The organism is Methylobacterium sp. 13MFTsu3.1M2, from assembly GCF_900112625.1.
GTDB lineage: Bacteria > Pseudomonadota > Alphaproteobacteria > Rhizobiales > Beijerinckiaceae > Methylobacterium.
The window spans coordinates 56,327-113,997 of sequence record NZ_FOMM01000024.1 but is presented as its reverse complement, the minus strand read 5'-3'; the positions used below and the strand labels follow the sequence as shown (position 1 = coordinate 113,997).

The 57,671-nt window shown below is 66.8% G+C and carries 35 protein-coding genes, 1 tRNA gene and 2 pseudogenes (2 of these 38 running past the window's edge); 19 read left to right on the top strand and 19 right to left on the bottom strand.

All coding sequences use genetic code 11. From position 1 onward, the window contains the following. A pseudogene (locus tag BM314_RS22920) lies at positions 1-1,144 on the bottom strand (L-serine ammonia-lyase); it reaches 250 nt to the left of the window's first position. A 411-nt stretch (positions 1,145-1,555) separates the two neighbouring features. Here BM314_RS22920 and BM314_RS22915 point away from each other — a divergent pair. The 5 genes from BM314_RS22915 (at position 1,556) to BM314_RS22895 (ending at position 15,581) form a co-directional block, all read left to right on the top strand. Then, the gene (locus BM314_RS22915; RefSeq protein WP_139237860.1) at positions 1,556-4,144 is read left to right on the top strand and encodes a hypothetical protein; all 2,589 of its coding nucleotides are present in this window, start codon (positions 1,556-1,558) and stop codon (positions 4,142-4,144) included. Positions 4,145-4,150: 6 nt separating this feature from the next. After that, positions 4,151-6,205 carry a hypothetical protein gene (locus BM314_RS22910; protein ID WP_139237859.1) on the top strand — a complete coding sequence of 685 codons (2,055 nt, stop codon included), beginning with the start codon at positions 4,151-4,153 and terminating at the stop codon, positions 6,203-6,205. 21 nt (positions 6,206-6,226) lie between these two features. Further along, positions 6,227-12,109, top strand: a complete 5,883-nt coding sequence (locus tag BM314_RS22905; RefSeq protein ID WP_091980406.1) for a DEAD/DEAH box helicase — start codon at positions 6,227-6,229, stop codon at positions 12,107-12,109. Between the two features lie 215 nt (positions 12,110-12,324). Next, entirely contained in the window at positions 12,325-13,389 is a 1,065-nt protein-coding gene (locus tag BM314_RS22900; protein ID WP_244540010.1) for a DNA cytosine methyltransferase, read from the top strand. Then, positions 13,386-15,581: an ATP-binding protein gene (locus BM314_RS22895; RefSeq protein WP_170868161.1), complete on the top strand. Its 2,196-nt coding sequence runs from the start codon at positions 13,386-13,388 to the stop codon at positions 15,579-15,581. Before BM314_RS22900 ends, BM314_RS22895 begins: the two co-directional genes overlap by 4 nt. A gap of 136 nt (positions 15,582-15,717) precedes the next feature. Here BM314_RS22895 and BM314_RS22890 read toward each other — a convergent pair whose 3' ends face one another. Then, positions 15,718-16,311 carry a very short patch repair endonuclease gene (locus tag BM314_RS22890; RefSeq protein WP_244540009.1) on the bottom strand — a complete coding sequence of 198 codons (594 nt, stop codon included), beginning with the start codon at positions 16,309-16,311 and terminating at the stop codon, positions 15,718-15,720. A gap of 728 nt (positions 16,312-17,039) precedes the next feature. On the opposite strand from BM314_RS22890, the pseudogene BM314_RS22885 reads away from it, so the two are divergent. The 5 genes and pseudogenes from BM314_RS22885 to BM314_RS30230 all read left to right on the top strand — a co-directional run bounded on the left by BM314_RS22885 (position 17,040) and on the right by BM314_RS30230 (position 24,436). Then, positions 17,040-18,144: pseudogene (locus BM314_RS22885) on the top strand (IS630 family transposase). A 526-nt stretch (positions 18,145-18,670) separates the two neighbouring features. Then, entirely contained in the window at positions 18,671-19,576 is a 906-nt protein-coding gene (locus BM314_RS30240; RefSeq protein ID WP_139237858.1) for a hypothetical protein, read from the top strand. 881 nt (positions 19,577-20,457) lie between these two features. After that, positions 20,458-22,602, top strand: coding sequence for an ATP-binding protein (locus tag BM314_RS22875; protein WP_091980398.1), 2,145 nt, complete (start codon positions 20,458-20,460; stop codon positions 22,600-22,602). A gap of 11 nt (positions 22,603-22,613) precedes the next feature. Beyond that, a complete protein-coding gene (locus BM314_RS30235) occupies positions 22,614-23,774 on the top strand; it encodes a hypothetical protein (RefSeq protein WP_139237857.1) in 1,161 nt (386 codons plus the stop codon). Then, a complete protein-coding gene (locus tag BM314_RS30230; protein ID WP_139237856.1) occupies positions 23,771-24,436 on the top strand; it encodes a hypothetical protein in 666 nt (221 codons plus the stop codon). The genes BM314_RS30235 and BM314_RS30230 overlap by 4 nt, the downstream gene beginning before the upstream one ends. Positions 24,437-24,570: 134 nt before the next feature. Here BM314_RS30230 and BM314_RS22865 read toward each other — a convergent pair whose 3' ends face one another. From BM314_RS22865 to BM314_RS22840, 6 genes are all read right to left on the bottom strand, one after another. After that, positions 24,571-26,667, bottom strand: coding sequence for a recombinase family protein (locus BM314_RS22865; RefSeq protein ID WP_052083712.1), 2,097 nt, complete (start codon positions 26,665-26,667; stop codon positions 24,571-24,573). A gap of 202 nt (positions 26,668-26,869) precedes the next feature. Further along, positions 26,870-28,915, bottom strand: coding sequence for a recombinase family protein (locus BM314_RS22860; protein WP_091980396.1), 2,046 nt, complete (start codon positions 28,913-28,915; stop codon positions 26,870-26,872). A 509-nt stretch (positions 28,916-29,424) separates the two neighbouring features. Beyond that, complete coding sequence (locus BM314_RS22855; protein WP_043759909.1) at positions 29,425-29,769, bottom strand: DUF6634 family protein; 345 nt, start codon at positions 29,767-29,769, stop codon at positions 29,425-29,427. 89 nt (positions 29,770-29,858) lie between these two features. Continuing rightward, a complete protein-coding gene (locus tag BM314_RS22850; RefSeq protein ID WP_091980393.1) occupies positions 29,859-31,817 on the bottom strand; it encodes an AAA family ATPase in 1,959 nt (652 codons plus the stop codon). 71 nt (positions 31,818-31,888) lie between these two features. Next, positions 31,889-32,635, bottom strand: coding sequence for a hypothetical protein (locus tag BM314_RS22845; RefSeq protein WP_244540008.1), 747 nt, complete (start codon positions 32,633-32,635; stop codon positions 31,889-31,891). A 157-nt stretch (positions 32,636-32,792) separates the two neighbouring features. Next, on the bottom strand, positions 32,793-33,272 hold the full coding sequence (locus tag BM314_RS22840) for a hypothetical protein (RefSeq protein WP_244540007.1): 480 nt from the start codon (positions 33,270-33,272) through the stop codon (positions 32,793-32,795). Positions 33,273-33,805: 533 nt separating this feature from the next. Here BM314_RS22840 and BM314_RS30225 point away from each other — a divergent pair. Further along, complete coding sequence (locus BM314_RS30225; RefSeq protein ID WP_139237855.1) at positions 33,806-34,135, top strand: helix-turn-helix transcriptional regulator; 330 nt, start codon at positions 33,806-33,808, stop codon at positions 34,133-34,135. Here BM314_RS30225 and BM314_RS22835 read toward each other — a convergent pair. Then, positions 34,107-34,346 (bottom strand): helix-turn-helix domain-containing protein, encoded by a 240-nt coding sequence (locus BM314_RS22835; protein ID WP_043759905.1) that lies wholly within the window; start codon positions 34,344-34,346, stop codon positions 34,107-34,109. The two genes, BM314_RS30225 and BM314_RS22835, sit on opposite strands and share 29 nt — an antisense overlap. 399 nt (positions 34,347-34,745) lie before the next feature. Here BM314_RS22835 and BM314_RS22830 point away from each other — a divergent pair, with 399 nt between their 5' ends. Further along, the gene (locus BM314_RS22830) at positions 34,746-41,018 is read left to right on the top strand and encodes a hypothetical protein (RefSeq protein ID WP_139237854.1); all 6,273 of its coding nucleotides are present in this window, start codon (positions 34,746-34,748) and stop codon (positions 41,016-41,018) included. A 242-nt stretch (positions 41,019-41,260) separates the two neighbouring features. Here BM314_RS22830 and BM314_RS22825 read toward each other — a convergent pair whose 3' ends face one another. The 6 genes from BM314_RS22825 to BM314_RS22800 form a co-directional block, all read right to left on the bottom strand. Next, on the bottom strand, positions 41,261-42,919 hold the full coding sequence (locus BM314_RS22825) for a DUF6538 domain-containing protein (RefSeq protein WP_170868160.1): 1,659 nt from the start codon (positions 42,917-42,919) through the stop codon (positions 41,261-41,263). 442 nt (positions 42,920-43,361) lie between these two features. Next, positions 43,362-44,174 (bottom strand): site-specific integrase, encoded by an 813-nt coding sequence (locus BM314_RS30725; RefSeq protein ID WP_052083708.1) that lies wholly within the window; start codon positions 44,172-44,174, stop codon positions 43,362-43,364. A 592-nt stretch (positions 44,175-44,766) separates the two neighbouring features. Continuing rightward, a tRNA-Ser gene (locus BM314_RS22815) sits at positions 44,767-44,856 on the bottom strand. Between the two features lie 78 nt (positions 44,857-44,934). Continuing rightward, positions 44,935-46,053 (bottom strand): ATP-dependent DNA helicase, encoded by a 1,119-nt coding sequence (locus BM314_RS22810; RefSeq protein ID WP_012321591.1) that lies wholly within the window; start codon positions 46,051-46,053, stop codon positions 44,935-44,937. Further along, positions 46,050-46,982, bottom strand: coding sequence for an oxygen-dependent coproporphyrinogen oxidase (hemF, locus tag BM314_RS22805; RefSeq protein WP_091980383.1), 933 nt, complete (start codon positions 46,980-46,982; stop codon positions 46,050-46,052). Before hemF ends, BM314_RS22810 begins: the two co-directional genes overlap by 4 nt. Before the next feature lie 137 nt (positions 46,983-47,119). Further along, positions 47,120-47,533: a PaaI family thioesterase gene (locus BM314_RS22800; RefSeq protein WP_091980418.1), complete on the bottom strand. Its 414-nt coding sequence runs from the start codon at positions 47,531-47,533 to the stop codon at positions 47,120-47,122. Positions 47,534-48,005: 472 nt separating this feature from the next. Between BM314_RS22800 and BM314_RS22795 the strand changes: the two genes are divergently transcribed. The 4 genes from BM314_RS22795 (at position 48,006) to BM314_RS22775 (ending at position 51,193) form a co-directional block, all read left to right on the top strand. Then, the gene (locus tag BM314_RS22795) at positions 48,006-48,515 is read left to right on the top strand and encodes a Ros/MucR family transcriptional regulator (RefSeq protein ID WP_091928091.1); all 510 of its coding nucleotides are present in this window, start codon (positions 48,006-48,008) and stop codon (positions 48,513-48,515) included. Positions 48,516-49,026: 511 nt separating this feature from the next. Continuing rightward, the gene (locus BM314_RS22785) at positions 49,027-49,488 is read left to right on the top strand and encodes a GNAT family N-acetyltransferase (protein WP_091980379.1); all 462 of its coding nucleotides are present in this window, start codon (positions 49,027-49,029) and stop codon (positions 49,486-49,488) included. Between the two features lie 69 nt (positions 49,489-49,557). Further along, a complete protein-coding gene (locus BM314_RS22780; RefSeq protein WP_020091135.1) occupies positions 49,558-49,914 on the top strand; it encodes a hypothetical protein in 357 nt (118 codons plus the stop codon). Between the two features lie 148 nt (positions 49,915-50,062). Then, a complete protein-coding gene (locus tag BM314_RS22775) occupies positions 50,063-51,193 on the top strand; it encodes a DUF2336 domain-containing protein (RefSeq protein WP_020091136.1) in 1,131 nt (376 codons plus the stop codon). A gap of 11 nt (positions 51,194-51,204) precedes the next feature. On the opposite strand, the gene BM314_RS22770 is transcribed toward BM314_RS22775, so the two are convergent. Further along, positions 51,205-51,546, bottom strand: coding sequence for a hypothetical protein (locus BM314_RS22770; protein ID WP_091980377.1), 342 nt, complete (start codon positions 51,544-51,546; stop codon positions 51,205-51,207). A gap of 261 nt (positions 51,547-51,807) precedes the next feature. Between BM314_RS22770 and BM314_RS22765 the strand changes: the two genes are divergently transcribed. Then, positions 51,808-53,691: a sensor histidine kinase gene (locus tag BM314_RS22765; protein WP_244540006.1), complete on the top strand. Its 1,884-nt coding sequence runs from the start codon at positions 51,808-51,810 to the stop codon at positions 53,689-53,691. 23 nt (positions 53,692-53,714) lie between these two features. After that, on the top strand, positions 53,715-54,428 hold the full coding sequence (locus BM314_RS22760) for a peptidoglycan-binding domain-containing protein (RefSeq protein WP_244540005.1): 714 nt from the start codon (positions 53,715-53,717) through the stop codon (positions 54,426-54,428). 66 nt (positions 54,429-54,494) lie between these two features. Here BM314_RS22760 and BM314_RS22755 read toward each other — a convergent pair whose 3' ends face one another. Continuing rightward, positions 54,495-54,785 carry a hypothetical protein gene (locus BM314_RS22755; protein WP_091980372.1) on the bottom strand — a complete coding sequence of 97 codons (291 nt, stop codon included), beginning with the start codon at positions 54,783-54,785 and terminating at the stop codon, positions 54,495-54,497. 326 nt (positions 54,786-55,111) lie between these two features. Here BM314_RS22755 and BM314_RS22750 point away from each other — a divergent pair, with 326 nt between their 5' ends. Next, positions 55,112-55,450: a DUF1491 family protein gene (locus tag BM314_RS22750; RefSeq protein ID WP_020091141.1), complete on the top strand. Its 339-nt coding sequence runs from the start codon at positions 55,112-55,114 to the stop codon at positions 55,448-55,450. 141 nt (positions 55,451-55,591) lie between these two features. Here BM314_RS22750 and BM314_RS22745 read toward each other — a convergent pair whose 3' ends face one another. Both BM314_RS22745 and dgcA read right to left on the bottom strand, forming a co-directional pair. Continuing rightward, the gene (locus BM314_RS22745) at positions 55,592-56,641 is read right to left on the bottom strand and encodes a ketopantoate reductase family protein (RefSeq protein ID WP_091980370.1); all 1,050 of its coding nucleotides are present in this window, start codon (positions 56,639-56,641) and stop codon (positions 55,592-55,594) included. Positions 56,642-56,920: 279 nt separating this feature from the next. Next, on the bottom strand, positions 56,921-57,671 hold the 3' portion of the coding sequence (dgcA, locus tag BM314_RS22740; protein WP_056526441.1) for an N-acetyl-D-Glu racemase DgcA. It continues 233 nt past the right edge of the window; 751 of the gene's 984 nt are visible here — the last part of the coding sequence; its start codon lies beyond the right edge, outside the window; its stop codon occupies positions 56,921-56,923.

The window sequence follows — 57,671 nt, the reverse complement described above, 5'->3', positions numbered from 1 at the left end:
GCGATCTCGGCGGCGTTCTCGACCTGTTCGTTGGTGCCGCCGAGCGCGGCGCAGAGTCCCGCGGCTGCCATGGCGGCGGCCGACCCGACCTCCCCCTAACACCCAACCTCGGCACCGGAGATCGACGCGTTGGTCTTGATCAGGCCGCCGATCGCCGCGGCCGACAGAAGGAAATCGCGAACACCGGTTTGGTTCGCGCCGATGCAGTGGCCGCGGTAGTATCGGATGACCGCAGGGACGACGCCGGCCGCCCGTTCGTCAGTGCGGTGACCACGCGGCCCCCGCCGGTATGCTCCTCGTTGATCGCCATGGCGTACACGGACAGCCAATCGCTCGCGACATGCGGCTGGACCGTGTTGGAGCCCCGCTCGGCGAGCAGCGCCTGATGGATGCGCCGGGCGCGGCGGACGTTCAGGCCGCCCAGCAGAGTGCCCTCGGTGGCGAGACCACGATTGATGCACGCATCCATGACCGCCCAGATCCGATTGAGGCCGGCATCAAGCTCCGCGTCCCCGCGGCCGACCGTCTTGTTGGCCCGCTTCATGGCTGCGATGCTGCGCCGTGACGCCGCGCCCATTACGAGCATCTCGGCGGCGCTCCCGAACGGATAGGGGCGCAGCACCGAGGCATCGACCGCCTTGATGTCGTCGCCGGACAGTTCCTCCGCAGTCAGGACGAAGCCGCCGCCGATCAAGTAGTAGGCTTCCGTGAAGTACGGCGCGCCCTCGGCGTCGAAGGCGCGGAGGATCATCCCGTTGGCGTGGCCCGGCAACGGCGGCCCGTAGTCGAACACGATCCCAGTCTCGGCATTGAAGCGGATCCGCGGAAGGCCCGCGACGTCGATCCACGCGTTCGCGCGCAGGGCGGCCTCGCGGCGCACGGCCTCGTCCGGATCAAGGGTGTCGGGACGAAACCCGAGCAGGCCGAGAACCACCGCCCGGTCGGTGGCATGCCCCTGTCCGGTGAAGGCGAGACTTCCGTGCAGGACAGCCTCGATCCGCAGCGGCGCAGGCGCGTCAGGTGCGCGGGCCTAGCGCTCGCGGAGCGCGTCGAGGAAACGCGCGGAGGCGAGCATAGGTCCCATGGTATGCGAGCTGGACGGTCCGACGCCGATCTTGAAGATGTCGAAGATGCTCAGGAACATCGGGCCATCTTATCCAGCCATCGCCCGAAGTTGTACATACCGATTGGAGCTGGTGAGAGTTCGCCGCTGAGCCGACGCCGGGCTCGCCACGTCCGATTGGGCTCGCAGGGATGCCTCGGCGAGGATCGGCCTGCCCAATCTTCTGTGGAGCCAACAGCGTGACACAATCGGGCTTTCCGACACGTCAACGCCGGCGAAGTTCGTCTCGGACGAAGCCCCGGGGTGTCGCGCCGGAGCAACGTCGCACCGCCGACTCGTCTCGCGGCAACCCGCAATCTCACTTCTTCGGTAGACGACAGATGCGCAACTTGTAGTATCGCTCTGGAGGAGTGCCCGAACAAACGGGTACGGCGGGGGAACGTGGCGAGAGGGGCTCTTCCGAGCAATGGTCGCGAGTGGGAACTCGCGCTCGTGCGGCACTATCTCCGATGCGACGGGCCATTCGGGGCGTCGCCGCTCGCGTTCGTGGATGCCACGGGCGAGGAGCTCGCACGCGCCGTCGGAGCCGATGCCGCCCACGTGGAGGACGTTCGAAGCGCCTTTCTCGGGTCCTTCGGAAGCCCTTCCCTGCTGCGCGACGTCCTGAGCGGGGCTTCCAGGCCGACCTATTCTGGCGTCGAAGCTCCCGGCTGGTTCAGATATCTCTTCCTCAGTTGCCTCGTCGCCGCCGCAGAGACGGGAGGCTGCAACGCCGGAGTCTACCGGGAGCGTCTGAGGACGCTTTTGGGGGCAGAGGCGACCATCTCCGATCTGCGGGGACTGCCACTCCTCTGGGGACGGCTCGCCGAATGGTGCGACGCGCGACGTCTCGAAGGAGAACCGTTCCGGCGCGTCGTCCTACCCGATCGCGGGCACATGACGCAGATCGGCGAGTCCGTGCGGATCGCCTTCCCGTCGCGACTGGATCGTCTTCGCCTCGAACAACTCGCGGCAGATTGGAATGCGGCCGAGTTCACGTCGCCTACCTGCGTCATCAAATTCGTCAGGAACCGTCTCGACGGGCTGCCGTGGTCCGAAGGCTTCGTCGCCGCCTTCCTCGACTTCGGGATGCGCTACCGTCGCGGAGAGAGACTCCTGGCGGATCACCCGTTCTGGGTTCTGATCCGACGGACGCTGGCGTCGATCGGTGAAGGCGACGAGCGTTCCGCGGCGGGTATTTCCATTCGATTGATCGCCGGCCTCGACGACGAAACCCTCGTGGAGCTCTCGGCCAGAACTCAGATCCCAGGTCTCGGTCTGAGGCCGGATGCAGAAGCGGGCTTCTCATGCACGGTTTCCACCGAGGCGATGATCGAAGCGGTCGGAGCGGCAGCGCGCCTCGGCGGGTTCGGGCGTCTTCGTGGCGTCGTCGCGGCACTCGACAGGGGCGTGATGCCGTTCGTCGAGACTTCCTGGGGCGTCTGGGCGTTCTTGGCATCTCCGGACTCGGGCCCCGTCCGCATTCTGGGCCGCCATGGCGCCGTCCGGTCGAGCGGTAATCCGGGCATATGGCAGGCGGCCGCGGATGGATGGTGGCTGTCCTCTCAGATCCCCATCGGAGTGTACGAGGAGATCCTCGGCAGGATCGGCAAGCCGCTGGAGCCGTCCGATCGTCTCCGCTCTCTGCGCATCGAAGGCGGCATCAGAACTGGTGCCTGCTTCCTGGGGCGTCCGACCTTCCTGCCCGTGGTCGCGGCACCGGACGGCGCGACGCTGACCCTGCAGGCGTCGAGAGTCGAACGGGGTGAACTCGGCCTCGCTGCAGAGGCTCGGGGACCAGTGCCCCTCGTCGCCGAAGCACCGGTCGCCGGCGCATGGCGCCTGACCGCTCGGGAGATCGAAGGGAGCGGTACTGAGAACGAGTTGCGGCTCTCGTTCGTGGACCGAGCCTTCGAACACAATGTCGGAGCCGGTTCGGCGGAAGGATGGGAAAACGAGGTCGAACTCGTCCTCGTGCCGGGAATTCTCGGGTCTCGGACGACCGATGTTCCGCCCGCGGCACCCTCGGAAGATGAAACCTGCCGCGACGATCTGCTCGAAGCAGTCTACGCCGGAGGCGTCGGCGGCTGGTCCGAGGCCGACCTCTTCCCTCTGCTCCGACGCGCAGTGGGCGGGGGCGGGGGCGGACCACGTCCGTGGGATGTCCTGAGAGCTCTCCGCGAGGGCGGATGGGTCGAGCCGCGTCTCGACCCCCGCTGGGGAGCCAGACGTTGGATCCTGCGTCCGATGCGGCTCCTGCGTCGCGACGACCGGACGGCGGTTCTCGACGGGGCTTGGTGCGCGACCGGTCTCGACCGCTTCGAGGCCGCCTGTCGCCGAGCAGGTGCCGCGGCGGAGGTCCGTCCCGGTCGGGGACCGTGGTCGGTGCCGACCATGGTCGTCCGGAGCGCCGATCTCGTTGCCGTCGCCGCGGCGACCGGAGTGCCGATCGTCGACTTACCCCGCATCGGAGCGGCACCGGCCCCCGCCTGCTGGCCCTCGACGATCCATCCTCTCGCAGCCCGGATGGTCGCGGGAATCTGGTGCTGGGAGCGCGGGCGCTTTCTGGCGGCAGCCGGTGGTGCGACGGGAAGCGTGCGTCTGGAGCGTTGGGTCCGCCCGCGGCGCGACGCGCGCGATGTCTACCGCATTTCCGGAAGTGCCAGTGGCGATCTCGTCCTCGAAAGCCGGACGGCGGCGATCCTGGAGGCGCATCGGCGCGCCGGCATTCCTCTGCTGCATCACGCCGAGAACGAACTGGTCCGGCTGCGGGCGGAGGGAAACCTGCCGGCGGAGATCGTCGGCGCTCTCCGCTTCGCACATCTGGCTTCTTCGGGACCGATCCGACGCGAAACCGGCGAGTGGACCTACGCCTATCCCTGCAGCCGAGACGACGCCCGAGAGCTCGTCGCCATCTTCGGCGCGGCCGTCGCAGGTTCGGCACCCGCTCCGGATCACGCTCGGTACCGACTGAGCCGCAAGCTCGGTCCGCGCGGCAGGGCCCTCCTGAATCCCGCCGCCGCTCTCCGTCCGGTGCTCTGAACAGCCATGCTCGCCAAACGAACCGATAATCGAACGTTCCATCTCGGTCGGTGCATGTTCCGGAACGAGCGGTTCACGCGTCTGGAACCACTGCTGTCGAACGCCGGCGACGGTTGGGTCGCCGTGACGGACCGCAGGCGGACCTTTCCGGACGCGGGATCCGTTTTCACCCTCGATCGGCCCGCCGTCGGATCGTCGGAAGGTTCGCTCTGGCTCTTCCGATGCGAGCCCAACGGCCGCGGCGGCGAGGACCGTTTCGTCGCCGTCGACTTGCACGAGCCGAAGGAGATCTTGGATTTCGGTTTCGCGGACGCGGAAACTGCCCGACGCGCCGTCGTGGAGCGGGGGTTGGACCTGCCACATACTCCGACGCGCGAAGTCGTCGTGGTGTTCGCTGTGGATCGGGCGGTTCGACTCGAACTGGCGCGCAGCGAGATCGACGGACTCTGGAGGCCGGCCGCCGACGTGGCGCTGGAGACTCTGGAGGTCCATCGGTTCGATCCCGCGCGCCACAGAGGTGCTCGGATCGGGCGCCGGGCCTTCCTGCTGCCCGCGGCGGAGTTCGAGGCGCCCTCCGGTACCATCGACTGGTCTCTCGACCTCGTCTTCCTGCCGAAGGTGCTGCGCAGAATCCGCCGGACGATTCCGCTCCAGTCGGGCGGAGAATTGGCGACTATCTCGCTCAGGACGATCGAACGTCTGGTCACGGCGTTGCGCGACGGAGAGATGCTGGCCGGCGATCCGCACTCCAACGAAGCCATGCTCGCCCGGCTTCGAGACGCGACGCCGGTGCTCTCCGCGAGTCTGACCGCCGCGACCGAGCTCGGCGACACGCTGCTCCAGCTACCCGCGGTGCAGACCCGTTTGCAGGAGGAGATCGCGGCTCTTCACGCGCGAACCGTAGTCGATCTGCGACGGGAGCTGCAGCCGATGGTCCGTGCGGAGATCGAAGTGGAAGAGGCGGCGGCTCGTGCGGTGCTTCGTGACTTGGAGGAGCAGGTTGCCGCCGCCGCGGCGCGCAGGGACGAGAGCCGACGCGAGCTCGCCGAACTCTCGCGGGAGCGGGAGGAGCACCGCACCGGGCTCGCCGGCGACGTCGAGGCGCTTCTGACGACCGTCGCGCGGACGGCGGATGCATTCCGCCAGACGACGGACGTGGCGGTCAGGTTCGGCATCGCAGATGCGGCTGCCGAAGCGGCAGCCCCGTGGTCGGTGCCGGCCATGGAGACGGGCGAGGATCTGGAGGCTACGAACCTTGCCGCCGCGCTGACGGCTCGGGAACGCTCCGCGGGCTTTCGGCAGGGGGCTCTCGTCGAGCTGGATGCGGTCGCACGTTCCGGTGGCATTCCGGTCCTGTTCGGCGAGGAGGCGGAGCGTTTCATAGAGGCGTATGCCGCATGCGTCTCCGGCGGGCTCGCCCGACGCATGGCACTCGACCCGGCGACGCTGGGCCTCGACGATCTGTGGCGGCAGTCCGTCGGAGGCGGTCCGACCGTTCTGGCCCGGGCGTGGTCGTCGGCCGTCCGGAATCCGCAGCGCGTCGAACTCGTGGTCCTCGACGATCTCGACGCTGCGCTGGAATGCCTGTGGCTGCCCCGCCTCGTCGCCCGGCTCTCCTCTCCGCATCGACCGTCGAACCTGCTCGTTCTCGCGACCCTGATGGAGAGCGGCCCGGAGCGCGGCCCGTCTCTTGAGGTCCTCAGGAGCGCCGTACCGATTCTCGCGGGTGCGGAGGCCGGAGCCGCAGCTGCCGCGGTGGCGTCGAATCCGCCTGCTCCGACCCGACTCGTCTTCGTCGCGCCGCCTCCGGTGGATCCGGCCTCGCTGCAGAGGTTGGCGGTTGATCTCGTGCAATCGCCGGGAATCGATCCCGCCACCGCCGTACGGGCCGCTGCGCTCCTGCGGTCCGCCCTCCCGACGATGGGCGCGGACGCGGCCTTCGCCTTCGCACGCGACGCCGCAATCCAGATTCGGGCGCGGACGCACGCCGATCCGGGCGGATCGGCGCTGGAGCGCAGCTTCGCCCGCCTCGCCCGACGCAATTCCTCCCCACGGACCTGAACGGAACCCGGGACTCAACCCATGCTCGACCCGATCGGCGGCTTCGACCGCCTCCGCGAGTTCTTCGTCTCCTATCTCGACACCGCGTTCCGGATTCGGCACGCCGACCTCTCGGACACGCGAGGTGCGCTCCTCAGGTCGGCCGGCCATCTCGCGGCGGTGCCCTTCCTGGAACCCGTGCCCCGCTATCGACCGTGCGGCTACCGACTGGAACGCCTCGCGGAGGACTTCGCGGGCAATCCCATAGGGCATCTCCCGCGTCCCGCACGTACGGCCTTCGCCGAGTTGGCGCTGTCCGGCCTGTTTCCAGGACGCGACGCCACGGGGGCCGAAGTCGGACGTGCGGGCACCTTCGATCCCTTCACACACCAGATGCAGATGCTGGAAAGGGGAACCCGACCCGGGCGCCCCGGGATCGTCACGTCCGGCACCGGCTCGGGAAAGACCGAGTCCTTCATGCTTCCGATCCTGGCGACCGTCGCGGCCGAAGCCGTGCGTTGGGGTGCGCCCGCACCGGGGTATCTCGCCGACCGCTGGTGGACCGACGCGCCGGAGCGCTTCGTTCCGCGGCGGACGGGCGAGGCCGGAAACCGCCCGGCGGCGGTGCGGGCACTGATCCTGTATCCGATGAACGCGCTCGTCGAAGATCAGATGACGCGCCTGCGCCGCACTCTGGACTCGCCGGAGGCCGAGGCAGTGGCGCGCCGGCGCTTCGCCGGAAACCGCATATTCTTCGGACGCTACACCAGCGCCACGCCGGTGACGGGACATCTCCAGCATCCCAGGCGGGCGGGCGATGCGAGGGAGGCCCGACGGGTCGAACGCAGAACCGAGCAGTTGTCGCGACGCCTGACGACGATTGAGGAAGATCGGGAAAAGGCCCGTCTTTTCGACGAGCAGGAGGCGGCGCGCGCCCGCCGGGAGAACCGCGAGGCACCCGATCCCACCCGCTACCTGTTCCCGTCCACCCTGGGCGCGGAGCTCTGCACGCGTTGGGACATGCAGGCCACCCCACCGGATCTGCTCGTCACGAACGTGTCGATGCTCGGCACGATGCTGTCCCGGGAGGTCGACGCACCGATCTTCGAGAGCACCCGTGCCTGGATCGAGAGCGATCCGGACGCCTATTTCTTCCTCGTCCTCGACGAACTCCATCTCGTGCGCGGCTCCGCGGGGACGGAGGTGGCGGGCCTCGTGCGGGCCCTCGTGGAGCGTCTCGGGCTCGCGCAGTCGGAACACCGCCACAAGCTGCGCATCCTGGCTTCGAGCGCCTCTCTGCCGACCGGTGGTCCCGAGGGCGAGCGGAGCTTCCGCTATCTCGACGACTTCTTCGGTCCCTTCGGCACCGTCGCCGCTCCGGGGGCGCCAGCGGCCGCCACGCAGGCGTTCTGGCGCGACTGCATCGTTCCGGGCAATCCGGAACTGCCTCCCGCGCCGGCCGCGCTACCGCTCGATCCGGCTCCGTTCGCCCGCTTGGCGGAGCTCCTCGGCGCTTCCGGCTTCGCCCGGACCGTCGAGCCCGGTCCGGCGATCGAGGAAGCCGTCTCGGCGGCACACCGCGCCCTCCTGGGCGAGCCGCCGGCCGAGTTCGGTGCGACGGTCCGTGCGGCCGTGGAGGCCGCGGCTGCGGCCCTCGTCCACGCCTGCACGGCGACGGGCGACGCCCGGGATGTGCGGGCCACCGGCATCGACGTCGTGGCCCGGCGCCTGTTCGGCGAGGCCGGTCTCAGTGCGGAGGCGCTTCGCGGACTGACGATTCTGCGCGGTCTCGGCGACAGAGCCGCCGCCCACGGATGGCAGGCGCCGCGCGAGACGACGGCGAGCTTCCGCATCCACATGTTCGTACGGAGCATCGAGGGGCTCTTCGCGACGCCGAGATCGGCCGGCGGCGCGACGGTCTGGGACGGCGTGACGGTGGAGCGGGGAACGACCTACACCGAGTTGGCCGAGTACGGCTTCAGACGTGCGTTCGAGCTCGTCTACTGCGAGGCCTGCGGCGAGGCGTTCGTGGGCGGGATGCGCGGGGTGTCAGGCAACGGCGCAGCCGCCGTCGAGCTCCTTCCGGCTTCGCCCGATCTGGAGAACCTCCCCGACGGCGCGGCGAGCGGTCACTACGAGGATCTGAGCTACGACGCGTTCGCGATGTTCTGGCCCTCGCGTCGCGAGCCGGATCCGGAGCGGCCCGGCGGCGAACTGTGGGAGCCCGCGGTTCTGGATACCCGGTCCGGACTCGTGTCCCCGCCGAACGGTGAGATCGACGATCCGGCCCGCGTGCCCGGTCGTCTCTACCGGCATACCGGAGCCTTCAGCCATCATCGCCGTTCGGGGTCGCGCGGAACGGCCGGCCCGGATTGCTGCCCCGCCTGCGGAACGGACTACACGCAGCGTAAGAAGGAACGCTTCTCCCCGATCCGGAGCTTCCGCACCGGCTTCGCGAAGACGTCCCAGCTCCTGGCGAGCGAACTCTTCGATCTGCTCCACGCGAGCGGCGTCGCGGCCAAGGCGATTGTCTTCTCGGACAGCCGTCAAGAGGCTGCGAAGGCCGCGCTGCAGATTGAGAGGCGCCACCACCAGGATCTCAGGCGCCGCCTCCTGATCGAGATGCTCCGACGGCAGCGCGACGCCGTCGACGTCTCGGCCGAACGCAGGCGCATCCAGGAAGCGATGCAACTCGCCGTCGCGGAGGGACGGTTCGACCATGTCGGTCCTCTGACCGTCCGCCTCCAGGCTCTGCCGACGAACACGGATCCCCGCCGCATTCCGCTCCGGAGCGTCGTCGAGCGCGCGATCGCAGACGCGGGAGCCGACCGTCGCACGAACCCTATGCTGGCCGAGATGATCCGTCTCGGCGTCCACCCGACCGACGAGGTGGGCATCTCGGACATCGAAGGGTTCGATTGGCAGCGGCTCTTCGAGCAGTCCGACGGAGCTTGGTCGTGGCGCACCAGCGGTGCGCAGGCTGCCGAACTCCAGACGGCACGCGACCGCGTGTACCAGAAGCAGATCCCGCACATCGACGAGGTGCTCTTCGCGAAGACCTACTTCGCCCTGGAGGAGACCGGGCTCGGCTATCCGACCCTGTTCGCCGAAGCGGAGCCGGACGCGGACCGGCTGGACGCCTATCTGCGCGTGTTCTCGGACGCGTACCGGGTGAGTTCGAACAAGTGGGTGCTCGCAGGCGATCCGACGCTCTGGCCGTCCGCCGACCAGGTGCCGCAGACGAATCGAGTCCGGCGTTTCGCGGCGGCTACGAATCCTACGGATCCCGTAGGCGAGCTGGCGAGGGTTCTGGAGGCCTTCCGGGCGAGGAACCATCCGAACGGCATCGTCGACGCGGCGCCGCTGCATGTACGGCTCTCCGACCGAGGCGACCCGTACTACCGCTGCGAAAACTGCGACCGGGTTCATCTCCATCGGGGGACCGGCGTCTGCACCCGGTGCCGGAGCGCCCTTCCGACGGAACGGACGGGCGTCGTGGAGGAGCTCTGGAACCGCCACTTCCTGGCACGTCAGATCGACCGCGGGCTCGCCGAGGGGACGGGTTCGTTCCGCCTGCGCTGCGAGGAGCTCACCGGTCAGACCGACGAGCCGGCCGAGCGTCTCCGCCGTTTCAAGGGCATCTTCATTCACGACGCGGCCAGCCCCACGCCCGAACTCGACCGGGCTGCGGCCGAAATCGACCTCCTGTCGGTGACAACGACCATGGAGGTGGGGATCGACATCGGCCCGCTGCAGGCCGTGTATCAGGCGAACATGCCGCCCCAACGCTTCAACTACCAGCAGCGTGTCGGACGCGCCGGCCGACGCGGCCAGTCGTTCTCGCTCGTGGCGACGCTGTGCCGGAGCCGTAGCCACGACCTGCACTACTTCCGTCATCCGGAGTCGATGACCGGCGATCGGCCCCCGCCGCCGTTCCTGGCGACCGACCATCTCGACATCCCGCAGCGCCTGCTCCGGAAGGTCTGGCTGTCGGCGGCATTTTCCGTCCTGAGAGACGAGGACGGTCCGCGGTACCTCGGCGACGACGCTCCGCCCGACGTGCACGGCGAGTACATACCCGCAACCGCATACTACGCCGACGGGAGCACCTGGCCCGACCGCCTGCGCGGAGCGTTGCGACAGACCATCGATCGCCGGGATGGATTCGCGGCGGTGCTCGCCGCGGGTCGCGAGGGGCGCAGGGACGCGCTCCTGGCCGCGATGGATCCCGACGTCCTCGTAGCACGCATCACAGCCCTGACGGAGGCCGGGCGCGTCTACGGCGGTGGCTTCGCGCAGTTTCTCGCGGAATACGGTCTGCTGCCGATGTACGGGATGCCCACACGTGTCCGGGCGCTCTACATCGGGCCTAAGGCAGTCAATGCCGGCGAGGCCGAGTGGGACACGGTCGACCGCGATCTGGACGTCGCGATCTACGAGTTCGCCCCCGGGCAGGAACTCGTCCGCGACAAGCGGCGGCACCAGTCGATCGGCTTCACCGCGCCCATTCAGAACCCCCGACAGCTGCCCGGTACGCAGTTCTTCCCGCCTCTGGTACCTTCCGACCGCTGGTGGTCCGAGCGTCACTACCTCGCGCAGTGCGGGACGTGCGGCGGCACGACGTCGAGACCCGATCTGCCGCTCACGGACGTGGTCTGCGAGGACTGCTCGACGGAACTGGACGCGAACGCATTCCGCGAGTTCGTGGTGCCGGCCGGCTTCCGCACGAGCTTCAGGCCGCTTCCCGTCGACGAGGATTCCCGCGTCGAATCGGTCGGGCGCACGGTCACCGCGGCGATCCACCGCCTGGAGGTCGAGCCGGTCGCCGGCACGAACATGGCCGTCCATGCGGGAACGGGAGCGACCGTACTCCGCCTCAACGAGGGTCCGCGCGACGCCGGCGGCGGGCGTGCGGGCTACGACGTGCGGCACGTGACCCAGCGGCGGCTCGGACTGCCCACGGGCGCCGGCCACTTCACTGTCTTGGAGAACCAGTTCGTCGCCACGGACGTCGTCGACGAGGCTCCGACGCGCTGGCAGCCGGGAGCCATCGGGGTCGAAGCCGGACGCCGGCTCCTGTCGCGGAAGCAGACCGAGGCGATCTACATCGGCCTAAGAACGATACCGGCCGGTCTTGGGCTGGACCGGATCGGACGTCAGACGTGGCAGACGAGCGTCCGTGCAGCTGCAATCAGCGCCACTCAGCTGATCGTTCAACGTGCGGCTCTGGAGCTCGACGTGGCGCCGGAGGAGTTCGAGGCGCTCGAACCGCGTCTGCGCGAGGGCCTTCCGCTTCTTCAGATCGCCGACTTCCTCGTCAATGGATCCGGCTTCTGCCGTCGGCTCGGAGAGAGCGAGGCGGACGGACGGAGGATCGTGGTCCGGCTGATCGCTTCGATGCTGGACGAGCCCGCCGATCCGCTCGTCGGTTCGTACTTCGCGGAAGATCACAGGGCCGATTGCGCACGGGCCTGCTACCGATGTCTCCAGCGCTACGGCAACCGATCCTACCACGGTCTGCTCGACTGGCGGCTCGGGCTCGGTTTCCTCCGCGCGTTCGTCGACCCGGACTACCGCTCCGGCCTGGATGGCGACTGGACACGGCACAGGGAACTCGCGGACTGGCCTCGCATCGCCGCCACCGTCGCCGAGGAACTGGCTCGTCAGAACTCCACGGAACGTACGACGACGACTCTGGGGCGTGCGGGGCTGCCGGCCCTGCGGGTCCGGCGGGCCGGGAACGTCGAGCATTACCTCGTCGTCCATCCGTTCTGGCGCACCGACGGTCCGGCACGTGCGGCCGAGCCCCTGGCGAGCGCGATCGCGCAAGCCGGAGGCCCAGTCTACTTCGTCGACGCCTTCGACGCCGCCCGCAGGCCGGTGAAAGCCCTGGAGAACGCGCGCTCAAGGCCACGCGACGTCTGATCGGTCCATTCGGCGCGGCCTCTCGCCGGTGACGGGGCCGCCGGTGGCACATCGGACGCCTGTCGGGTCCGGTTCGTCACTGTGGACGGCACGGAGCCGAACGGCATCGACCCTCCGCGGCATGCTAAAGTCGCGACCCGGCCCTCGGGCCGGGTCGTCCTTTCGAGAACGATCGAGAGTGCGATCGAGTTTTGCGAGCGTCCATGGTTGCGGGTGTGGTCGACCTCTTCTGCGGAGCGGGAGGGCTCACGAACGGAATGGAGGCCGAAGGGCTCGAAGTACTCGTCGGGTACGACCTCGATCCGGCCTGCCGGTACCCCTACGAGGCGAACAACTTCGCCCGATTCGAACTCGCCGACGTCGGAGCACTGAAGGCGTCGGATCTGGAAGAGGCTTGGCGCGGGTGCGACGTTCGGGTCCTGGCAGGCTGCGCGCCCTGCCAACCGTTCTCCCGCTACAACCGGCGGAATGCGCCGCGCGACGAACGCTGGATCCTGCTCGAAGCCTTCGGGAGACTGGTCGACGAGACCCGACCCGAGATCGTGACGATGGAGAACGTGCCCGAACTCGTGAGGCACGAGGTACACGGCCGATTTCTGGATACCTTGAGGGATGCCGGCTACCTGGTCTCCGAGCACATCGTGGAGTGCACGGACTACGGCATTCCCCAACAGCGTCGGCGGCTCATCGTGTTGGCCTCCAGGCTCGGACCGATCGAGCTCGTCGATCCGGGCTGCTTCGGTTCCTCGCCCGCGACGGTGCGCGACACGATTTCGCCGATGCCCGTGCTGAAGGCGGGACAGGCCGACAGGTGCGATCCGCTCCACCGCTCCAGCGCTCTGACGGGAATCAATCACGATCGGATCCGCGCCTCCAGGCCCGGAGGATCGTGGAAGGATTGGAAGTCGGAACTCGTCGCTCCCTGCCACACGCGGCGCGAAGGGCGCGGCTACCGCTCGGTCTACGGGCGGATGGAGTGGGACCGTCCCGCACCGACGATCACGACGCAGGCCTACGCCTTCGGGAGTGGCCGCTTCGGTCATCCCGAGCAGGACCGGGCACTCTCGCTGCGCGAGGCGGCGCTCCTCCAGACCTTTCCGCGCGAGTACGCCTTCGTTCCGAGAGGTCGGCCGATCGAGATGCGCACGATCGGGCGACTGATAGGCAATGCCGTTCCCCCGAAGCTCGGACGGGTCGTCGGGCGGAGCATCTCCAGACACTTGGCATTCCGGAATCACCGGATCCCGACGGAACAGAGACCCGAGCAGGCCGGACCGTGACCGCCCATCGCTTCGCCTTCTCGGCCGATGCCGCCCTGCTGCGGGAACTCGGCGAGCGCCTCGTCGGCCAGCCGCACATCGCACTCGCCGAGCTCGTGAAGAACGCATACGACGCCGACGCCGGGCGCGTGGCCGTCGCGTTCGGCCCCGACGAGATCGTCGTATCCGATGACGGGGACGGCATGACCGCCCGGGAGTTCGGCGGCTTCTGGATGCGGATCGGCTCTCCCCACAAGCAGAGCATCGAACGGACGAGATTGGATCGAGCGCCGACGGGCAGCAAGGGGATCGGCCGTCTGGCCGTACAATTCCTCGGAACGCGACTGTCGATCCGCACGACTTCCAGAGAGACTCCCGACGTCCAGCTCCGCGCCGAGATCGAATGGTCGTCCGCGGCGCGGTCCGGAACCCTGACGGATACAGCCGTCGAGGTTCGGGAGGAGGCTCGGCAGGGAACGTACGCCGGCGATTGCACGCACGGGACCGAGATCGTCGTGTCCGGCCTCAATCAGGATTGGGACGAGGACGCGCTCGCGGCTCTCGCCCAACGCATCTGGCAGCTTCAGACGCCGTTCCGGCGCGAGGACGATGCGGGCTTCAAGGTGGATCTGACGCACGCGCGCCGTTCCGCCGTCGAAGCCTTCGAGACGCAAATGCGGCGCAACCTGGATATCTGGAGCGCACGCTTGAGGGGGCGCCTTCTGCCGCGCCGCTCGGGAGATCCGGCAGGGTTCCGCCGTGCGCGACTGCTGCTGGAGTTCGCAGGCGAGGATCCGATCCGGCACGACTACACGATGGAAAACTGCGATCTCGATGCGGTCGATTTCGAGATCCGGGTGTTCAGTCTCCACCGGAAGCAGCGATACGGGATCGGGGTGGAGGATGCCCGCCGCTATCTCCGCGAGCACGGGGGCGTGCACATCTACGACGCCGGATTCCACCTACCCTACTACGGTCCCGATGCGGACTGGCTGCGGATGGAGATCGACCACAGTCACAGGCTGGCGCGCTCGGAACTCCTGCCTGCGGAACTCCAGGTCGACCGCGGTTTGAACAACCTTCCGACGCTGTCGCGCGTGTACGGCGTGGTGAACGTCGACACGAGCCGGGAATGGGTCGTGGCCAGGAACGAGCGGCGTCTGAGATCCGACCGCTACCTGCAGATTCAAGCCTCGCGCGACCGTCTCGTCGACAACGCGACCTACCGGTCGCTTCGCGACATCGTGCGATACGCCGTCGACTTCTATGCCGTCCAGCAGACCATGCGCACGGCGCAGAGCGTCCTCTCCGGGGGACACGACCGACCGCCCCGAAAGGTCGGGTTCGACCGGATCGGAGAAATCCTCGACGCCGCGCGGGACGAAATGCCGGCGGGCGTGCACCGAGCGCTCTCGCGCCAGATCCGCCGAGCCGCAGCCGCGAGCGATGCCGAGGCGGCACGCGCCGCGGCCGAGGCCGAGCGCCTCGGCTCTCTGGCGCTGACAGGCCTCGCGGCACTCGCACGCGAACGTTGGGTCGACGAGCATCGCGGGGAACTCGAAACTCTGGCGGAGCGTCTGAGGTCTTCCGCGAGCGTCGACCCGACCGAAGCCGCCGACTTGCTCGAGCGGCTGCTCGACGCTTCCGGCAGTGCTTCGGGACGATCGACGGTTCCTGAATCCGCGACGTCCGCGACCCGTCGGACCCGCAGACGATTAGTCTCGGTTTTGAAGGAGGCGAGCGCCCGAACCGTCGCGCTCCACCCCGAAGTACGCTTCGACTACGCAGCCGTCGGGGAGGATCTGCGCTTGCCTGCCGGGACGGCGGAAGAGTGGTCGGGACTGTTTCACGTCCTCATGCTGGATGCCTGCGAGGAAGTGGGGGGTTCGGATCGTCCGACGGTCGCGATCCGGTCGGGGACGGAGCACGGCAGGGCGTACGTCTCGATCCTACCTTCGGGATACCGCACTCCGGGGAGGCGAACGGTCACCGACGGCGTCGCAACCGGCGAGGCTGGGGTTCCACATGCCGGTGTCGCGGCGATCGCCGCGCGACGTCTCTGCTGCGAGCTCGCTCGCGAAACCGGGAGTGGTCCCGGCGGCACCACTCTGACTTGGAACGATACGGGTGTCGCGGTCGGAGACCGAGACCGTCGCGATGCGGTTGCACATCGACCGACGTCGCGTGCCGGAGCCATGCCGGCATCCTCCTGAGATCTCTCCTCGATCTCTGGACCGAACCTCGATACCGGGCGGCGCGATCGATGTGTACGGGCCTTCCCCGGAGGGCCGACTCATGCGCCGGTGGCGCTCCTGTTCGCTTCCTCGACCCGAAAGGCGGGCGTGGACGTCAGGTCTTCGCCGATGCGCGCCGCGGAGTCCGCCCGCCTCCCATCCCCGGCGCACGGATCTCCACCCTCCTCCCCGGACGTCCGTCCAGATGCTCGAAGAAGCGCAGCATACGTGCCGTCAGCCGCTCCGGCTGTCTAGTCTCGCATTCCCAAACGAGGAGCACGCGGAAGCCATCCTCGCGCAGGCTGCGGATCGCCCGCGCGTCGCGCTTCCGATTGGTGGCGAACTTGTCCCGCCAAAACTCCCGGTTTCGGCTCGGTACGGTGGCTTTGCGGCAATTGTGATGATGGTGCCAGTAGCACCCGTTCACGAACACCACCCAGCCATGCCTGCGGTTCGCGAAGTCGGGAGATCCGGGAAGCTTCCGGACGGTCTTCCGATAGCCACGCCCGAGAGCCCGGAGAATGCTCGCGACCGCCGTCTCCGGTTTGGTACCTCGCTGCCGCACGCGGGCCATCAGGGACGAGCGGAACGCATCGGTTTCCAAGGAGACGGCTTTTCCGCCGAGCGCCACCGCTTTGCGGAAAGGTACCGGCTGTGTTTTAGGCTGCGGGTTCGAGGACATCAGGATCAGAATGCCCTCGGCTCGCATGGGTTCGATGCACTTGTTGCCAACGAGTGCGGCATGACGCCCGCCCCGGCCGAACGGACGACTTCCACGCCTGTCACGGACGCCAAAACTCGAAGCGTGAAACGTGGCTGGGCGGTGTCGGGCGAGACACCCGCGCGGCCTCCTAGGAGTATGTCTACTCCTTCTCTTGCCCTTTGCGGTCGCCCGAGCTCTGGGCGGGCGTCAGCGATGTCACTTTGAATGCTGAACTGCTCAGCCGGCGTACCGAGCCCCCTTCCCTCTTCGACACAGCAGCAGAAAACCCCATGCAATGCCCGGAACAAGAAAACGCGAGGTTATCCACAAGTCTGGGTCATAAGGAAAAGACAGACATGCGTTTTTACCTATCGGCCCAGAGTCCTATCTAACTGCCGTCGGCAAATCGACGTCTCTCGCAAATTCGGAAATTGAGAGACCAAAACCAATCGCACTGTTTTTTACTGAGATCTACTCCGCAGGGCGGCGGAGCCAAGCGTTGTCCGATGCCAACCAATTGGCGTACTCTGGTGGTCCCATCAAAACCGAATTTGGCATCGGCCGATGCACGCTTGTTTGAGCGATGGCTCAGACAATGTGCGTGCTCCCCGATTCGGCCGACATGGCCAAGCTAGGTGTGATCGCTGGCGACCGATCTCGACTGCCGAAGCATATCTAGTGCAGTGACGCGGACAGAGGATTCACGCGTACGATGAGACGTGCGAGTCTGGGCCATAGCTGAGCCGGTCTGTGTGCTTCTCGATGTGAGCAACGCGGCACGGCTGGATGCGATTGCCAACGACCGCTCCCGCCAGCTCAAACATACCCAGCGCGCCCGCATCGTCCTGCTCTCAGCCGAGCGCTTGAATGTCCAGGACGTCGCCCGGCGGGCGGGCGTCAGCCGCCCGGCAGTGTGACGCTGGCAGCGGCGCTACGCCGAGGCTGGCGTCGAAGGTCTGCTGCGCGACAAGACGCGTCCGCCCGGCACGCCGCCCCATTCGATTGCGACGGTGGCCGAGGTACTGGCGCTGACCTGCTCAGAGCCGCCGGGCGAGGTCACCCACTGGACCGGCCGGGCCGTGGCCCGCGCAGTCGGGATCTCGTTGCGTGCCGTGCAGCGGATCTGGGACGCTCACCGCCTCCAGCCGCATCGACTGCGCACGTTCAAGCGCTCGCGCGACCCGGCCTTCGCCGCCAAGGTCGAGGACGGGCACCCACCGAACCTGTTCGAGGGATCCCGGCGTCGTCGGCCTCTACATGGCCCCACCCGCCCAAGCGGTGGTGCTGTCCATCGACGAGAAGAGCCAGATCCAGGCGCTGGAGCGGACCCGCCCCGACCGTTCGCTCGCCTCCGACCATCCCGCCGCCCAGACCCACGACTATACCCGTCACAGCACCACGACGCTCTTTGCGGTCATCGACGTCTTGGCGGGCACCGTGCTCGGCCGCTGCATGCAGCGCCACCGGAACAGTGAGTTCGTTCGGTTCCTCAACGCCGTCGAGGCCGCCATCCCTCCCGGCAAGGCGATCCACGCGATCCTCGACAACGTCGCGACCCACAAGCATCCGAAGGTGCGCGCCTGGCTCGCCCGGCACCCGCGCTGGACGTTCCGCTTTACCCCGACCTCGGCCTCGTGGCTCAATGCCGTCGAGGGCTTCTTCTGAGCGCTCACCCGTCGTCGAATGTGGCGAGGCTCCTTCACCGGCGTCGTCGATCTGCGGGCGGCGATCAAACGCTACATCGCCGAGCACAATCGACGCGCCAGACCTCTCGTCTGGGCCAAACCCGCCACCGATATCCTCGCAGCCGTCAGCCGAGCCCCTGAACGATCCGTCTGAGCCATCGCACTAGGATCGTTCGAAAACATTTGCGGATTGCGCTCGATCCGTGGCGCATCGAACCGCGAAAGTCTTTGTCCACTCTCAATCCGCAGCAGAACGTCCACGACGCGTTACCTGCTTGTATCGCCGGTCAGGTGAGATGACGCCAGCTCTAGGGAATGCTTCACGGCCGGCATTGAGCCACTCGTAGGCCTAACTTGAAGCGCCCCCAAACCTTCGAGTGCCGCAGCTCGGCACCTCTTGCGGATGCTTGAAGCACAAGAATGAGGAAGGCGGAGGTCCGCTAAAGTTCAACTACTCACGCCCAACGAACTGAAACTTAACCGTTGAACCCCGTCCCCCTTGCATGGCCTCGGTAAGCAACACAGCGTTATGCATTTCTGATCTAGAACACATCGCCCCCTCTCATAGAGGGTTAGATCGATTTTGTTATAGATGTATCGCCGCGGCCCGCTAAGAAACTGCTGTTCCATGGTCCAGTCGATCGATTATAACCAAATCACAGCCAGAGGATGCAATCAATATGGAGTCGTTGGCCGGTGACAAGATCCTACCCCTTCGCGAGCACATAGCCCGGATATATCGAACTGCAGTAAATTTAAATGGCGACAAGAGAACACTCAATGAAGACAAAACTCATTGGGCTCAGATGGAATACAATCTATTCCTAGCACAAAGCATCAACTCGATATCGTCAGATACATCTTTCTTCGATCCGGAGAGCGGGCGCTACTGTAGCGGCTGGAGTTTACTAGATAGCCTCACCTCGAAGTCAACTGACGATCTTATTCTAGCGAACATCAGGTTCATGCTTTTGTGGACAGCATTCGAGTGCTTAGTAAAAACATGGCCGAATAAGCTTAATATTTCCAAAGATCCCAAGCAGAATGGAGGTGGTGCGCTCAAGCAGAAGGAGGCAACTACATTCAAAGCCTTGATGGCAAAGCTCGATGAAACGCTTCCAATGAATCTTGACTTGAAGCGGGTTCGTGATGAAGCGCTTGCCGCTTGCAGACTCGTCGGCGACATGGACAATGGACTTGCGTCGGCGTCGATGACGAAGGCTGGCCCCAGACACAAGGATACGTTTTCGTACTGTGCCGAGCTCGTCAGAGCCTTTAGAAATCATGTTACTCACGGAAACGAGATTATGCCATGGCCTGACAACGAGTCCGTGCATGCTCAACGTCTGGATGCCGTGCAACAGGCGGTCATCGACCGCCACAAGCATATGAGTCGCATCCTGCTGATGCTCATGCAAACGTGCCTCGCTTGCGAACTCGACGAGTCCATCGTAGCTCGAGCTGGCTTCGACGACGACTACGAAGAGGTCCATATACCGCTGCGTCAGTTCATATTGAAGGCGCACATGGTCGGGTGCGGCACCAATCTCAACCTCTGCTACTACGACGGCCCCTCTGTTGAGTGACCATTCGCGGCCATAAGCAGCCCGTCCGCTTGAGACCTAATAAGCATAAAAGTGGACGTTCGGCGCGATTCTGAACGCGTCGTGGCTCAGCGGCCACCTTGGGGGTGTCCGCTTGAGAGCCGCAGGCTGGTACCAGCTGGGCTGGCAACGAGCGGGCCCAGCCCCGAGCCAACACCCCGGGTCCAAACACGATTCACACACGACCTTTCCGCGAGCCGTTTGGCGAACTCCACGAGCTCTGGACCTGGCGTCCCGTTCAATCGTAGGTAATACCTAAGCGATATTATTCGAAGGAGAGGCTGCGATCACGACGCGGACACGATCAAGAACCTCATGGGCGTAGCTAGCATGCACCTGTTCAGTGGGGGGGACGGCCCAACCAGTGGTTTTGAGGCCGACGGCTTCTATTTCCGTGCTGGTTTCGGTCTCGCCCCGAGCTGGAAGCGGCCGTACGAGGAACACGATTTTTCCGTATCCCATCCGTTCGATATGGGCTCTGTCGACGCAGATAATTTCGAAAATGTCAGTCGGGGAGCGGTGATTAGAATCCTGGTCGGGCGAGCCTCCCAACAAACCGTCCTCGCATTCGGGAGCGCAATCGCCGGGCGCCCGATTGCGTACAGGTGGCCTACTCCCGTCACGATCAAGAATGTGCCGGAACTCGCAGAGCATGAGGCGTATACCGCGTCTGTGAACGGAATGAGGACCCAAGGGTGCGCTGTCGCCAATAGCGCCGTCGAGTGTGCGAACAAGATCGCACGATTCATCGGGGATGCTGATCCCATGAGACTCGGCCGTATGGCCGGACGGAGCTCGCGCAAGCACCTGAAGAAGTTTTTGCACTTCAGCGTCCTAAGTTCTCAGCTTGAGCGGGGGGCCTGATGCCGCATTTCGAGTTTTCGGTCGACGCCGCGCTTTTGCGGGAACTGGGTGAACGTCTGGTTGGACAACCCCACATTGCGCTCGCGGAACTTATCAAAAATTCCTACGACGCTGATGCTCATAACGTCGAAGTAATTTTCGACGACGACGAGATCATTGTGACGGATGACGGCGACGGTATGTCCACGTCTACCTTCCAGAATTTTTGGATGCGGGTAGGCTCTCCGCACAAACAGGAAATTACCGAGACCAAATTTGGCCGCCGCCCGACCGGCAGCAAGGGAATCGGTCGCTTAGCCGTCCAGTTCCTCGGCTCGAAGCTCAAGCTTCGCACGACCCCGCGCGGCGATACCACGAATGAAATGCTAGCTACCTTGGACTGGTCGGTGGCAACGCGCGCGCAGGAGCTGACCAAGGCTCGCGTCAACTACGTGGAGCGAAAGAGAACTGCCCCCTACGCGAGCAACGCCTTCCATGGCACGGAGATAAAGATTGAGAGCTTGAACCAGATCTGGAAGGAGCCCGAGTTGAAGGGGCTTGCCCAGCAGGTCTGGCAGCTTCAGCCGCCGTTCCGAAGAGAGGGCGCGTCTGACTTCGCTATAAGCCTGTCTCATCCTGATACAGACATAGAAGCCGCCTTTGAGAAACAGATTGGCCGTAATCTCGATATCTGGAGCGCAAGGCTGCGGGGTCGAATCCTTCAGCCAGTCTCCGGAGATTTGGAGGGCTCCCGGAGATTTCGCCTCCTGCTTGAGTTTTCCGGCGAGAATCCCGAGCGTCACGACTATGTGGTGAAGAATTGCCAGCTGCATAAATGTGAATTTGAGATTCGAGTTTTCAGTCTCTATCACAAACAACGCTTCGGCGTGCAAGTGGAGCAGGCTCGGCAGTACCTGAAGGATTATGGCGGTGTCCACATCTACGATGCCGGCTTCCACCTCCCATACTATGGTCCCGATACGGACTGGCTGAAAACCGAGATCGACCACAGTCACCGCTTGTCGGCATCCAAGCTTCTTCCCGCGGAACTTCAGATTGAGCAGGGCCTGAACAACCTACCAACGATGTCACGGGTCTATGGCGTCGTGAATGTCGACACGGGCAGGGAACGCCAAGCCGCCGTCCGCGAGCATCGGCTTCGGCTCAACGAATACCTGCAGATCCAAGCTTCGCGAGATCGGCTCGTCGATAATCCCTCGTATCGGGCGCTACGAGACGCAGTTCGCTATGCGCTGGATTTCTATGCGGTCAGACAAACGGTCCGGATGGCACCGGAAGCGACCGAGCAGAAGCGGATCGGCGAAGTCGCCTCCGCTCGCGTGCGGCGTGTCGAGGAAGTTCTCGACTCCTACAAGGAAAAAATGCCGTCACCTGTATACCGGGCGATTTCCGCGGAGGTGCGAGAAGCAGTCAGCGCGTCAGAGACGGAAGCAGAAAACGCCGTCAAGCAGATGGGCCTGCTCGGCGCTCTCGCAACCGCAGGTATTGCCGCGTTGGCATATGAGCACGAAGCGAACAAGCAACTGGTCGATCTGGAGTCTATCGCTGCGCGCCTATCTTCGGGCAGGTCCACCAACGATGCGGAATCTGGGGCGGCGCTGCAGGCCTGGATCAAGCGGGCGCGTCAGACACGCGCCCTGTTTGCCCCGTTGAACGATGCAGAGAACCGAGAGCATCGGGCAAAGCTCCGGGCGGGAGCCGTGATTGAGACCATCTCCCACAACGTAGCGCCGCTGCTCGGCGAAACGAGATTCGAGTTCGATATTCCCGACAACTTGCGCTTCCCAGACGGGACAGTGGCGGAATGGTCGGCGATCTTCCAGAACGTGTTCATCAATGCGGCTAACGCGATGCTTGATACGCCTCGGCACATGATTTCGGTTTCGGCATCCGAAGCGCGCGGCAACCATCGAATTCTGGTCCAAGACACGGGTGTCGGAGTCGACCTCGACGTAGCAGAAGATCTCTTTCAGCCCTTTTTACGTCGGCTTGAGATTTCGGCGGCGCGCCGCGAGATGGGCCTGGGGGGCACCGGCCTAGGCCTCGCGATCGTTCGGATGGTGGCCAACAACTTGAATTGCCGCGTTCGATTCACAAAGCCCACTGAGGGTTTCTCCACAGCCTTCGAACTGTCGTGGCGTTAAGGACGTCGTTCATGAATATCCTGATCTGCGACGATACTGAACAACCGCTTGCAGGCCTCAAAGGCCACCTCGCGGAACTCGCTCCCGAGGGCTCGACGGTCGACGTCGTTGCGGGAGACGCTGTGATATGTCTCGCCGAAGAGCTAGAGACCCGTCGACGTGCGACCGTAGCAGACGGGACGAAGGCAATTGCCTGGGGAGAGCACCGCCTGGATTGTGTCGACCTGCTGTTGATCGACTATAATTTCGTCCACCTCCGTGACGCCCGCGGCCTCACAGGTCATCGTCTGGCGTACTTGGCGCGCTGCTACTCCGATGCCAAGTACATCGTCGTCCTCAACCAATTTGGAGAGAACCGCTTCGATCTCACACTACGGGGGCATCCCGAGGCCCATGCCGATCTTCATATAGGACTCAGGCAAGCCACCAACGTAGGACTATGGCGCCGCGAGAAATGGCCGGAATTCCGTCCGTGGGTCTGGCCAGTGCTTCCCGACGCGGTGGCCAGGCTCGACCGATTAACTGCGGAAGTCACCGCGGCTCTCGACGCCAACGTGCTCAAGCATCTGCAATTGGACGATCGCATCGGTGCCATCCCCAGGAATGTGCGCCAGTTCCTGGGCGGAGACGACGTCACCTTCGACTCCTTCGTCCGCAAATCGGGTTACGGTTTCGATCTGTCGGACAAACCCTTCGACGACCGTGTGGTCGCGAAAGTCGCGGCGTCTAGAATCTCGAAGTGGCTCGAACACATGATCCTGGCGGCCCAGGACCTGCTAATTGATGCGCCGAGGCTCCTCTCAAGGTACCCCTCCGTTCTGGGGGATCACAACCTCAACGTGCTGAGTGATGTGCCTTTAACCCCAGCGTGGCAGGATGCACTGGCGCTTCCGGATCCGGTCAAGGAGAATGCGTACGCGAAGGTAGATTGGCTTTCGCGTCCTGCCTGGTGGCGGCCGGAATTGCTGAGCGACGAGCGGATTCCGGAAAACCAGGAGACCACGTCACCCGATTTGAGCCTTCGATTCGTAGAGGACGCATCGCGGTTCCTGCCGCCGGAGAAGGTGACGCCCTTCGTTGCCGACTTAGCCTCGCCATTCGTGCAGAGGTTCGTGCGGAAGGAGCGCAATCCGGAGATCGAATATCAGCCCCAGCTGAGGTTTGCGCTTTGAGCCAAGAATACGCCCACCTCCGCGGGCTGCTGCTGCAGTTTCCGGACTTCCAGAAGCCTTTCCAGAGCTATGACGCCGCCGAGCAGGCAATCCTGACACAGGTTGCGCGGTTACACACCTCGGCGGACCGAGCCTATCTTGAGACGAAGTTTCCAACGGCGGCCTGCAAGGGGCACATGTCGGATGACGACCGCTACGTATTCCTCACGCCCTTCAAGGAAGGTGAGTTCACCTTCCTTCCACTTCTCTCGGTCGATCTGGATTTCTCCCGACCCTGGCCGCTGGTCTCGGTCAATGCCCTCCACTACGCGGCCAAGGCAAATGATGTAATGGGCACTCGACAGCTAAGATGTTTCGCCTACCGATACGACAAGCCCGCGGCGCCTGTGGGTGATCACAACTATTTTCATGTTCAATTTGCCCACGGCTATCCCAAAGGCACCCGAAACACGAACGTCGACAACTGGATTTCGACAAAAGATCCGTCCATCCCAGTTGACGCGACCAATGGAATCGAGCTGTTTCTCTCTGCGGTGGTGGCGCTGCGAAATAGAGTGAAGCCGCGACGTCAGTATCTCGACGAGTGGCAGCAGGCTGGTCTACCGATTGCCAGCTTCCTGAAACCGATGGCCTTTGAGCGGTGGAAGCCCCCCAGACCTTAACCGGCTGTCCTTTCGGAGAGTTGATTCGACTTGAGCGGTACACCGGCGTCTTGATCCGGGAAGACGCCGCGGGATCGGCATGCGGCGGAGCAAGCCTGCTTCGGATCTGGTCAACCGGCGTCGGAGTGGCCGGATCAGGGATCCGGCCCGGCCTTCCAGCGATCGAACGCTGTCCTGTCTCCTGCAACGACTACGGCGTCGTGCAACCTACCGAGTTCGTCGACTGCGTCGTGCCACAAGCCCGCTCCTACGAACCGCTGCAACGCGCACCGCACCGTCTTCGGATGTCCGTAGCAGGACGGGAGCTTCGAAAGAGGCGTCGATGTCCGGAGATGGAACAGGGCAGCATCGACAACGTCCCGGGCACGAACGGCTCGAAGGTCGATCGCGTCGAAGATGTGGGCAATCGCCTGCCATTCATGATCGCGGAGCCCATGAACCCGGGCCTGCGCCAACTTGGTCACCTCGTCACGCCGATCCGGGTCCGCCATACGGCCCCACTGGGTCGGTCCGAAAGCAGCCTCCAAAAGACGGGCAACCGGCACCACGGCCGGCGTGCGTTCGGCTGCCGGCAATAGTCCGTCCAAGCGTGCATCGACCCGTAGCGTATAGCCGCGTCCGCCCTTGGCGAACGCGAGCTCGACGCGTGGAACGAGTGCACGGATGGACGCCAACAATCGTTGATCGTCAGCCGACTGTAGAGGGGACGGAATACGTAGGATCAGCTCGGACATTGCCCCGCGCAGCGTCGCCGCTCCCGAAGCGTCCGCCTTCGGCAAGCGATCCAGTCGCGGTAGGCATTTCAGGCGCTCCCTCAAGTCGGCCAGCTCGTTCTCCCATTTGGCACGCCATCCGGACACGCGCTCGATTGAGAAACCGCTCATGGCAGTCTTGTCCCAGGTCTGGTCGATGTCTCGATCCAACTTGATCGCCTTCGCCTCAAGAGTCGCACGTTCCGCCTCGACATCGGCGGCCAGACGCCGAGCCTCATCTCGATAGGCGGCTTCGAAGGCTTCGACCGTCCGCTCGTTCACGATACCGTCGCGTACCATACGCAGGATATTGCGCTCGACGTACGCCTGCCCGACGGAATGTCCGATTGAGCAGGTGCCCTTTTCGACATAGGCGGAACATTGCAGCCGCCTGCCTTGGGCTGAATGTTTCACTACTGACGTCATGGCGGCACCGCAGGAACAATGTATCCGCCCCGGCAGCAACTGATCGTGTTTCTTGCTTGCCCGGACCCTGACGGTCGCGCCGCTCTTGGCCAAGCGGTCCTGAGCACGGTCCCACAAGGCCGTATCGACGATCTGCCATTCCGGAACCTCGACGACGACCCAATCCTCTTCCGGCCGCATCAGAAGCGTGCGTTTACCGGTATCCGGGTGCCGGCGGGTCTCGGTGCGATTGTAGAACAACACGCCTTTGTAACGGTGATTGCGCAGTAATCCGCTGCCGTCCTTCGCGCTACCCCGAAGTCCCGCCGCACTCCATTGCTTACCTTGCGGGCTCGGTATCTCCTCGCGATTGAGATGCCGGACGATCGCTCGAACCGGAACTCCCTCGTCGAACATCGTGAATACGAGATGCACGATGGCGGCCTGCTCTACGTTGACGACGAGGTAGCCGTGTCCCTGAGAAGCCGAGGAATAGCCGTAAATGGATCCCTTCGGCGCTCGCCCTTGTTCGGCCGCCTGCTTCGACCCGGCCTTGGTCCGAATCTTCAGCTGAGCTCGCTGCTCCGCACTGAGGAAGCCGTACATGGCGATCTCGGCCAAACCGAGCTTGCCGCGCATGGACGCATGAAGTTCGACCCCATGATGCTCCAGAGTCCGGTGCAGCTCGCCGAGATGACCCAGGTCGCGCGAGAGGCGATCGGCGTCTTCGACGACGACGAGGTCGAAAACTCCCCGCGCGACCGACGAGAGCAGATCGTTCAGGCCGTCGCGCGTGACGATGTAGGCGCCGGACAGAGCGCGATCCGCGAAGCGGTCGGCCGGCATCACCAGTTCGGCACCGATCTTCTCGATGTATCGCTTTGCGCTCTCGATCTGCCGCGTGATGCTGTCCTCGTCCTGGTTCGAGGTCGAGTACCGTGCATAGATGACGGCGCGCGGACGGCGAACCGGCTGTGGCTCCTGAACGGAGCGAGCTCTCCAGTCCGCCGACAGTAATTCGATTTTGTTCCGGCTCGGGGATTCCGGGCGCTTTAGCGAGCTATGGTTGTTCATGGCTGTCTGCTTTCGCCTGAGACGCAGGCGTGCACGTGCGCAGCTGTGAACTGCGGGCAGGCCTCATCCTTATTTTTCGGGAAGACGGACGAACGTGGTCAGCCGCACGATCGCGCGGAGAAGCCCGACTCTTCGGACCCGTCGTGGTCGGCGAGTGCTCTCGGACGACGGACCATCGTCGGCCGCCCGAGAGGTTCTGCGGCTACTTCCGTGCTTCGGACTTCCAGTGGTCGAAGTATGTGGCATCAATGCCTGCGACGACCGGCGATTCCGCTTCCGCAAGAAGTGAGATCACGTTTGCCCAGGTACCGGATCGGACCAGCTCGGTCATGGCAGCGTTCAGGGTGACCGCGGAACCGAACCGGGGCGGCGCGCAGATGATCGGAACCTTCGTCCAGGTATGGAACAGGAGAGCGTCCACCAAGCGCCTCGGCTCCAGACGGCGCCAATTGCGACGGGCGAAGAGATGCTCCACGACCTCCCAATCGTCGTCCGCCAGGGCGAACAGCTCCCGATTTGCCGCGTCCAGTGCAGCCGCCGCACGATCCGGATCACCGAGAAAGCCGAACCGCGGTCGATCGAAGAGCCGCTCAATGGTGCCGGCAGTCTTTGTGTGTCCGGACCAAGCCGCCGGCGAGACGCGGATCCGATAGCTTCGATCTTTCGCGGAAAGATCGATCTCGATCCTATCGACCGCACTCCTGAACGTGTCGATCAGCTCCCGATCGTTCGGATCACGAGCTTCGAACGGTAGACGTCCGAGCATCGTGGCGATGACGGCACTGAAATCGACGGCGGCACGGGATCCTCGGTCCGACTCCGTGTACTGGACAGTCAACGTCTCCAGCTCGGATGCGATGCCGCGGATCTCGCTTTCGAGCCGCTCGCGCAAAGATGCCAAGCTCTCTGCGGACAGCCCGTACGTCTCCGGCTCCATCGTCGCGTCGAGTTGCGCCTCGACCTCGACCATACGACGCTCGAGCTGTGCGCGCCGCTTCGTATAGGGCTCGCGAACCCTGCCCCTCGTCGGCACCCTCGAAGCCGGTGAACTGGTTCCGGACAGGCCTTCGTCCCGGAGCAGCCGCAGCACGTCACCTTCGATGACGGCAGCCGCAATCGTCCTCTTGCGGGCACAGGTACCCGCCCGCGTACTGGCCGAGCACGCCAATCGATATCTGCCCCGCAGGCCGACGTAATGCATCCGCGAACCGCACGGGCAGAAGATGCGCCCGACCAACATACGCGGCGTGCTCGCTGCGGAGCGTTTGAAAACCCCGCCTCGCTGCGCGAGACGCTGCTGTGCGGCCGCCCAAGTCGCGGCGTCGACAACAGCCAGTTCCGGACGATCATTGACGATCTGATCCTGTCTCGGAACAGCGTGCTCAGTTGTGCGACCTGTAACCGGATCCCTTGTACAACGGGTGGCCCCAAACGTCACTTTTCCGACGTAGATCGTACGGGCGAGCAAGCCACATCGACTTGCAAGCACCGCATCGGACCACGCTCTGCCTTTAGCACTCGGGATACCGTCGTGGTTCAGGCCGATCACGATCGAGCGCACGCTCGCGCCTTGAGCGTATTCGCGGAAGATCCGCCGGACGACTTCAGCCTCGGTCGGCTCTACGACGAGAATACCTCTGCTGCCTGGCACCGTGCGGTATCCGTACGCCACCTTTCCGACGGATCGGCCCTCCGCGGCGGCCATGCGCCTGCCGGCACTCGTTCTCAGGACCAGCTGACGCCGCTGTTCCATGCTGAGGAAGCCGTGAACAGACAACATCGCCGGCTGCAGACGTCCCTGCACCGCGAAGTGGATTCCGCCACCATGATGTTCGTAGAGCTTGTGGACCCGATGGAGTTCGGCAAAATCGCGGGTGACGCGATCCGGGAGTTCGGCACACATCAACGTGTGGCCGCCCGCTTCGAGATCCTGCAGCATGGCCTTATAGGCCGGGCGGTTCGGATGCGTACCACTCGACATCCTGTCGATGTAGATCCGCGCTTCGGTCGGCTGCGGCGCCCCGATACTGTCGAAATACGCGCGGCACGCCTCTATTTGCCGCTCGATGCTTTCTTCTGTCTCATCCGGACGCGGCGAGTATCGGGCGTATATCGCCGTTACCGTAGCCCGGCTTGCAATTTTTCGATCCGTTGCCGCGAACCACTGGCTTCCCAGGAGTTGCTCGATCTGCGGATCAGTTGCCGCCCGCTCGTTTTCACGGTGGTTGTGTTCGAAGTTGTCGGTCACGATCGTGACTCCTCGTGTAAGATTGCCTCAAGCATGCTTCGACGATGTCGAAGGCGCGCAAACGTCCTTCGACTCCGATGAAACGAGTTTCTTCGAATGAAGACCGAGCCTCATTCACGTCTGTCTTGAAATCCCTTCCGGGTCGGGGGTTCTTTTTCACTTGTGTACTCTCCTGTCGCGGGTCTCGACTGAGACAGGATCGAAATGGAGGCCTCGATCAATCGGAGTCAAGCATGTCGGCCACGAGTCTCGTCGACAAAATCGTCGAAGCTATGTTGTGGTTAATGAACTTCGAGCAGACGAAACGATGTCAAAGGTCGGGTTGGTCCGCTCGGCAGCCGGCTCGCGTGATCCTCGTTCGACGACGGAAGCTCTCGCGCACGGCCCAACGAGCGAGTGCGCGGACGAAGTCGATGGCTGCGCTCCGTCCCGCCTCGGCAGCCCCGAACTCGGGTTCCGCGTAGTCTATCGGCGACGGGGCGGTGGCGATTGGACTGCGCGACGGTCGATCAGTCATCGTCCCCTCCCCGGTGGGGCATCTCTCGCGGTTCGAGTCGGTAGAAGCGCGAGTACGTCCGCGCGTAGCCGGCGATCGGATCGAAGGTGACGAGTTCGCTCGTCCTGCAGCTCTGCCCGTCTTCGATCTGAGGATGTCCGACGACGGTCCCGAGCAAGTATGGAAGCGGATGTAGGTAGACCCTCCACTCCGACAGGTGCGGTGCGCTTCGAAGGATCTCGTCGGTAGGGTGCTCGCCGCGGGCGATGCGTTCGAGATCCTCGGCTAGAGCGCGATACTTTCGAGCCCTGCGCGCGAGGTCGGGAAACGGGCCGGGACCACGGTTCAAGATCGACATGAGGCTGCTCCCTCGATTGCCGCCAGGCGAATCCGCCCTGCGGACGTCTCCGCTCGCGTCGTTCGAGCGCGACAGCCGGTCGGCTGGTTCTACGAGGCGTTCGAGGCCGACTGGCGCTCCGGCACGATCCCGAGCGTCGCTTCGATCTCCGCGCGGCCGACCGCGCGCTGTACGACCAGCACATCCGTGAGGCGGTCGAAGCCGGCCCTTCGTTCCAGGAGAATGGAAGCCGCGACATCGGAAGCGCGCCGCAGATCACGCTCGATCGTGGTCTCCAGATCGTTCGAAGCCGCTTCGAGCGGGCGAACCGCTATCCGCTCCTCCAGTCCCCAGCTGCAATGCATGCGGCCGCAGATCTCGGTCGCTACGGCCAGATCGGAAGCGGACCCATTGCTGGGGTCACCGAAGACTAGGATCTCCGCGGCGCGTCCTGCCAGATAGACTGCGAGCAGGTCGCGCAATCCCCCGGCGGTCGGGTACATGTCCCGGGCACGCAGGCCGGTCAGGCCGCCTCGCTCGGTGGTGCGGTGAAGGCTTATGGATTGTACCTCGAAGCCGAGGGCGTGCGCGACCACGGCGTGGCCGCTCTCGTGCACCGCTGCTCGAAAGTCGTCGGCTCGGGTCGGTAACGTGTCGGTCGCGTCGATCTCGGCCAGGAGATCGGCAGGCGAGAGGGCACGTGCCGCCCGTCTGGCGCGGCCGCGCGCCCGCCGTACCCAGGCGGCGCAGTCCGCCCCGGTGCCACCCACGGCTCGCCTCGCCGCGTCGGTCAGATCCTCGTCGGGGAGGTCCTGACCGAGATGATGGCGCAGGATGGCGGCGAGATCGACAATGGAAGGGAGTGGGATCGTGATGCATCGGTCGAACCGCCCCGAGCGCAGGATGGCGGGATCGATCCGATCGCGATCGTTCGTGGTGCCCACCAGAAGCACTCCGGCACGACCGCCGGCGCCATCGAGGCACTCCAGAAGTCCGTTGACCACCAGGGTCCAGTATTCCCGTTCGCGATGTGCGAACTTCCGCCGATCGCCGAACGAGTCGAGCTCGTCGATCAGTGCGATGCATGGGGCCGCCTTCCTCGCGGCTTCGAAGAAGGCGCGCATCGCCTTCAGGGTCGATCCCAGATGGGCGTCGCCTTCCGCCTGCCAACGAGCCAGCGATCCGGCGACGAGCGGAACCCCCGCCTGTCGCGCCAATGCGTCGGCGAAGGAGCTTTTGCCCGTACCCGGCTTTCCCGCCAGGAGAACCGCCTGCTCGCACGCGGACCAGGAAATGCTGTTCCTGGCGTAGGCCGATAGATCGGTAGCCGCGGCCAGCCCCCATTCGAGGGCGGGCCCATATCCAGTGAGATCCTGCAAACGAGGAGCATCTGCCGATCGACTTCGGCGCAATCGGCTCTCCAGCACGGCGCATAGCCGATTGAGCGCGCCCTCGGCCCCGCGGGCGGGATGGATGGCGATCCGCAGGTCGGCCGGCTCGATCGCTCCAGCGGCATCTTCCGCGATTCGTCGGTTCGGTACGTTGCCGACGACGTGGTCCAGAAGAAGCTCGACCGCCTCCGGGTCGAAGGCATCGACGACGAGCCGCTCCTCACAGGCTCGCAGAAGGTCGCTCGGAAGCGATGCGGACAAGCCCGCCGTCACACCGATCAGGGCACGGTGCTCGCGCAGAGCTCGAGCTGTGCGGGACATGCCGTCGGAGTCGTACTGACGGCCTCGGGTCCCGGGTTCGACGACGATCGGTCCGCGGCGGGATCCGGCGGTATCGGTCCGTATCTCTTCGCCGCGTCGCGGATCGGAGCCGAAAACGGCGCCGATCGCAATCGCCATCGGCTCGATCCAATCCGCATGCGGAACTTCGACGATCACGACGGGTGCGGACGTCTCGATCCTCTCCCGGAGCTCGTCACGCGAGGCGAGACAGTATCCGAGCAGAATGGTCGCGCCGATCACCTCGGGCCCGAACTTTTCCGGGATCCGGCTGCGATCCAGGCACGCAGCCTCGTCGCTGCGTCGTTCCGCGAGTCGTGCGAGCAGATGTCGGACCATCGCCGACCGCCCCCCGCCCGCGGATCGGGGTGCGACTTGTACGTCCTTCCGGATGCCAGCAGACTCGGTCATCATCGAGCCCCGCCGGTCGGTGCGGGAACGTCCACCAAGCCGGGAAACGCCAGCTCGATCATCGCCAACATCTCCCGCGAATGGTTCCTGGAAGCAATCGAACGAGCGGCCTCGGAGCGCTTCCTCAAGGTCGAGAACACCAACCGGGTGTTCCCACCCCGATGCACGGCCTGCTCGATTTCCGTCAGAGCGGAGGAGCGCTCCGGTTCGCGCGAGGGAAGTCCGCCGAGGAGCAGGATATGGTTGGAGCCGCACCGGTTCCTCCCATTCGACAGCGACACGATACGTCGGTGCCAATCCTTCGCGGTCAGGAGCCTCACGGTGGACCGTCCGTCGGCTCCGCATCCGACCAGCATGCAGGCCTGGATGCCGACACCGGGGCACAGCTCGGGCAGCAACCCCAGACTGGTTACGGGAGCGAACACGATCCATCCGCCCCGTCCGCGCAGATGGAAGGCGAACTCGCCGAACGGATCTCCGGCGAGCGTCAACTCGTATCGGATCGCACCCGCGGCCGCCGGCGGCTGGCTCCTGCGCGGTCCGCTGACCTCTTCGGCGTGGCGCAGGGCGAGTCGGCAGGCCGATGCCGGAGTGACGACACCACCCAGCGCGAGGGAGCACAGTTGCCGAACGGTTGGATCGGCGACTCCTGCGAACTCGCTCAGCCTGATCGGCAGGGGCTGATCGGACCCGGTCGCCGCGAGAGGAGATCGGCGCCCGGAGAGGCTTCGTACGAGCTCCGCCACGCTCCGTCTTCTCGGAGCGGCGGACGACCTGCGGGCGAGCGGTCGGCCGCTCGGAAATTCCACGACGATGCTGCTTCCGGCCATGGCCCGCCCCCATCTGAGACAGTGCGTGCAGGACGGAGCGCGAAGCTCCGTCGTTCGCGAGCGAGGTCGGGTCTCAGGCCGACCCGATCTCCAACTCGGCCGCATCCGGCGAAGTGCTGGTCGGTGCCCGATCGGTCCGGAGGATGCGCCACCCGAGCTTGTCCCAGCTGGACATCCGACACCGAGACCCGAGCCGGACGATGCTCAGGTCCGTGATCGCCGATGCGAGATCCAACGAGAGGTGGCCACCGAACACGAGGCCGAAGATGCGCTCGCGCGCGCCCGGACTGTCCAACGCCGCCACGCAGGCGTCGAGCGGGGCTTCGCCGCCCTGCGTCTCGATCCAGCGGATCAGCACATCCAGGTCGCCGCAGGCCGGCGCCTTCTTCGCATGAAAGACGTGCTGAGCGTTGGCGAGGCGCGGCTGCAGCCTCACGTCCGTCGGCGGAACTACCAGGATCCGATGGCCGGCGGCGGACATCTCGAAGCCTACATCGAACGTCGGGCCCTGCAGCCGGGGTAGATTCCACGTGCGGTCGGTCGGAAGGATCACCCCGTACTCGAATTCGGCCTCCCGGAACCGGAGCGCGGAGACGGCGTCCCCTCCCAGACCTCTTCGCGCCAGCGAACTCCTGAGCTCTTCGTCGCGACCGAGGCGGACGGCCCCGCAGACCGAAGCCAGGACCGTAGCCTCGTACTCCAAACGCTTCGCGTTGTAGCAACCTCGTCGCATCCGCCAGCGAAGGGCGGATCTCAATGGGGGGTTTCTGGGTGGGAAGGCGTCCTGGGGCATGTGACTGCCTCGATCCCGGGCGCCTCTGAACGCCCGCGCATCCGCGAATGCCGATCGAATGGGTTCCGCCACGCGGCACGGAGCCGTGCCATGCGTGCGCATTCCTTCATCGAAGGAACGACGCGGCTCGTCTCGCTTGACGAAACCGCCTGCACAGCCGATCTTGAAGGTATCGGATGTCTATCCGATCCCGCCGGCCTCAAGAGGTCAGTTTTCGGCGCATCGCACTGCGCCGTACTGCTCGACTCACTTTGACGACTATAATGCACATAGGGTCCAACGCAAGAGAAAATTTGGATTTTCTTCGCGCGCGGCATTTTCGAGCGGCGCGTGTGCTGCTGGATTGGACGCAGGACGAGCTCGCCCGGAAGGCGTCCGTCGTGAGACGCACGGTCGTGATGCTGGAATCGGGCGGATGCCGTACCCAGCCGCGCAAGGTGCAGGCCGTTCTGGCCGCCCTGGGAGCCGGCGGCATCAGGTTCTCCTGCAGCGCCGAAGGCGAGGTCAGCGTGATCGACGGCAATGCTCGCCTCGGTGCCGTTCCCAGCCCCGTACGACGCGGCGCGGCCCGAGACGGGATGCTGCGGACGAGAATCAGCGGTCGTCGGCCTGCCGCCTTATGAGCTGCCAGGGCTCAAGCCGCAGCGCCGCCGCCAACCGTTCGAGATTGTCGATCGAGAGGTTTCTCAGACCACGCTCGACGCCGCTGATGTATGTGCGATCGATCTGGCAGAGATCGGCAAGCGCCTCTTGACTGAGTTCCTTCTCGGCCCGGATCCGCCGGAGATTCGTGGCGAGGATCTCCCGAAGAGCGCCTGGATGGGTCCGTTTCACGCGCGCATCGGGCGCGAGCGTCGACGATAAGGCGACGGATTTTAAGTCACATTCGTCATTGCTGGCAGCCGCTCCTGCTCTTCACCCTCATTTGGGGGATTAGACCGGGATGGACGCCGATCCACGTCTCTCGTCGATCGTACAACCTGTGGACGACCTTCGATGCCGGCGCACTTGGGTATGGCTCGGCTGCGGGAGCGGGATGATCTCGGCCAGTTTCCCGAAATTGCGAGTGGCGGCGAAGTTCCTGGTTCAGTACGCAGCGGAAGGAACGGACGTGGAACGAAGCCGTTGCCGAACCGGACCGGCATCGTTACGGTCCGGTCGTGCCTCCAGGCGGCGTAGCACCCGCGAGGGAACCCGGGCTCCGCCTTCCTAGCCCATTTACGACACGGCCCGATGACGACGAAGAAAGGTGCGGCCGCTCCGAAGAAGGTGGCCGACAAGGACACGGCACGCGGCAGCGGTCGAGGCGGGAGGAAAACGGGGGGATTGGCGAAGCCCCGTAGGCGATTGAAGGCCGCCCCCGATTGGGGCGCGGATCCAGATCCGGGGTACCGGCCGCCGAGCGGAATCACCGAGCCCGCGGCCGATCCGAGCATCCCGCCGAAGAACGCGCGACTTCTCCCATTGCACGAGGTGGGTAGTCGTCGTTTCGAGGAGTTGTGCCTTGAGATTTTGAAGGATGCCCATCCGGATATCGTCGTGCGTAGTTCTCTAAAGCGCACGAGCGGCGTCGAGCAGTTCGGCGTCGACTGCGAGGGCTTCGACGCCGATCACGAACCGGCAGTCGTAGTCTCCTGCAAATGCTATCTCAAGGTGAACGCCTGGGATATCCGGATCTGGGTCGACGAATTTCTGAAACACATCGACGGCCATTGGAGCGGGAAGAAGGTCCGGATCTTCATCCTGGCAGTCACGCACGAATTCAACGACGACAATCTGAACGACGCGACCCGAAAACTCGTGGCGAGGTTGAGGCAGCGGGGCATCGACTTCAAGCTTTGGAACGCCGACCTCGTCACCGGACTCGTCGCCAGAGATGCGAACAAGGTCGCGCGATATTTCCACGAAGCGTGGGTCGAGGTTTTGGCCCGCAATGCGGGGCAGAGCGTCTCGACTGTCGCAGGGAGTGCTCAGTTCGGTGGCGCGGACATGCGCCGACTTATGGAGCAGGCCCTCGACCAGTTCGCAGCGGCGGGCACGCGCCAGCTCGGCCCAGCCCTCGGCGGCCGCTTGACGGAGGCTGTCGCGGCGGTGCGGCGGGGGCGCCCCTCGGAGCTTCTGCGTTGGTACGAGGAGACGCGAGGGGACGATACCGCCTGGAGGACCCTGCGACCCGAGGTTCAGGCAGAAGCGTTGCGCGCCGTCGCGGTTCTTCACATCCAGGATGGCGAGACTGGTCCGGCTGGCCCTCTTCTCGATGAGGCCGACAGCTTGAACCCTGCATCGGACCCTGTCGAACGCGCCCTTCTGCAACGATCCATCGGGCCGATCGGCGACGCGCTCGCGCTTCTGCCGAATCCGTCCACGACCCGCGGCAAGGAGCTCAAGGTCGCGCTCCTGATTGAGGCCGGCGCGATCGACGAGGCTCACGCGCTCGCTGCACTCCCCGGTTCGGAGTCGACCGAGCAGCTCCTGCGACTCCGAGCGATGATCGCCTTCCTGAACGGCAACCGCGAGTTGGCCCTACGCGAGGCGCGCTCGGCCGTCGGCAGGGCGCCGCACGATTTTCTGCCGCGGCTCACACGGGGGATGATCCGCCTCAACGCCGCCATGGCCGAAGGCGTGACGCCGCAGTTCGGGCGTGTTCCGCAACCGATCAACGTCGGCCTCGTGAGGGACGATCCTGCGGCGAGGACGCTGCTGGACGGAGCGGTTGCGGATTTCGAAGCCGTTGCGGGAGCACTCGAAACTTCGGCCAGCCACGGTGTCGAGGTCTGGCAACTCGCCGCGCTTCTGCTGCATCCGGACCGCCGCGAGGAGGGAGTCAGGCTCGCGCGTCGGCTCCTATCTCGCGAACCGCTTGAGCCGATGGCCGTCGCCTGGGCAAACAACTGCAACGTACCGAGACGGTCGGGCCATCTCAGGAAGCGACTGGGCGACGTCATCCGGAACGGCCGCGGGTCGCCGGCGCATCTCGTGGTTCTGGCCACGATGGTTGCGAGCGGTCGACACCCGGAGCGTGGCGCGAAGGTCCTTCGCCGCTACCGGGGCTCGTTCCCCCGGGCCACGGAGTTCCTGGACAACTGGCGCGCGCAGTTCGGAGACCGCGACGCCGGAAAGGACGATCCCTACGCCGTCGCGCTATGCTCGGCCCTCCACGACGGTGACGAGAAGCCTCTCATTGAGCATCTGCTCGCTGGAGACGTGGGAACTGAGAACATCCTATCCGGCGCCGAGTTCCTCGCGTCCCGCTCCGCATGGACCGGTGTGAACCGGCTGCGGTCGGCGCTGATGAAGATCGGCACCCGTCGGACGGTGGAACTCGCCGTCCTGGCGGCGATACTTGCAGGCGAGGCCGAAGAATGCCTGACCCTGCTCCGCGACATCGAGCAGTCCTCGGGAGGCAGCGGCCTTCCGCTCCCGCTGATCCACATGCGGATCCGGGCGAACGAGGATCTCGGCCGGCACCAGCCGGTCATCGCCGACCTTCAAAAGATTCGTCAGGGCGACGCAGATCTCGCTGTCGGACGACGCCTGCTCGACACCTACATCCTGATCGGCGCGATCCCGGAGCTTCGCAACGAGGCCGAACGCGCGCTCGCGGCCGGACAACTCGACCCTGAACGAGCGCTCAGGGTCGCGAACGTCCTGCGGGCGCATGCACCGAACGTCGCGCGACGTGCGCTCACCTCGGCTGCCACCGAGGAGATCCGCCCCGATCTCGTCGGCCCGACGCTTTCGCTGGCAGCAGACCTCGGCGACGAGGAGACGAGGTCGCGGATGTTGAGCCTGTTCCTCGCGCCGGAGCGGGAGGGACGTGGCTTCCACGCTTTCGGTTCGATCGAGGAGCTGCGCGACTTCCTGGCGTCCGGCAACACCACCTACAGTGCGAATTTCGCGAAATGGACGTCGGGACACGTTCCGGCGGCGGCGGTCATGGGTGGGGATGGTACGACCTTCGCCCGGCTTTTCCTGGCGGAGAGCGCGCACCGCTGCAACGACATCGGCGAGACCTTCCCTATGCTGCTCCGCTCGGGCGCGCTCCGGGCGCCCTTCGGCGGCCTTGCAGGAGGCCTGCCGGTGCTCCGCATGGATCTCTCGGCGGTGCTGCTCGCGACGCGGCTCGGCATCTTGACCGAGCTCGACGCGGCCTTCTCGATTGAGGTCCCCCTTTCGATCCAGCCGGCGCTGATCGAGATGGAGAATCGCCTACCGAACCTCGGGACCGAGCGGCTGGCCGAGTGGGAAGCCATGCTCGATCCGGCCCGAAGCAGGCTCCGTCTCGCCGATGCCGTGCCCGCCGATGCGATTTCGATCGACGACGAGGACCACCCGGGTGCGTTCTCCGTCGAGATCGTCGGCCGATTGCTGGCGCAAGCCTTTGTAGCCGGGCGCATCGACCGGGACGAACTCGATCTGATCACCGAGCGGATCGGTCCGGTGCCCGCCGTGCCCGGTGAGCGGATATCTTCGGCCGTGGCCACGTCCCGAAGCGCCTATGCCCTTCTGGAAGCAGGCATTCTCGACAAGGTCCTCCTCGGCGCGCACCTCCATCTCCGGACGACCGAGGCCGAACGCGGCCGCCACGATTTGGAGAACGCGCGAGCCTCGGCGGCCCTACGGGCAGCGATAACTGGATTGAGAAGTCACATCTCCGAGCAGCTGTTGGCAGGCTCCTGGACGTCGATCGCACTGCCACGCAACGGCCTCCCGACCGACCTGCACATCGAAACGCTTCCGTTCCGCTGCCTCGCGGAAGTACTCGCGGCGCAGTCCGAGGCGTCCGCCGACGCGGCCTACTGGGTCGAGGACCGGGCGGTCGCCCACGGCCGCCACGCAGGCGCCATCGATGTGTTCGATGTGCTTGAACACCTCCGCGAACGCCGTCTCATCGACGACCGGCGTCGCCGAACGCTTCTGCGAAGCCTCAGGTCGGCAGGATACCTGTTTCATCCCGTCGATCTCGACGAAGTGCAGGCGAAGGTCTTCGAGGCGCCCGAGAGCGACGGCTCGCTGATCGAGACGCCGCCGCTCCAGGAACTCCGGCGCTGGTTCGCCCTCGAAGCGCAGGCGCTGCACTTCATCAATCCGAACGTCGGGATGAACGAGGAGGGCGTCGCCGGCGGCGAGATGAACCACGTCCTGAAGGTCCTGGGGCTCGCCCGCCGGATGCTGGAGCGCATCTGGAACGACCTGGCGGCCGACGTCCGGACGAAGCGAGCTCGCTCCTCCTGGGTATGGACGAACCTCAGGGTCGACCGGGTCCAAGGTCTGCCAGCCGATGCGACGCCCGAGACGCGCAGACAGATGCTTGCGATCTCGATCGCCCACACCCTCGACCTCCCGCTCATGTCGTCCCTGTCGCAGGGCGGGGATATCGCGACGACCTTCGAGCCCTTCGTCGATTGGTTCGTGGCCGAGCATCTCGATCCGCTCGCCAAGGCCGATCCCGATGCCGCGGAGAGCGTCGTAGACGTCGTGGTGGCGGTCGTCGGGCCGATCGTCGGGCGAACGACCGACATTCCGGAGACGGACCCGGAGACGGTGCGGAAGTTTCTCGCATTGCGGGTTCATCGCTTCCTGCAACTGCTTCCGAAGCGCTGGCGAGACAGGATCGAGGACCGACCGGGCATCCGGAAGCTCCTCGATCTCGAATCGGCCATGGTCTTGACCATCGCCGACGAGGATCAGGTTCCGGTCGCGAAGCTCGCGGTCGCGTGCGCGGAGGCCTATGCGCAGCGGATGGAGTCTACCTCCGTCCTGGTCGAGCCCGACCGTCGGCGAGGCCTCCGGCTCGGCTTCTGGAACGACGGGGCGACGATCAAACTCGACCTGACGATCGGCGAACGAACCGTTAGGCTCGAACCTTCCGTCGCGGCTCTGCTGCTGCCGGAGCCCGAGGCGCGCGCGGCGGCACTCGCAAGAGTCGATGGGTTGACGGACCGCCTCGGATCGATCGGGCCGGACGACCTCAAGCGGATCGCGCGGATCGAACTCGCGGACGCCCGGTTCGAGGCCTTTTCAGCCCTCGAAAGAAACGATTTCCACAGTGCGTCGGGGCGTATCGGAGCAAGCATCCGCGAGAGCGGAAAGCTTTCACTCGACGACATCGAACTTCCTTCCGTCGAGGCAGTCCGCTCGTACCTTCGTCGAACCGCTGGCGGGAGCGCCGACACCTGGAACCGGCTGGCAGAAGAGTTCGGGACCATGGAGGCCGGCCGACGCGCCGCGGGTCTGCCGCTCGACGCGCCGGAAACGTTCCTCGGTGCATACGGCGCGTCACCGGACGAGCCCGACGACGACGTCCGCCGCCTCGACGCCTCGACGCCACTTCATGCCCTTCTGCGGATACAGGGCGCCGTCGCATCCGGCGGCCACGCAAACGCGATCGCCGCAGGTACCGGAACGCTGCTCGAGGCCGTATCGAACCTCGCCAAGCTCTTCGTGGCTCTCGTACGCCACGGTACGGCGACAGGCCTCGGCCGGGAGGATTGGACATCGCTGGAACCATCCGAGCGGTTGCAGCTGCTCTGGGTCTACGCCGACCGAATGACGGAGGTCCTCTCGCCCCCTGGGATAGGGATGGAGCCGATCGCCGATTGGATCGCCGGGTGGACTCGCTTCGATCTCGTCGACCAAGCGCACATGCATCGGCAGCCGGCTTGGTACGATCTCCTCACCCACGGACTGAACCCGGAACGCTTCGAGGCCCTGCTCGCCGCCCGTGCGCTTCGGATCCTGCCGGTCGGCGAGGCCCGCGACCAGCTCTCGGCACATTTCCGCACGAGACTTGGGTACACGTCCGACCAGGGTTGGTTTCCATCGTTGGGCATCGCCAGGCCATTTTCCGAGGCCCCCGCCGAGGTCTGGCCCGCGTCCGATCCGTTGGCAGTCTTCATTGAGGCGGGATGGTTTCCCGCGTCTCATCCATTCGCTGAAAGGAGTGACGACGCGATGGCGAACCGGCTCGTCGCCGAGGCGGCCGGGCAGCCGGACCCCTTCATCATCCCCGTCCTCTTCTCGATCATCGACGTCTCGAAGGTGACACCGGCGACGGCCGGGAAGATGCGCGAGCTGCTCGACCGGATAGAGGCGGAGGCGATGCTGGAGCCCGAGGTCGCCGGCGCCTCCCACGTACTGTCCGCACGCGGCAGTGTCGCCGCCGCGCTCGGAGACGTCGACGAGTTCCGGACCGTTCTGGAGAAACAGGCCCGTCGCGCAGCCGCCAAATGGCGCGACGAACGGCTCGCGGCCCCCCTTCGCTCTTCCACCGCCAATGCCGCATACGAGGGATTGGTCGACAGCGCGTACCGGCACGCGAGATCGGTCGCCGGCGATAGCGGGGCCGTGCTGAGAACCTTCGCTCTGCACGTCGCTGCGATCGTTCGAGCGTGGCCGAACTGTCGACAGGCCGCGATCAGCACGCTGGACGCGTTCATCCGAGGCAGTTCCTGCGAAGACGCGCGCGACGCCTGGCCCGTCCTTCTGAAGATCAGAAGCGAATAGATCCGATGGACCCGGCATCGTGTCCGCTGCGCGATGCCGCCTGGAGCAGGGAGACGGGTGCGCCCGCTCGTCGGATCGCCGCCCATTCCGCCACTGGCGTTAGGCGAGCGCCGGATGCGCTCCGAGCCGCGGCATCACCGCGCAAACGAACGTCCAGCGGCCGATCGGCCAGGCCTCGTGCGTGCATCCTCGAAACGAGGACCAGTACAATCCACTTTCGTCCGTAGTCCGACCGGTCGGATCTACCCGGCCTTGCGACGTTCAGCCTTGAACGCTTCGGCCGACGCCTCCGCGTCGTCGCTACCGTAGTCGTACACGTACGCGGGCGCATCGGTCACGGTCACTCTGGTTCCGTCGACGACGTAGGGAACGAGTTTGAGGATTTCCGGAAACAGAACGGACGGCGGACGCGAGCCGTATCTATCGGCCTTCGTACGTGAGGCGTGTCCTTGGATGGCGTCGAGCATCCGCTCCTTCATGCCCGCGCGGCGACCCTCGGTCTTGAAGCGGTGACGCCAACCGTGAGAGGGGCCGACGTCTCTGTCGACGATCCCGAGGCTGCGTACCCATACGGCGATGTCCTCGCCGGTTCGCTTGAAGCGCTCCGCGGTCCGGACTTCACGGTCGATGGGATCGAGAGGGAGGTCGGATGGCGGGATCGGCACATAGAACAACGCGCCCTCGGGACATCCTGCCACGAACCTGATGAACCCCTGCCGGACGAGATGTGGGTGGAGCGGGATCTTCCGTTTAGTCCGGTCCTTCACGCGACCGGCGTCGGGCGTGACATGCACGATCCAGATCCCCTCGTCCTCGAAGACGTCCTCGCGACGCAGCTGAGTGATCTCGTTCACGCGGGCGCCGGTATACGCGCAGAGCCAGGGCACCCAGCGGCGTGCCGCCTTGAGGTGCGGCTTCAGGTCGTCCGGTTGTTGCCCGAGCGACGCGGAAAGAATCCTGCACGCCTCGGCGTCCGAGAACTCGCGCATTTCCTTGTCGTGACCTGCGGGGATCTTCACCTTAAGGTCTCTGGCGGGGTTTTCCTTGAGCTTCCGTCGAACGACGAGCCAGCCATAGACAGCTCTTACCGACGCCAGATAGACGTCGCGGATCGTGACAGCCTTCCGCTCGGCATCGACGCGAAGATGGTCCAACCAGTCGGCGAGCCGGTCGGCGTCGATCCTCGCAAGATCGTCGTGTCCGACGAACCTGACGAGATTTACGAACACGGGTTCCCAACGCTTGCGCGTGGCAGGTGAGAGTTCCGCCTCCTTCGCGTAGTGGTCGAAGGTATCGAGGGCGCGGATGGTAGCAGACGGTTTCGCGTGACGCGGGAAGCGATCGGCCTTCGGATCGGGACTGAAATCACCCCCGAACCACTTAAAGCCCACCTCGATCGCCTGTGCTACCGCCGTCGCCACGTGGTAGTCGATCGACTTGCGTGTTCGGGGACTGACGAGGATGCCTCTCTCGTCGAGAAAAACGTCGATGTCGCGCCCGACCGTCTCATTGAAAAGTTTTATTTCATACTCGTCCTTGGTTTTATTTATAATATAACCGCAGTAACTGTATATAAAACTGTGTCCGTGTATGGAAAATTTGGATTTTTTGAACCGATCGATATGCAGATCATACATAGCACCGCCGATGGAGGCGATCTCCTCCCAGGTTAGAGCGCGGACACCGCGTCGGATCCCCTGCCAACGCTCCTCAATCTCGCGATGGACCTTCTCGAATTCACGCTTGGCTTGGGAGAGATCCTTCGTCTTGAGCGAGCGTTTCACGTGGCTGCTGCCGATGAATTCGACGAGGTCCGAAGGCACGCGGCGTCGATAATAATAGCGACCGCTTTCCGGATGGAGCCAGGGCGCGAGCTCTATGGGACGATCGAGTGCTGGCATGAGGTCGGCGTTCCTTCGCACGCCGATTTGACCGACTCTCGGTGAGGATTGCGTTTCCGAGAAACGTCGATCGTTTATTCCCGACGACCGTACGTCAGACTGCATGCAGACGATCTGCGACCGCCGTCAGCGAGGACCGCCGATGTCGAGCTGGACTAGATCGACCTCGGCGTCGGGCCGGGTTTCGACACTCCGAATGCGGACTCGGCTCGGTGGAAGTGCGGGGTAAGCCAGTCCGAGCGTGTCCGCTCGGTTCTCCGCGCGTCTCGCGGACAGCACGAGATCGGATACCGGCGCTCGTTCGGCGGAAGTAGTCGAAGCGGTGGCGACCTTTGCAGGCGGGTGCGAGCCATCGTGCGCGAGCGCGGTTCGTTCGCCGATCTTCACCTCACACGCTCGGGCTTTATCCCTCCGGCGAGCAGGTCGTCGACCCGGCCGAGAATCAGAGGCCGGACCCGACGTCGTATCTGGGCAATCGGCAGATCGCCTCGAACATCGCTTCCACCGGATACCGCCCGTAATGCTCGCCTTCCGTGCGTGGAGCGTGGCCCTGGATCGCATCGAGCAGTGACGGGTCGATCCCAGCGCGGCGCCCTACGGTCTTGAAACGATGCCGCCAGCCATGATTCGGATCCACGCCATCGTCGTCGATCCCGATCGCGCGGACCCACGCGGCGAGGCGCTCGCCGACCTTCTTGTAGATCGGGTGCGCGGCTTGCCCGTTCCGGCCTCGGGCAGGATCGTAGAAGAGTGGCCCGGATCCGCAGCCGAGGACGAGATCGACGAAGCCTTGTTCCACGAGATGTGGGTGCAGCGGCACGTCGCGCCACCTACCGGTCTTTACGCTCCCCGCCGCAGGCGTGATGCGAATCACCCATGCCGGACCATCGCGACGAACGTCGCGGCCGCGCAGTTGGGTCATCTCGTTGACGCGAGCCCCACCATACGCGCACAGCCAAGGGATCCAGCGTCGCGCTGCGGCATGCTCCCGCGACAATCTCCAGTCCTGAGGACCGAGGGACGCCCGCAGGATCGTCAGCGCCTCGCCGTCGGTGAAATCCCGGTCGCGGAGTTGCGGCTTGTCGGGCACCATCACGACGACGCCCGCGGCCGGATTGGAGTCGAGACGACCGTTCGCCACTGCCCAGTTCATGAGGGCCTTTGTCGCGGCGATGTGCGCGTCGCGGACGGTACGCGGGTCGCGGCCGGCAGCGAGCAGGTCGCGCTTCCAAGCGATAAGGTCTCCCCGCGTCACGAGAGCGAGATCGTCGGTACCGAGCGCCTCTTCGAGGGCGGACAGGACCCCGGACCAGCGTTTGATGGTGGACGGCGCCAGCTTCGCCTCGGCCGCGTAGGCCTCGAAGGTCGGACGCCAAGGAACGGACCCCGTTGGTGCGGGTGGGACGGCGGGGGCGCTCGAACAGGCAGGCGCGACGCGACCTGGGTCGGCTCGGAAGGAACGACAATCGGCTTGAAGCCTCTCGGGAGGCTGCCCCGGTACGCATCCAGGCATACCTTCGGGAGGCGGTGCGAGGGCGGCCAGAGCCGCCGCGGATCGTCTCAGCAGGCCCCAGCGCTCGTCGACCTCGACGGCCGCCTCAAGATATCGCGTCCGAGCCAGATCCGGCTCCTTCGTTCGGAGGCTCTTCCGCTCCTCGGACCTCCCGATAAAGGAGCGTAGTTCCTTCGGGACTCGACGTCGGAACCAGTAGGTGCCGGTCTTGGGATGTCGCCAGGGTCGAGCGATCGCGAGAACCATCGTGTGTACCACCATTGTGTACCACCACGACGGCAGAACGGCCCCAGGAGGGGAAATCTATCAATCAAATCAATGGGTTAGATTTTTCTGGCGGAGAGGGGGGGATTCGAACCCCCGATGCCCTTGCAGGCATGCCGCATTTCGAGTGCGGTGCATTCAACCGCTCTGCCACCTCTCCGCAAGGTGCCTCGATGAGACGGGCGGTGCGTAGCACGCGTGGTCCCGCTTCACAAGCGAGACGTCGCGCGGCGCCGGATCAGACCACCACGGTGATCGCCTGCGCCGCGCGGGTCAGGCCGGTGTAGAGCCAGCGCGCCCGGTGCTCGCGGAACGCGTAGGATTCGTCGAACAGCGTGACCCGATCCCACTGCGACCCTTGAGCCTTGTGCACCGTCAGCGCGTAGCCGTAGGTGAACTCGTCCGTCTCGCGCCGCAGGAACAGCGGGATCTCCTCGTCCGTGCCGGAGATCATCGCGCGCAGCACCTTGATGTCGGTGGGCTTCCGGCGGAGCGCCGGGTCGTCCTCCGGCACCACGTCGAGGCGGATCAGGTCCGGACGCGGCGGCGCGCGCAGGGCCTGCACGGTCCAGGTCGAGCCGTTGAGCAGGCCCTTCACCCGGTCGTTGCGCAGGCAGACCAGCTTCTCGCCGATCGCCGGCATCGGGTCCGTGTGGCCGGCGAGCTCCCGCAGCCGTGCATTGTAGAGGCGGCGGGTCTTGTTCAGGCCGACCAGCACCTGATCGCACTCGAGTACCTCGGCCGGATCCAGGGCGCGGCGCGACACGATCCGGCTCTGCCCGTAGCTGCCGAGCTCCAGCCGGCCGCCCTCGCGCACGGTCATGGCCATGCGGACGATCGGGTCGTCCTTGGCCTGCCGGTGCACCTCGGTGAGCATCACGTCGGGCTCGGCCTCGGTGAAGAAGCCGCCGCCGCGCACCGGCGGCAGCTGCGCCGGGTCTCCCAGGACGAGGACCGGCCGCTCGAAGGACAGGAGATCGTTGCCGAGGTCGGAATCGACCATCGAGCACTCGTCGATGATGATCAGGTCCGCCTTGGCGGCCGGGCCCGAGCGGTTCAGCGTGAAGGTCGGCCCGCCCTCCTCCGCCTCCTTGGTGCGGTAGATCAGCGAGTGGATCGTGGCGGCGTCGTAGCAGCCCTTCTGGCGCATCACCGAGGCCGCCTTGCCGGTGAAGGCCCCGTAGACCACCGTGCCGTCGACATCCTCGGCGATCCGGCGGGCGAGCGTCGTCTTGCCGGTGCCGGCATAGCCGAACAGCCGGAACACCTGCGATCCCCCGTCCCGCCGCCACGCGGCGATCGCCTTCAGCGCCGCGTCCTGCTGCGGCGCGTAGGCGGCCGGCAGACCCGCACTCACGGCCAGCGCACGGTCGGCGGCATCGAGGAGAGGATGGAGGCGACGTTGCCGCCCGTCTTCAGGCCGAAGATCGTGCCCCGGTCGTAGAGCAGGTTGAACTCCACGTAGCGGCCCCGCCGCACCTGCTGCTCGTGGCGGTCCGCCTCGGTCCAGGGCGTGCCGAGATTGTCGCGCACGATCTTCGGGTAGGCCTCCAGGAAGGCCCGGCCCACGTCGCGGGTGTAGGCGAGGTCGGCCTGCGGCGTCCCGCTCCAGAGGTAATCGTAGAAGATCCCGCCGATGCCGCGCGGCTCGTTCCGGTGCTTGAGGTGGAAATACTCGTCGCACCACGCCCTGTAGCGGGCGTGGTCGATGCCGTGCGCCGCGCAGGCCCGCGCCAGGCAGGCGTGGAAGTGGCGGCTGTCCGGATCGTCCTGCGTGCGGCGCCGGTCGAGCACCGGCGTCAGGTCGGCCCCGCCCCCGAACCACGCCCGCGTCGTCGCGACGAACCGGGTGTTCATGTGAACCGTCGGCACGTTCGGGTTCCACGGATGGGCGATCAGCGAGATGCCGGTGGCGAAGAAGCGCGGATCCTCGGCAGCGCCGGGCATCTGGGCGCGGAATTCCGGCGCGAACTCGCCGTGCACCGTCGAGATGTGCACGCCGGCCTTCTCGAAGACGCGGCCCCGCAGCATCGCCATGACGCCGCCGCCGCCCGGCCGCCCGGTATGGTCGGTCCGGTTCCACGGGGTCTTCTCGAACGTCCCGGGGCCCTCGGGCGCGTCGGGGTGGAACGGGCCCGCCGCCTCCGCCTCGAGGGTCTCCAGAGCGGCGACGATCCGGTCGCGCAGCGTCTCGAACCACGCCGCGGCCTCGGACTTCATGGCCGTCACGTCGGCCTCGGAGGGAGGCGCAGCCAGGGCTGCGCGCGCGTCGTCCGGCATCGTCATGACACAGGCTTTTCCACCCTGCCGGGCGCACGTCAATGCGGTCGCGGCCCCGCACGGGCGCGCAGGGCTCGCGCGCAGGGCTCCCGCGCCGGTGTCCCGACCGGCGACAACGCCCCTACGCGGCCCCTACGCGGCCCCTACGCGGGCGCCGGCCGCTCGCCGACGGGCTTGAGCAGCCCCGTGGCGGTCGCCACCAGCTCCCCGGCCTCGTCGCGAATCTCGGCCTCGCAGAAGATCACCGACCGCCCCGCCCGGGTGACCCGTCCCTCGGCGGTCAGGACGCCGCGGCCGGGGGCGAGGAAGCGGGTCTGCATGTCGAGGGTCACCACGGGGCGCCCCGCCCGCAGCCGCGCCGCCGTCCCCAGGGCGACGTCGAGCAGGGTGCAGAGCGCGCCGCCATGGGCGATGCCGAGGTTGTTGGCGTGCTCCGGCCGCAGGGCGAGGCGCAGCCGCGTCCGGCCCGCGCGCACGTCGAGCGCCTCGATCCCGCAGTGATCCACGAACGGGATGACGGCGCCGAAGACGGTGCCCGTCTCCGAGCGCTGATCCACTTGCTGGTCCACTTGGTGATCCACTTGCTGGTCCACGCCGATCGCCCCGGATCCTGCCCCGCCCGGATCCTTATCGCCCGGCCGCCTCCGAGGCCATGACCGGTCCGCGGCAGATCACGTGACAGTCCGGCCGAAACGTTCGTCCCGTCCCGAAGGCTCACGGGACATCGCGGCGGGCCGCCGCGTGAAGTTCTGCGCCTCTCATCAGACCGGAGACGGATCTTCGCAGAGGAAGCCCGCGGCGAGATCGCGGCGGAAGGCATAACCGGCGCCCGTCCGCGTCGCCCGGTCTCGTCCAACTTCGGCTCCGGGGTGTCGGTTTGCTCGACGGTCGATTTCAGCTCGACCCACGGTTTGAATAATATGCGTGTTCATGGCGGGGGCATTGTGTAGGGAAATGCTCGACGACGACTTGATTTTGCTGCACAGACGTTAGAACCGTCTCACGACGGTCGGATAGAGGGAATCATCGATGGACGACAACGCCACTGAGCAGCAGCAGACCTTTATCGAGCAGGCGTCCGACATCGTCTCGGCGTATGTCTCGAACAATTCCGTGCCGATCAGCGAATTGCCCGGTCTGCTCGCCGGCGTTCACGCCGCGCTGACGAAGCTGTCCGCCCCCGCGGCGACGGTCACCGAGGCGGCCGACAAGCCGACGCCGGCCCAGATCCGCAAGTCGGTGACGCCGGACGCCCTGATCTCGTTCATCGACGGCAAGCCGTACAAGACGCTCAAGCGGCACCTGTCGCGCAACGGCCTGACGATCGAGCAGTATCGCGAGCGCTTCGGGCTGCCGCGCGACTATCCGTCGACGGCCGCGAGCTACTCGGCCCAGCGCTCGGAACTCGCCCGCAGCCTCGGCCTCGGCCAGCAGCGCCGCAAGTCCGCCGCCCCGGCGCCCGAGCCCGAGCCCGTCGCGGAAGTGGCCGAGAAGCCGAAGCGCGCCAGCCGCACCCGCAAGGCCAAGGAGACGGCCTGAGCCCGGCCTGAGCCCGGCAACGCCCGGGCTCGTGGTTACCGGCCGGCGCGCGACCCGCGCGCCGGTCCGTTACGCGAAATCGGCGAGGTCGTCGGCCACGTCGCCCGCGGCGATCTCCGTCTCGGCCTTGTGCCGCTCGACCGCCTCGGCCTCCGGCCCGACCTCTGCCTCGGTCATGCCGGACCGCGGGCCCGGCCCCTCGGGCGCCGGCGCTGTCTCCGGCCGCGCCTGGCCGGCCTCCCCTTCGGAGGCTCGATCCGTCACCCGCCCCGCCATGCTGCGCGCTCCCCGATCCGCCGACGGGAGAGCAAAGCGCGGACGGCCCGGCGCGTTCCGCGCGCGCCGCATCACGACGGCGCCGCGCGCGACGGAGCCGATCCCGCGGTGATCGCGATCTGCGGGATGGCGCCGCGTTTGAGCCTCGGGACCGCGACGCGCCGTGTCGAGAGGCCTCGCCACGCGTTGAACCGCCGGACATGCATGCGCCGGACATGCCGATCGGGAGCGGGATTTGGGCAATCGTTACGGGCTGGAGATTCGCGCCGCCGCGGGGCCGGACGCCGCGGGTCTCGCGGCGCTGCTCAGCGAGGCGGGGGTCGCGGTCGGCGCCGCGGACCTCGCGGCCCGGCTCGAGGCCCTGCAGCGGGACGGTGACATCGCCCTCGTCGCCGTGGAATGGGGGCCGCCGAGCGGCCTCATCGCCGTCGCCCCCGTGCGGACGCTGGACGCGCCGCGGCCCTTCGGCCTGATCACCGGCCTCGTGGTCGCCGCCGAGTCCCGCCGCCGGGGCATCGGTCGGGTCCTGCTGAAGGCGGCCGGCCGGGCGGCGCGGCAGGCGGGCTGCGACCGGCTGCTCCTGGCCGCGGGGCCGGACCAGGCCGCCCTGCGCGCCTTCTGCGCCGCCGCCGGCTTCGCCGACGAAGGGACCGTGCTCGCGCGGCCGCTGCTGAAGCGGGGCACCGGAGACGGCTGAGATCCGCGACATCCTGGCCGAAGCCGGCGGGGCTCACCGGGCGTTACCCCCGGAGAGTGGAGCCCCCCGATGACGCTGCGATCCGAGACCCCGCCACCGCCCGCGAACCTGCCCTGCGATCCGCCGCCGGATTCCGAGGCGCCGACCGCCGCGCAGCTCAAGGGCGACATCGACAGCGGCCGCACCGCCGACAAGACCCCGCACATGGATATCGGCGCGGCCCCGCTCGGGACCTGCGAGGAGGCCGGCGGGACGCCGCCGACGCCCCGGGAGGTCCGGATCGCCCGGCAGAACGAGCGGGCGCCCTCGGAGCGGGCGGCCAAGGGTTACCCGCACCAGCGGCAGCCCTGGGTCCTGCCGCTCTACGCCGGCATCATCGTCGCGGCCGCCGTGGGGCTCGGCCTCGTGCTCTGGCTGACGCGCTGACGGATGCGCTGACGGTCCGGCCGGGGCGGGACCGCGCCGGTGCCATCCTGGCGCAGGACGGCACGGTCGCCGCGGAGGCGGTTTAAAGGTCGATTCACGTCGATGCGGTTAGCGTGACCTTACTGCAGTCTTGCGTAACCGATCCTCCATGCCCCCTTCCGTCGATGCTCCGCCGGACCTGTCCGGGCTCCTCGAACTGTCACGCATCGAGAATCTCGATCTCAAGCCGGTGATCCTCCGGGTTCAGACGGACCTGTTCGTCCGGGCCGCGGCCCGGGACCGGACCGAGATCGAGATCTTCGAGTCCCTGGCCTGCGGACTCATCCCGACGGTGGACGAGGAGACGGCCCGGGTCGTGGCCCGCAAGCTGGCCCCCTGCCCCGAGACGCCGCCCGCTGTGCTGGAGGCGCTCGCCCTGCGCGGCGGCGGCGCCCGCGACGCGGTGGTGGAGCTGGCCCCGACCCTGAGCCATCGCCTGATCGAGGCGGCCCTGGCCGAGGGGTCGGACATCGCCGCCCGCATCGCCGCTCGGGCCGGGCTGAGCCGGGAGGCGGTGGACGAACTCTCCCGCGAGGGCCGCCCCGAGATCGACCGCGCGCTGGCGGCCAATCTCGGCCACACCCTGCGGGGCGCGGCCCTGTCGCGGCTCGTGGACCGCGGTCGCACCGCCCCCGACCTCGCCCGGCTGCTGCTGGTCCGCCCCGACGTTTCGGCCGCCGACCTCGTGCCCCTGTACCTGCACGCCGACCCGATGCGCCGCACGGTGATCGGCCGGGCCGTCGAGGCGACCGCCGCCCTGCGCCCCTGCCCGCCGCCGCCCCGCGGCCTCGGCGAGACCCTGACCGGCCTGTCCGCCGCCCGCGACGTTCCCGCCTTCATGGCGGCGCTGGCCGACGGGCTCGGCCTGCCCCGCGATTTCCTGACCGTGGTCGCCGACGCGGGCACCCGCTACGACCTCCTGACCCTCGGCCTGCGGGCCGCCGGCCTGCACGAGGAGGAGGCGGTCTACATCTTCCTGACCCTCAACCAGGGGGTGGCGCGCTCGGCCGAGCGCGTCGCCGATCTGGTCCGGCTGTTCCGCACCGTGAGCCGTCCGGCCTCGCGGGACCTGATCGCCGCGATCCTCGACCGGCCGCTCGCCGAGCGCGGTCGGAGCGAGGCCCATCAGCCGGCACACGGCCCGGAGGCCAAGCTGCGCCAGGGCGCCGAGCGCGTCGCCGCGCAGCGGCCGCCCCTGCCGGCGCGGGCCCGGACGGCGAGCGGCGGGGAGCCGGGCTGACCGGCCGGCCGTCAGCGCGGGCCGGTCCGGGGATCGCTCTGCGGATCACTCTCCGGATCGGCGCCCCGCCAAGCGGGCTGCCGGTCCGTCTCCTGCAGGGTGTCGTTCGAGGGCGGCGCCTCCGCGGCTCGGCGGCTCAGCTCCGCCATCAGGCCGCGGGCCAGCACGGCGCGGACCGCCCGCTCCCGGGTCTCGGGCGGAACCGCCTCCAGGGCGGCCGGCACGACCGCCTGGGCGCTCGGGACCGCCCCGGCGAGCCTGCGGGCCTCCGCGGCCGGGTCCGCTCCGGTGCGAAGCATGGCGAAGTAGGAGAGCACGCCGATCACCAGCGCGGCGCGCAGCAGGACGGTCATGGAACGGTTTCTCCGCTCGAGATCGCGCGAAGCATTCGACGGATTTCGTGAACCGGGCCTCTACCGACCCGAGCTTTCCCGCACGATGGTGAATGAAGCTTGTTCGCGATCGGCTGGTTACCTCGCGGAAAGCATCCCGACCATTCGGACAAGTCCCGCAACACTCGTTTAAGCCGGCTCTGCGACCGTCCGGTAGTCGTTCGAAGTCGAACCGGAGGCGCGACGGATGCGGGAACGCAGCCAGCGCGACGCGTGCCAACCTTGACCATCAAGACCGTCCTGACGTCGCTGATCGATGACCGGCTCGCGGGCCTCGTCCACGAATCCGTGGTCGACAATCCGGCCGCCCGCGCGCGCCACCAGCGCTTCCTGGTGTCGCGGCTGGCGACCGGCGCCGTGATGATGGCCGGGCTGCCGCCCTACCTGCTGTGGCGCGGGGTGCCGTCGGGCTTCGAGGTCCTGGCGATCACGAGCCTGCTGCTGCCGGTCTTCGCCGCCGTCCTCCTCACCCGCACCGGCTCCCTCTGGGTCGCCCACGCGGTCTCGTCGGCGGGCCTGACCGGCCTCGTCGTCGCCCTGGCGGGCGTCACCGGCGGCGTCACCTCGCCCGCCGCGGTCTGGCTCGTGGCGATCCCCCTCGAGGCACTGGTCTCCGGCTCGCTCCGCGCGACGATCGCGGCCGCCGCGATGGCGGTCCTCGGCGTCCTGACCGTGGTGGCCCTCGGCGCCTGGGCCGGCTCCCTGCCGGTCATGGATATCTCGGCCGCGATCGCCCTGCCGGCCTTCGCCATCACGGCGATCGGCCACGTCGCCGCCCAGGCCCTGGAGCACATGCGCAACGAGGGCGTCTGGCGCGAGCGGCTGCGCGACAACGAGGCCCGCGACCGGCTGCTCCTCTCGGCGATCGACGACCTCGTGACCTGGCACGACCGCAACGGCCGCGTGCTGGAGGCCTCGGTCTCGGCCGTCCGGCTCCTGGGCAGCGACCCGGCCCGCCTGCGCGGCCACGGCCTGCTGGAGCGCGTCCACGTCGCCGACCGCCCGGCCTTCCTCAAGGCGGTGAGCGACGTCGCCGCGACCGGCCGGCCCGCGACCCTGCCCCTGCGCCTGCACGTCGAGCCCGAGACCGGCCGCGCCGACGGCGCGAGCCTGATCTACGCCGAGATGCGCGCCCACCGGATCGAGCACGGCGCGCACGACGCCGCCACGGCGGTCGTGGCGGTCACCCGCGACATGACCGAGCACCACCGGCACGCCGTCGAGCTGGAGCGCGCCCGCGCCGAGGCCGAGCGGGCCGACGCGATCAAGGGCCGGTTCCTGGCCAACGTCACCCACGAGCTGCGCACGCCGCTCAACGCGATCATCGGCTTCTCCGAGGTCCTCGCCGGCGAAGGCGCCGTCAGCCTCGGACCGGTCCAGGCGCGGGAATATGCCGGCATCATCGGCGCCTCGGGCCACCACCTGCTCGGCGTCGTCAACACGCTGCTCGACATGAGCCGGATCCAGAGCGGCAACTTCGACTGCGCCCCCGAGGCGTTCGACATCGCGGACCTGCTCCGGGCCTGCTGCGACATGATGCGCCTGAAGGCCGACGCCGCCGGCGTCGTCGTCACCGCCGCCCCGTCCGGACCGGTGGAGATCACGGCCGATCCCGCCGCCTGCCGGCAGGTGCTGATCAACCTCATCTCGAACGCCGTGAAGTTCACCCCGGCGGGCGGCCGCATCGACCTGTCCCTGCGGCGCGGCGCCGGCACCCTGGACATCGTCGTGGCCGATACGGGCGTCGGCATCGGCGCGGACGATCTGCCCAAGCTCGGCACCCCGTTCTTCCAGGCCGGGAGCGGCGGCTACAAGCGCCAGCACGAGGGTACCGGCCTCGGCCTGTCGGTGGTCCAGGGCCTCGTCGGCCTCCACGGCGGCTCCCTGCTGATCGAGAGCGCGCCCCAGGCCGGGACGGTGGTGACCGTCACCCTGCCCCTCGTCTGCCAGGCCCCCGCGGCCGCCCACGGCCCGGCCCCGATCCGCACGGCCGTGCGCGGCGCCCCGGCGCCCCGCCGCGTGGTGCGCCTGCCGCTCGGCCTGTTCGACGCGGAGCCGGGTCTCGCCGCGGCCCCGGCCGACCCGGTCCTGCGCCGCACCGGCTGACCCGAAGATCCCCGGAAGGAGACATGATGTCAGGCTACCGCGAGATCACCGTACCGGGCGAGCCCGGCCGCGCGCGCCGCGCCGCGCCGCGCCGCCCCGCGGTCCAGGGCGACTGGCGCGCCGTGCTCGTCGGCGCGCTGAAGGCGACGGGCGCCACCTGCCGGACCAGCCCGGGCGCCGTTCTCGGCAGCCTCGTCGCCCTCGGCGCGGCGGGCTTCGTCTGCGTCAACGCCCTCGGCTACCAGACCGGGCGCCACCCGGCGCCGATCCTGCCGAAGCTCGCCCAGAAGGCGCCCGCCCCCCGCGAGGCGGCGCCGGCCGCCAGGGAGGCCCTCCGGGAACCCGCGCGGGATCCGGTGCGGGTCATCGAGGCCGACCGCGCCGCCGCGCCGGTCCCCGCCAAGCCGGCGGCCCGGGACGCGATCGGCGAGCTGATCCGGTCCGAGGAGACCACCGCCTCGGTCACCCCGAAGGCGTCGCCGGTTCGGCCGGCCGCCAAGCCGGCCGCGAAGGAGACGGACGCCAAGGCGGCCAAGTCCGAGAAGGACGGCGATCCGGTGCTGCGCGCCCAGAAGGCGCTGTCGAAGCTCGGCTACGCGGTGAAGCCCGACGGCGCGATGGGCCCCGGCACCCGCGCGGCGATCGAGAAGTTCGAGCGCGGCGCCAAGCTGCCGGTGACCGGAGAGGCGACGGGCCGGACCCTGCGCGAGCTGATGGCGCGGGCGGGCCACGGCTAGCGGGACGGAAGCGGCGCCCGCTCCGCGGAAGCGGTGCGGGTGCCGGTCGCCGTGGGAGCGCGTCCCTCAGTACTGCGTACCGGTGAACCGGCAGATCGTCTTGCAGCGCGGGCCGCCATTGGCCTGCCAGGACTTCGCGTGGCCGATCGATCCGGTCATGTCCTGCGTGGGATTACCGCCGGGCCGGTGCACGACGATGTTGCAGGCATCACTCGGCGTCCGCTGGTAGCGCGGGCAGGACGCGGAGTCGCGGTGGCCCAGTAAATCCATGAGCGTCTCCGGACGGGCGTGGGCCGACGGCACAGCAAAGCACAGGCAGGCGACGATCAGCGTCGTGAGCGAGGTCATTCTCCGCATCGGATTGCTCCTCAAATCATCGTGGCATGCGAATTCGGGCGCCCTTTGCTCAGTTAGGCAGCAGAAAATACTATAGATGTGCGCTGACGCACATCGTTCAGTTCTTTTTTAATCCCGAGAAATACTGGATTTTTTGACGGATTATTCGCCGCGCTGAGCCGTTTGCTCTGGACGTGCGGCGTCGCGCATCCGCGCTTGCCCGTGCCGGCGCTTTCGCGCATGGCGGGGCTTGCGCCGCTCACAACCGGCCGGGTTTCAGGGGCCGACCGCCGCGCCGGATCGCCCGCCCACGGCGCGGGCCGCGCGATTCACAGGGCTACAGACGCATGCGCCTGCGCTCCGATTTCTGGGTCTCGGCCCATCTGCGGCGCCTGGACGTCGCGGGCATCCCGGCGGTGCTGCGCCGGCGCGGATCCGCGGAGGCGGGCGCGATCTTCGTGAAGGTCGATCGGCTCGACGGCAGCGCCGACCTCTACGGACCGGCGCCGCAAGCGCTGTTCGAGGCCGAGGAGAGCGGCGACCGCCGCTTCGCCGCGATCGTCACCGGCGGCAGCCCGCTCGACGTGGAGGAGCGCCTGACCAAGGAGATCCGGTTCGATTCCGATCTCTGGATCGTCGAGATCGACGACCGCCAGGGGCGGCATTTTCTGGATCTGGCGGAGTGATACCGTTTCCGGTTGGAGCCCTCGCCACCGTCTTTGCGGGCGCAGCGACGCAATCCAGCGGCGCCACGCCGACCGCTGGCGCGCCGCCCCGGGTCACTTCGCTCCGCTCGTGATGACGGAGCGAAGCGAGGGCAGCGCCCGTCAGCCCTCGATGATGCGCTCGTCGAGCTTGCGGTCGACGGTCTCGACGGTGCGGTCGATCTCGGCGTTCGGCTCGCCGAGCTGGTGCGAGATGAGCTTCACCAGCAGGTCGACCCGCTCGATGTAGGGCGCGCCGTTCGCGACGGCCCGCGCGGCCGAGGACGGCTTCAGCAGGCTCTCGGCGGCCTTGGCGTACTTCTCGAACGGCACCTGGTCGGCCGCGTCGGCGCCGAGCTTCCGGGCGATGCCGTCGACGTGGTCGTAGATCGCCCGCGAGCGCGCCAGGTCGCCGTGGACGGCGTCGTGGATGGATTGCGGCTCGCCCGGGGTGATGCAGCGGTAATTGCCGGTCAGCAGCATCGACCACTTGGCCAGCGGCACAAACAGCGAGTCGAACACCTTGAGCTTCACCGGCACGTCGTGCCCGTCGAGGCGCACGGCGTCGATGTCGGCCTCCAGCTCCCGGAGCAGCCGGTTATGGGCCTCGTCCGCGAAGGTCGCGGCCTTGAAGTTCGTCGGCAGGCCGACGTGGAGGACGTTCGCCTCCTCCTCCGGCGGCCGGAAGGCCTGCGGATCGGGGGAGCAGAGCGACACCAGACCCGGCTCGAACCGGTCCCACACGCCGGCATTGGTGTAGGCGTCCTCAAGGTCCATGGCGGCGAGCGCCGGGATCCGCTTGAGGTAGGGCAGCGGCGGCATGTTCATGATCGACAGGCACGGCAGCCTCGCCGCCGCGATCTTGATCATGAGGACGCGGATCGTGTGGTTGTTGTACTGCGGCTCCTGCATGGCCAGGCCGACGAGGTCGTAGCGCGACACGTCGACGTCCTCCGGCGGCATCGCGTCGACCTTGCCGGGCAGATCGCGCGAGTGAATCGCGCGGTGCTCCTTCTCGTCGCGCAGCTTGATGCGGACCTCGGTCCCCTCGCGGTTGATCAGATCCGCGGTCTTCCGCCGGCACACCAGGGTCACGTTGTGACCGGCCATCAGGAGCTTGGTGCCCAGGAGCGAGCCGTAGGAGGCCCCCAGGATCAGGATGTTCTTGGCCACGTCGGTCCTCCCCAGCATTGAGACTTGCTGTGTGTTGTCTGGCTGCTGGGAACAGCGCGTCCACGCCACGGCCCCAAGCGCACGTGCGATGGATGGCAGCCGGGCGAGCGGAAGGCAAGCCTTCTGGTATACCTAATCCCAAACCCTTTGTGAGGCCCTGCCGGTGACAGGCGGGGCGATCCCTATCCTCCGCACCCGGGATCTCCACAGGGTGGCGCCTCCGGGACATCGCGCGGGACCCTCTCGGGACCGCGGACGACGACCGGCCCGCCGCGGGCCCTAGCCCCAGAGGTCCGGCGTCGGCGGGTGCATCAGGCTGCCCTCGTAGCGCAGCGGCGGGTCACGGTCCCGGGCCAGCAGCAGCGGCCCGTCGAGGTCGACGAACTCCGCGTCGTTGGCGAGCAGGGCCGCCGGCGCCATGCCCAGCGAGGTGCCGAGCATGCACCCGACCATGATCGAGAGCCCCCGGGCCCGCGCCTCGCGGGCGAGGAGCACCGCCTCGGTCAGGCCGCCGGTCTTGTCGAGCTTGATGTTGATCGCGTCGTAGCGCCCGGCCAGCGCGTCGAGGCCGGCGCGGTCGTGGAGGCTCTCGTCAGCGCAGACCGGCACCGGGTGGGGGATCTCGGCGAGCAGGGCGTCGGCGTCGGCCGGCAGCGGCTGCTCGATCAGCGCGACGCCCGCCCGCAGGCAGGCCGCGAGGTTGGCCTCCACGTTCTCGGGCCGCCACGCCTCGTTGGCGTCGACGATCAGCCGGGATTCCGGCGCGCCGGCCCGCACCGCGGCGATGCGCTCCGGATCGCCGTCCCCGCCGAGCTTGACCTTGAGCAGCGGCCGGTGGGCGGCCTTGCGGGCGGCCTCCGCCATGCTCTCCGGCGTGCCGAGGCTCAGCGTGTAGGCGGTGATGGCCGGCCGGGGCTCGGCGAGACCCGCGATCTCCCAGGCGGGACGGCCCTGCCGCTTCGCCTCGAGGTCGAACAGCGCGCAATCGAGGGCGTTGCGCGCGGCGCCCGCCTTCATGCGGGTCATGAGC

What these genes read in the sequence shown, in the direction of transcription:
- BM314_RS22910 (WP_139237859.1), top strand. Translation starts at nt 4,151, where the DNA reads ATGCTCGCCAAACGAACCGATAATCGAACGTTCCATCTCGGTCGGTGC.
- BM314_RS22905 (WP_091980406.1), top strand. Translation starts at nt 6,227, where the DNA reads ATGCTCGACCCGATCGGCGGCTTCGACCGCCTCCGCGAGTTCTTCGTC.
- BM314_RS22890 (WP_244540009.1), bottom strand. Translation starts at nt 16,311, where the DNA reads ATGCGAGCCGAGGGCATTCTGATCCTGATGTCCTCGAACCCGCAGCCT.
- BM314_RS30240 (WP_139237858.1), top strand. Translation starts at nt 18,671, where the DNA reads ATGGAGTCGTTGGCCGGTGACAAGATCCTACCCCTTCGCGAGCACATA.
- BM314_RS22875 (WP_091980398.1), top strand. Translation starts at nt 20,458, where the DNA reads ATGCCGCATTTCGAGTTTTCGGTCGACGCCGCGCTTTTGCGGGAACTG.
- BM314_RS30235 (WP_139237857.1), top strand. Translation starts at nt 22,614, where the DNA reads ATGAATATCCTGATCTGCGACGATACTGAACAACCGCTTGCAGGCCTC.
- BM314_RS22865 (WP_052083712.1), bottom strand. Translation starts at nt 26,667, where the DNA reads ATGAACAACCATAGCTCGCTAAAGCGCCCGGAATCCCCGAGCCGGAAC.
- BM314_RS22855 (WP_043759909.1), bottom strand. Translation starts at nt 29,769, where the DNA reads ATGTCGATCTTGAACCGTGGTCCCGGCCCGTTTCCCGACCTCGCGCGC.
- BM314_RS22850 (WP_091980393.1), bottom strand. Translation starts at nt 31,817, where the DNA reads ATGGTCCGACATCTGCTCGCACGACTCGCGGAACGACGCAGCGACGAG.
- BM314_RS22830 (WP_139237854.1), top strand. Translation starts at nt 34,746, where the DNA reads ATGACGACGAAGAAAGGTGCGGCCGCTCCGAAGAAGGTGGCCGACAAG.
- BM314_RS22825 (WP_170868160.1), bottom strand. Translation starts at nt 42,919, where the DNA reads ATGCCAGCACTCGATCGTCCCATAGAGCTCGCGCCCTGGCTCCATCCG.
- hemF (WP_091980383.1), bottom strand. Translation starts at nt 46,982, where the DNA reads ATGACGATGCCGGACGACGCGCGCGCAGCCCTGGCTGCGCCTCCCTCC.
- BM314_RS22795 (WP_091928091.1), top strand. Translation starts at nt 48,006, where the DNA reads ATGGACGACAACGCCACTGAGCAGCAGCAGACCTTTATCGAGCAGGCG.
- BM314_RS22780 (WP_020091135.1), top strand. Translation starts at nt 49,558, where the DNA reads ATGACGCTGCGATCCGAGACCCCGCCACCGCCCGCGAACCTGCCCTGC.
- BM314_RS22775 (WP_020091136.1), top strand. Translation starts at nt 50,063, where the DNA reads ATGCCCCCTTCCGTCGATGCTCCGCCGGACCTGTCCGGGCTCCTCGAA.
- BM314_RS22770 (WP_091980377.1), bottom strand. Translation starts at nt 51,546, where the DNA reads ATGACCGTCCTGCTGCGCGCCGCGCTGGTGATCGGCGTGCTCTCCTAC.
- BM314_RS22760 (WP_244540005.1), top strand. Translation starts at nt 53,715, where the DNA reads ATGATGTCAGGCTACCGCGAGATCACCGTACCGGGCGAGCCCGGCCGC.
- BM314_RS22755 (WP_091980372.1), bottom strand. Translation starts at nt 54,785, where the DNA reads ATGCGGAGAATGACCTCGCTCACGACGCTGATCGTCGCCTGCCTGTGC.
- BM314_RS22750 (WP_020091141.1), top strand. Translation starts at nt 55,112, where the DNA reads ATGCGCCTGCGCTCCGATTTCTGGGTCTCGGCCCATCTGCGGCGCCTG.